General features: G+C 68.5%; 56 protein-coding genes (2 of these 56 only partly in view). 35 read left to right on the plus strand and 21 right to left on the minus strand.

The window, feature by feature from the left end; genetic code table 11:
- The 7 genes in view from FPJ27_RS09215 to FPJ27_RS09245 are tightly spaced (each overlapping or abutting the next) and all read left to right on the plus strand, a layout consistent with a single transcriptional unit that may run on beyond the window.
- On the plus strand, positions 1–868 hold the 3' portion of the coding sequence (locus FPJ27_RS09215) for an AAA family ATPase (protein WP_204422667.1). It extends 356 nt beyond the left edge of the window; the window shows 868 of its 1,224 coding nt (coding positions 357–1,224); its start codon lies beyond the left edge, outside the window; its stop codon occupies positions 866–868.
- Complete coding sequence (locus FPJ27_RS09220) at positions 865–2,286, plus strand: CpaF family protein (protein WP_204422668.1); 1,422 nt, start codon at positions 865–867, stop codon at positions 2,284–2,286. Before FPJ27_RS09215 ends, FPJ27_RS09220 begins: the two co-directional genes overlap by 4 nt.
- A complete protein-coding gene (locus FPJ27_RS09225) occupies positions 2,283–3,260 on the plus strand; it encodes a type II secretion system F family protein (protein WP_204422669.1) in 978 nt (325 codons plus the stop codon). Before FPJ27_RS09220 ends, FPJ27_RS09225 begins: the two co-directional genes overlap by 4 nt.
- Entirely contained in the window at positions 3,257–4,201 is a 945-nt protein-coding gene (locus tag FPJ27_RS09230) for a type II secretion system F family protein (RefSeq protein ID WP_204422670.1), read from the plus strand. The genes FPJ27_RS09225 and FPJ27_RS09230 overlap by 4 nt, the downstream gene beginning before the upstream one ends.
- Complete coding sequence (locus tag FPJ27_RS09235) at positions 4,198–5,058, plus strand: tetratricopeptide repeat protein (RefSeq protein WP_204422671.1); 861 nt, start codon at positions 4,198–4,200, stop codon at positions 5,056–5,058. The genes FPJ27_RS09230 and FPJ27_RS09235 overlap by 4 nt, the downstream gene beginning before the upstream one ends.
- Positions 5,055–5,483 carry a TadE family protein gene (locus tag FPJ27_RS09240; protein WP_072436481.1) on the plus strand — a complete coding sequence of 143 codons (429 nt, stop codon included), beginning with the start codon at positions 5,055–5,057 and terminating at the stop codon, positions 5,481–5,483. Before FPJ27_RS09235 ends, FPJ27_RS09240 begins: the two co-directional genes overlap by 4 nt.
- The gene (locus tag FPJ27_RS09245) at positions 5,476–6,516 is read left to right on the plus strand and encodes a TadG family pilus assembly protein (RefSeq protein ID WP_204422672.1); all 1,041 of its coding nucleotides are present in this window, start codon (positions 5,476–5,478) and stop codon (positions 6,514–6,516) included. Before FPJ27_RS09240 ends, FPJ27_RS09245 begins: the two co-directional genes overlap by 8 nt.
- Here FPJ27_RS09245 and FPJ27_RS09250 read toward each other — a convergent pair.
- Positions 6,480–7,742: a glycosyltransferase family 87 protein gene (locus tag FPJ27_RS09250; RefSeq protein ID WP_072436483.1), complete on the minus strand. Its 1,263-nt coding sequence runs from the start codon at positions 7,740–7,742 to the stop codon at positions 6,480–6,482. The genes FPJ27_RS09245 and FPJ27_RS09250 overlap by 37 nt on opposite strands.
- Positions 7,743–7,756: 14 nt before the next feature.
- Positions 7,757–8,839 (minus strand): glycosyltransferase family 2 protein, encoded by a 1,083-nt coding sequence (locus FPJ27_RS09255; RefSeq protein WP_072436484.1) that lies wholly within the window; start codon positions 8,837–8,839, stop codon positions 7,757–7,759.
- Between the two features lie 226 nt (positions 8,840–9,065).
- On the opposite strand from FPJ27_RS09255, the gene FPJ27_RS09260 reads away from it, so the two are divergent.
- Positions 9,066–9,446, plus strand: coding sequence for a phage protein NinX family protein (locus FPJ27_RS09260; protein ID WP_204422673.1), 381 nt, complete (start codon positions 9,066–9,068; stop codon positions 9,444–9,446).
- A 51-nt stretch (positions 9,447–9,497) separates the two neighbouring features.
- On the opposite strand, the gene FPJ27_RS09265 is transcribed toward FPJ27_RS09260, so the two are convergent.
- On the minus strand, positions 9,498–10,487 hold the full coding sequence (locus FPJ27_RS09265) for an ABC transporter substrate-binding protein (RefSeq protein WP_204422674.1): 990 nt from the start codon (positions 10,485–10,487) through the stop codon (positions 9,498–9,500).
- 155 nt (positions 10,488–10,642) lie between these two features.
- On the minus strand, positions 10,643–11,521 hold the full coding sequence (locus FPJ27_RS09270) for a LysR family transcriptional regulator (RefSeq protein WP_204422675.1): 879 nt from the start codon (positions 11,519–11,521) through the stop codon (positions 10,643–10,645).
- 100 nt (positions 11,522–11,621) lie between these two features.
- Here FPJ27_RS09270 and FPJ27_RS09275 point away from each other — a divergent pair, with 100 nt between their 5' ends.
- The gene (locus tag FPJ27_RS09275) at positions 11,622–13,184 is read left to right on the plus strand and encodes an MFS transporter (RefSeq protein ID WP_204422676.1); all 1,563 of its coding nucleotides are present in this window, start codon (positions 11,622–11,624) and stop codon (positions 13,182–13,184) included.
- A 76-nt stretch (positions 13,185–13,260) separates the two neighbouring features.
- Here FPJ27_RS09275 and FPJ27_RS09280 read toward each other — a convergent pair whose 3' ends face one another.
- The 3 genes from FPJ27_RS09280 to FPJ27_RS09290 form a co-directional block, all read right to left on the minus strand.
- Positions 13,261–13,737 carry a DUF1090 domain-containing protein gene (locus tag FPJ27_RS09280; protein WP_239483271.1) on the minus strand — a complete coding sequence of 159 codons (477 nt, stop codon included), beginning with the start codon at positions 13,735–13,737 and terminating at the stop codon, positions 13,261–13,263.
- A gap of 65 nt (positions 13,738–13,802) precedes the next feature.
- On the minus strand, positions 13,803–14,960 hold the full coding sequence (locus tag FPJ27_RS09285; RefSeq protein ID WP_204422677.1) for a LysR family transcriptional regulator: 1,158 nt from the start codon (positions 14,958–14,960) through the stop codon (positions 13,803–13,805).
- A gap of 73 nt (positions 14,961–15,033) precedes the next feature.
- Positions 15,034–15,189, minus strand: a complete 156-nt coding sequence (locus tag FPJ27_RS09290; protein ID WP_204423265.1) for a hypothetical protein — start codon at positions 15,187–15,189, stop codon at positions 15,034–15,036.
- Between the two features lie 231 nt (positions 15,190–15,420).
- Between FPJ27_RS09290 and FPJ27_RS09295 the strand changes: the two genes are divergently transcribed.
- The gene (locus tag FPJ27_RS09295; RefSeq protein ID WP_177318337.1) at positions 15,421–15,672 is read left to right on the plus strand and encodes a hypothetical protein; all 252 of its coding nucleotides are present in this window, start codon (positions 15,421–15,423) and stop codon (positions 15,670–15,672) included.
- Between the two features lie 208 nt (positions 15,673–15,880).
- On the plus strand, positions 15,881–16,435 hold the full coding sequence (locus tag FPJ27_RS09300; protein ID WP_204422678.1) for a DUF3005 domain-containing protein: 555 nt from the start codon (positions 15,881–15,883) through the stop codon (positions 16,433–16,435).
- Between the two features lie 66 nt (positions 16,436–16,501).
- Here FPJ27_RS09300 and FPJ27_RS09305 read toward each other — a convergent pair whose 3' ends face one another.
- Positions 16,502–17,266, minus strand: a complete 765-nt coding sequence (locus tag FPJ27_RS09305) for a DUF4397 domain-containing protein (RefSeq protein ID WP_204422679.1) — start codon at positions 17,264–17,266, stop codon at positions 16,502–16,504.
- A 398-nt stretch (positions 17,267–17,664) separates the two neighbouring features.
- Between FPJ27_RS09305 and FPJ27_RS09310 the strand changes: the two genes are divergently transcribed.
- On the plus strand, positions 17,665–17,997 hold the full coding sequence (locus tag FPJ27_RS09310; RefSeq protein WP_034179862.1) for a hypothetical protein: 333 nt from the start codon (positions 17,665–17,667) through the stop codon (positions 17,995–17,997).
- Between the two features lie 131 nt (positions 17,998–18,128).
- Here the strand turns inward: FPJ27_RS09310 and mmsB are convergent, their stop codons facing one another.
- The 3 genes from mmsB to FPJ27_RS09325 all read right to left on the minus strand — a co-directional run bounded on the left by mmsB (position 18,129) and on the right by FPJ27_RS09325 (position 21,998).
- Positions 18,129–19,019, minus strand: coding sequence for a 3-hydroxyisobutyrate dehydrogenase (mmsB, locus tag FPJ27_RS09315; RefSeq protein ID WP_204422680.1), 891 nt, complete (start codon positions 19,017–19,019; stop codon positions 18,129–18,131).
- 15 nt (positions 19,020–19,034) lie between these two features.
- Positions 19,035–20,561 (minus strand): CoA-acylating methylmalonate-semialdehyde dehydrogenase, encoded by a 1,527-nt coding sequence (locus tag FPJ27_RS09320; protein ID WP_204422681.1) that lies wholly within the window; start codon positions 20,559–20,561, stop codon positions 19,035–19,037.
- Positions 20,562–20,678: 117 nt separating this feature from the next.
- Positions 20,679–21,998: an MFS transporter gene (locus tag FPJ27_RS09325; protein ID WP_204422682.1), complete on the minus strand. Its 1,320-nt coding sequence runs from the start codon at positions 21,996–21,998 to the stop codon at positions 20,679–20,681.
- A gap of 157 nt (positions 21,999–22,155) precedes the next feature.
- Here FPJ27_RS09325 and FPJ27_RS09330 point away from each other — a divergent pair, with 157 nt between their 5' ends.
- Positions 22,156–23,115, plus strand: a complete 960-nt coding sequence (locus FPJ27_RS09330; protein WP_204422683.1) for a LysR family transcriptional regulator — start codon at positions 22,156–22,158, stop codon at positions 23,113–23,115.
- Between the two features lie 67 nt (positions 23,116–23,182).
- Here FPJ27_RS09330 and FPJ27_RS09335 read toward each other — a convergent pair whose 3' ends face one another.
- A complete protein-coding gene (locus FPJ27_RS09335) occupies positions 23,183–23,905 on the minus strand; it encodes a haloacid dehalogenase type II (protein ID WP_204422684.1) in 723 nt (240 codons plus the stop codon).
- Between the two features lie 443 nt (positions 23,906–24,348).
- Here FPJ27_RS09335 and FPJ27_RS09340 point away from each other — a divergent pair, with 443 nt between their 5' ends.
- Positions 24,349–26,598: an EAL domain-containing protein gene (locus FPJ27_RS09340; protein ID WP_204422690.1), complete on the plus strand. Its 2,250-nt coding sequence runs from the start codon at positions 24,349–24,351 to the stop codon at positions 26,596–26,598.
- Positions 26,599–26,620: 22 nt separating this feature from the next.
- Here FPJ27_RS09340 and FPJ27_RS09345 read toward each other — a convergent pair whose 3' ends face one another.
- Together FPJ27_RS09345 and FPJ27_RS09350 are read right to left on the minus strand one after the other, a co-directional pair.
- Positions 26,621–27,688, minus strand: a complete 1,068-nt coding sequence (locus FPJ27_RS09345) for a diguanylate cyclase (RefSeq protein ID WP_204422691.1) — start codon at positions 27,686–27,688, stop codon at positions 26,621–26,623.
- Positions 27,689–27,746: 58 nt separating this feature from the next.
- Positions 27,747–28,751 carry a chemotaxis response regulator protein-glutamate methylesterase gene (locus tag FPJ27_RS09350; protein ID WP_072436498.1) on the minus strand — a complete coding sequence of 335 codons (1,005 nt, stop codon included), beginning with the start codon at positions 28,749–28,751 and terminating at the stop codon, positions 27,747–27,749.
- Between the two features lie 351 nt (positions 28,752–29,102).
- On the opposite strand from FPJ27_RS09350, the gene FPJ27_RS09355 reads away from it, so the two are divergent.
- Positions 29,103–29,531 carry a hypothetical protein gene (locus FPJ27_RS09355; protein WP_204422692.1) on the plus strand — a complete coding sequence of 143 codons (429 nt, stop codon included), beginning with the start codon at positions 29,103–29,105 and terminating at the stop codon, positions 29,529–29,531.
- Positions 29,532–29,592: 61 nt separating this feature from the next.
- Here the strand turns inward: FPJ27_RS09355 and FPJ27_RS09360 are convergent, their stop codons facing one another.
- A complete protein-coding gene (locus FPJ27_RS09360; RefSeq protein WP_072436500.1) occupies positions 29,593–29,817 on the minus strand; it encodes a hypothetical protein in 225 nt (74 codons plus the stop codon).
- 349 nt (positions 29,818–30,166) lie between these two features.
- Between FPJ27_RS09360 and FPJ27_RS09365 the strand changes: the two genes are divergently transcribed.
- From FPJ27_RS09365 to FPJ27_RS09385, 5 genes are all read left to right on the plus strand, one after another.
- On the plus strand, positions 30,167–30,856 hold the full coding sequence (locus tag FPJ27_RS09365; RefSeq protein ID WP_034179849.1) for a DUF969 domain-containing protein: 690 nt from the start codon (positions 30,167–30,169) through the stop codon (positions 30,854–30,856).
- A complete protein-coding gene (locus tag FPJ27_RS09370; protein WP_072436502.1) occupies positions 30,853–31,803 on the plus strand; it encodes a DUF979 domain-containing protein in 951 nt (316 codons plus the stop codon). The genes FPJ27_RS09365 and FPJ27_RS09370 overlap by 4 nt, the downstream gene beginning before the upstream one ends.
- Before the next feature lie 19 nt (positions 31,804–31,822).
- Positions 31,823–32,845 carry a DUF2891 domain-containing protein gene (locus tag FPJ27_RS09375; protein ID WP_204422693.1) on the plus strand — a complete coding sequence of 341 codons (1,023 nt, stop codon included), beginning with the start codon at positions 31,823–31,825 and terminating at the stop codon, positions 32,843–32,845.
- Positions 32,846–32,966: 121 nt separating this feature from the next.
- Positions 32,967–33,290 (plus strand): hypothetical protein, encoded by a 324-nt coding sequence (locus FPJ27_RS09380; RefSeq protein ID WP_204422694.1) that lies wholly within the window; start codon positions 32,967–32,969, stop codon positions 33,288–33,290.
- A gap of 291 nt (positions 33,291–33,581) precedes the next feature.
- The gene (locus FPJ27_RS09385) at positions 33,582–34,637 is read left to right on the plus strand and encodes an asparaginase (RefSeq protein ID WP_204422695.1); all 1,056 of its coding nucleotides are present in this window, start codon (positions 33,582–33,584) and stop codon (positions 34,635–34,637) included.
- Between the two features lie 117 nt (positions 34,638–34,754).
- Here the strand turns inward: FPJ27_RS09385 and FPJ27_RS09390 are convergent, their stop codons facing one another.
- Positions 34,755–35,729 (minus strand): LysR family transcriptional regulator, encoded by a 975-nt coding sequence (locus tag FPJ27_RS09390; protein ID WP_072436898.1) that lies wholly within the window; start codon positions 35,727–35,729, stop codon positions 34,755–34,757.
- A gap of 142 nt (positions 35,730–35,871) precedes the next feature.
- Here FPJ27_RS09390 and aspA point away from each other — a divergent pair, with 142 nt between their 5' ends.
- Positions 35,872–37,278 (plus strand): aspartate ammonia-lyase, encoded by a 1,407-nt coding sequence (gene aspA / locus FPJ27_RS09395; RefSeq protein WP_204422696.1) that lies wholly within the window; start codon positions 35,872–35,874, stop codon positions 37,276–37,278.
- Between the two features lie 103 nt (positions 37,279–37,381).
- The gene (locus tag FPJ27_RS09400; protein ID WP_204422697.1) at positions 37,382–38,887 is read left to right on the plus strand and encodes an amino acid permease; all 1,506 of its coding nucleotides are present in this window, start codon (positions 37,382–37,384) and stop codon (positions 38,885–38,887) included.
- A 50-nt stretch (positions 38,888–38,937) separates the two neighbouring features.
- Here FPJ27_RS09400 and FPJ27_RS09405 read toward each other — a convergent pair whose 3' ends face one another.
- Positions 38,938–39,621: a phospholipase gene (locus tag FPJ27_RS09405; RefSeq protein ID WP_204422698.1), complete on the minus strand. Its 684-nt coding sequence runs from the start codon at positions 39,619–39,621 to the stop codon at positions 38,938–38,940.
- Between the two features lie 259 nt (positions 39,622–39,880).
- Between FPJ27_RS09405 and vapB the strand changes: the two genes are divergently transcribed.
- The gene (vapB, locus tag FPJ27_RS09410) at positions 39,881–40,123 is read left to right on the plus strand and encodes a type II toxin-antitoxin system VapB family antitoxin (RefSeq protein ID WP_072436899.1); all 243 of its coding nucleotides are present in this window, start codon (positions 39,881–39,883) and stop codon (positions 40,121–40,123) included.
- Positions 40,120–40,527, plus strand: a complete 408-nt coding sequence (locus FPJ27_RS09415; protein ID WP_204422699.1) for a type II toxin-antitoxin system VapC family toxin — start codon at positions 40,120–40,122, stop codon at positions 40,525–40,527. Before vapB ends, FPJ27_RS09415 begins: the two co-directional genes overlap by 4 nt.
- Before the next feature lie 301 nt (positions 40,528–40,828).
- Here FPJ27_RS09415 and FPJ27_RS09420 read toward each other — a convergent pair whose 3' ends face one another.
- On the minus strand, positions 40,829–41,047 hold the full coding sequence (locus tag FPJ27_RS09420) for a hypothetical protein (protein ID WP_204422700.1): 219 nt from the start codon (positions 41,045–41,047) through the stop codon (positions 40,829–40,831).
- A gap of 57 nt (positions 41,048–41,104) precedes the next feature.
- Between FPJ27_RS09420 and FPJ27_RS09425 the strand changes: the two genes are divergently transcribed.
- The 6 genes from FPJ27_RS09425 to FPJ27_RS09450 all read left to right on the plus strand — a co-directional run bounded on the left by FPJ27_RS09425 (position 41,105) and on the right by FPJ27_RS09450 (position 47,499).
- A complete protein-coding gene (locus tag FPJ27_RS09425; RefSeq protein WP_204422701.1) occupies positions 41,105–43,483 on the plus strand; it encodes an MCP four helix bundle domain-containing protein in 2,379 nt (792 codons plus the stop codon).
- A 22-nt stretch (positions 43,484–43,505) separates the two neighbouring features.
- Positions 43,506–44,234, plus strand: coding sequence for a methyl-accepting chemotaxis protein (locus tag FPJ27_RS09430; RefSeq protein WP_204423136.1), 729 nt, complete (start codon positions 43,506–43,508; stop codon positions 44,232–44,234).
- Entirely contained in the window at positions 44,231–44,803 is a 573-nt protein-coding gene (locus tag FPJ27_RS09435; RefSeq protein WP_204422702.1) for a hypothetical protein, read from the plus strand. Before FPJ27_RS09430 ends, FPJ27_RS09435 begins: the two co-directional genes overlap by 4 nt.
- A 22-nt stretch (positions 44,804–44,825) precedes the next feature.
- Positions 44,826–45,785: a chemotaxis protein CheX gene (locus FPJ27_RS09440; RefSeq protein WP_204422703.1), complete on the plus strand. Its 960-nt coding sequence runs from the start codon at positions 44,826–44,828 to the stop codon at positions 45,783–45,785.
- Between the two features lie 36 nt (positions 45,786–45,821).
- Positions 45,822–46,187, plus strand: coding sequence for a response regulator (locus tag FPJ27_RS09445; RefSeq protein ID WP_204422704.1), 366 nt, complete (start codon positions 45,822–45,824; stop codon positions 46,185–46,187).
- A gap of 121 nt (positions 46,188–46,308) precedes the next feature.
- The gene (locus FPJ27_RS09450; RefSeq protein ID WP_239483272.1) at positions 46,309–47,499 is read left to right on the plus strand and encodes a hypothetical protein; all 1,191 of its coding nucleotides are present in this window, start codon (positions 46,309–46,311) and stop codon (positions 47,497–47,499) included.
- A 261-nt stretch (positions 47,500–47,760) separates the two neighbouring features.
- Here the strand turns inward: FPJ27_RS09450 and FPJ27_RS09455 are convergent, their stop codons facing one another.
- On the minus strand, positions 47,761–48,642 hold the full coding sequence (locus FPJ27_RS09455; protein WP_204422705.1) for a LysR family transcriptional regulator: 882 nt from the start codon (positions 48,640–48,642) through the stop codon (positions 47,761–47,763).
- 131 nt (positions 48,643–48,773) lie between these two features.
- Here FPJ27_RS09455 and FPJ27_RS09460 point away from each other — a divergent pair, with 131 nt between their 5' ends.
- Positions 48,774–50,195 carry an MFS transporter gene (locus FPJ27_RS09460; protein WP_204422706.1) on the plus strand — a complete coding sequence of 474 codons (1,422 nt, stop codon included), beginning with the start codon at positions 48,774–48,776 and terminating at the stop codon, positions 50,193–50,195.
- A gap of 190 nt (positions 50,196–50,385) precedes the next feature.
- Complete coding sequence (locus FPJ27_RS09465) at positions 50,386–51,180, plus strand: enoyl-CoA hydratase (protein WP_204422707.1); 795 nt, start codon at positions 50,386–50,388, stop codon at positions 51,178–51,180.
- 166 nt (positions 51,181–51,346) lie between these two features.
- Here the strand turns inward: FPJ27_RS09465 and alr are convergent, their stop codons facing one another.
- Entirely contained in the window at positions 51,347–52,468 is a 1,122-nt protein-coding gene (gene alr / locus FPJ27_RS09470) for an alanine racemase (RefSeq protein ID WP_204422708.1), read from the minus strand.
- A 301-nt stretch (positions 52,469–52,769) separates the two neighbouring features.
- On the opposite strand from alr, the gene FPJ27_RS09475 reads away from it, so the two are divergent.
- Positions 52,770–53,141 (plus strand): MAPEG family protein, encoded by a 372-nt coding sequence (locus FPJ27_RS09475; protein ID WP_048246366.1) that lies wholly within the window; start codon positions 52,770–52,772, stop codon positions 53,139–53,141.
- 42 nt (positions 53,142–53,183) lie between these two features.
- On the opposite strand, the gene FPJ27_RS09480 is transcribed toward FPJ27_RS09475, so the two are convergent.
- Complete coding sequence (locus FPJ27_RS09480; protein WP_204422709.1) at positions 53,184–53,735, minus strand: hypothetical protein; 552 nt, start codon at positions 53,733–53,735, stop codon at positions 53,184–53,186.
- A 213-nt stretch (positions 53,736–53,948) separates the two neighbouring features.
- On the opposite strand from FPJ27_RS09480, the gene glnH reads away from it, so the two are divergent.
- Positions 53,949–54,701: a glutamine ABC transporter substrate-binding protein GlnH gene (gene glnH / locus FPJ27_RS09485; protein WP_204422710.1), complete on the plus strand. Its 753-nt coding sequence runs from the start codon at positions 53,949–53,951 to the stop codon at positions 54,699–54,701.
- A gap of 66 nt (positions 54,702–54,767) precedes the next feature.
- Positions 54,768–55,005, plus strand: the beginning of a protein-coding gene (gene glnP, locus FPJ27_RS09490; RefSeq protein ID WP_204422711.1) for a glutamine ABC transporter permease GlnP. The gene runs 419 nt beyond the window's last position; the window shows 238 of its 657 coding nt (coding positions 1–238); it begins with the start codon at positions 54,768–54,770; the stop codon falls past the right edge of the window.

Genomic DNA, 55,005 nt, shown 5'->3' on the forward strand with positions numbered 1-55,005 from the left:
GCAGGACTACATCGTCAAGCCGCTGACCGTCGAGTTGATGCGGCGCGCGCTGACGGCGACGGAATCGGTCGTGCAGGTGCGCACCGGCAAGATCGTCAGCTTCGTCGGCGCACGCGGCGGCGTCGGCACGACGACCATCGCGGTGAGCCTCGCGCGCTGCCTGGCGGGAGAGAAGCGCCGCCGCGTCGCGTATATCGACCTGAACCTGCATGGCGGCGGCGCGAACTCGATGCTCGGGCTGTCCAGCAACAACGGGCTGGTCGAATTGCTGAACATGGAGCAGCGTCCCGACGACGCGCTGTTCGACCGCATGTTCGTCACGAAGGGCGATCGCCTTCACGTGCTGTCGGCCGAGCTTGCGTACGGCGCCGACGTGCCGCTGAGCGACGGGGTGGTCGCGCGCCTGGTCGACATGCTGAAGGACCGCTTCCACTACGTGCTGTTCGACGTCGGCAGCGGCGCCGGCAAGCTGTTCGAGGATGCGCTCGAGGCGTCCGATCTCGTCTACATCGTCGCCGACCGCTCGGTGCATGCCGCGTACGAATCCGCGCGGCTCGCACGCTTCGTGCAGGAGCTGCCGGGCGAGCGGCTGCTGTCGATGGCGCTGAACAACCCGCTCGCGCCGGTCGCGGGCCGCGTCGAGCCGGCCGATTTCGCGGAGGCATTCGGCGGCGCGTCGCTGCGCGAACTGCCGCACGAGCCGCAGACGCTGGCGGTCGCCGAGAACCTCGGCGAGCCGATCGAAGATGCGAAGCGCCACGGCTTCCTGGACGGGATCCGGCAGCTTGCGAACGGCATCACCGGCGAACCGATGGCCGTCGCCGAGCCGTGGTACGCGCGCTTCGTCAAATGGAGGAAAGGATCGTGACGTTCGGTAACCGCAACCGGCCGCCGCCGGACTCCGCACCGGACCCCGCACCGGCCTCGCCCGCGGCGCCGCGCGCGCCGGCGCCGGCGGTCGCGTCCGCACCCGCGCCCGCGCCGCCGTCGGCTCGCACGCCCGCGGCCGCCGACACCCACGAGGCGCTGATCCGCTCCGGCAAGTTCGACGCGATCCGCACCGCGGTGTTTGCGTCGATGAACATGTCGGCGGCGCTGATGAAGACGCGCGACGAAGTGCGCGCGGGCATCGAGCAGGTGGCGGCGCACACGGTCGAGCGCGAGCGACTGAAGATCACGGCCGGCGAGCAGGTGCTGATCGTCGACGCGATCCTGAACGACATGTTCGGCGTCGGCCCGATCGAGCCGCTGCTCGCCGACGAGACGGTCACCGACATCCTCGTCAACGGGCCCGACCAGGTCTACGTCGAGCGCGCGGGCCGGCTCGAGCTCACGTCGCTGAAATTCCGCGACGACGCGCACGTGACGAGCGTCGCGCAGCGGATCGCGGCGGCGGTGGGCCGGCGCGTCGACGAGAGCAGCCCGATGGTCGACGCGCGTCTCGCCGACGGCAGCCGCGTGAACGTCGTGCTGCCGCCGATCGCGATGCGCGGCCCGTCGATCTCGATCCGCAAGTTCGCGAAGCGCGACATCACGCTCGCGCGGATGGCGCATCAGGGCAACATCTCGCATCCGATGCTGCAGGTGCTGAAGGTGGCGTGTTTGTGCCGGCTGAACATCGTGATCTCGGGCGGTACCGGCTCGGGCAAGACGACGATGCTCAACGCGTTGTCGCAGCACATCGAGCAGCACGAACGAATCGTGACGATCGAGGACGCCGCCGAGCTGCAACTGCAGCAGCCGCACGTCGTCAGCCTCGAGACGCGGCCGGAGAATACCGAGGGGCTCGGCGGAATCTCGCAGCGCGACCTCGTGCGCAACGCGCTGCGGATGCGGCCCGATCGCATCATCCTCGGCGAGATTCGCGGCCCGGAGGCGTTCGACGTGCTGCAGGCGATGAACACCGGCCACGACGGCTCGATGACGACGATCCATGCGAACTCGCCGCGCGACGCCATCAGCCGGCTCGAGAGCATGGTCATGATGGCGAACGCGAACCTGCAACTGCTGTCGATCCGGCGCCAGATCGCGAGCGCCGTGCACCTGTTCGTGCAGGTCGAGCGGATGCGCGACGGCGTGCGGCGCGTCACGCGGATTACCGAGATCGTCGGGATGGAGGGCGAGGTGGTCATCACGCAGGACCTGTTCGCGTTCCGCCAGGAAGGCGACACGACGCGCGACGCGGTCAAGGGCGTGTTCGACGCGTCGTCGCTGCGGCCGGCATTCGCGCCGCGCGCCGCGTATTACGGCGTCGAGGACGCGCTTGCCGAGGTATTCCGCCAATGAGGGCCGCCGACCTGTTCGCGGCAGGCGCGTTCGCCGTGATCCTCGGGATCGGGCTCGCGCTGTCGTCGCTGCTCGATCGCGCACGCCGCACGCCGGCGCAGCGCATTCGCGAGCGGATGCGGCACCTGTCGCCGTTGCTCGCGGGCCGCGATGCGGGCGCGTCCGCCGGCTCCGGCGTCGCGCTGTTCAACCTCGAACGCCGGCAGGGCCGCGCGCGCACGTGGCTGCGGCGCCACCTGACGCGCGTGCGCGCGGTGGGCGGCGAAGCCGGCATGCGGATCGTCGTCGCCAGCACGATCGGCGGCGCGATCGCGGCGATCGTCGCGGTGAAGCTGATCGGGCCGCCGGACTTCCTGCGTCCGCTGATCTGCATCGGGCTGCCGCTGCTCGCGATGCGCGCCAGCTACCGCTCGCTGGTCGAGCGCTTCCGGATCCGTTTTCTCGAAGCGTTCCCGGACGCGATCGACCTGATCGTGCGGGCCGTGCGCGCGGGCATTCCGGTCACGCAGGCGATCAGCACGGTCGGCGACGGCGCGGCCGAGCCGGTGCGATCCACGTTCCGCACGATGGGCGACAGCCTGCGGGTCGGCGCGGATCTCAAGGACGTGCTCACGCAGGCGGCGGACCGGCTGATGATCGCGGACTTCTCGTTCTTCACCGTCTACCTGCTGCTGCAGCGCGAAACCGGCGGCAGCCTCGGCGAGACGCTCGACGAATTGTCGAGCATCATCCGCACGCGCCGCGACATCCGCCTGAAGACCCGCGCGCTGACTGCCGAAGGGCGGATCACGACGAAGATCATTTCGGCGGTGCCGTTCGTGATGATCGGCGCGCTGTTCCTCGTGAACCGCCCATATGTGATGCTGCTGTTCACGACGCACGCCGGCAACACGATGCTGACGATCGCCGCCGGGCTGCTGACGGTCGGGCTGCTGGCGATCCGCAAGATCTCGAGACTGGATACCGCGCGATGACGATGTCGATGCTGGCCGCCCGCGGCCTCGAACTGCTGCTGTTGCTCGCCTGCGTCGGTGTGGCGCTCGTCACGCCCGGCGGCGGCACGCGCCGGCGCATCGCCATGCGCGTACAGCAGGCGGCCGGGCAGCGCGCGCCGTCGCTCGCGGCGGGGCGGCTGCAGCCGGGCGAGGTCCGCCAGGGCCTGACGCGCCGGCTCGCGCAGCTCGGCGAGCGGCTGCCGGTGCTCGACCCGATGCAGCGCGTGAAGCTCGGCCTGCAATTGGCGCGCGCGGGCTTTCGCGACCGCCGCGCGGTGTCGTCGATGATCGGCATCAAGCTGAGCTGCGGCGTGCTGTTCGCGGGCGTGGCGATCGTGTTCAGCCCGTACATTCCACGGCTCGGCGAATACTTCGTGATCCGCGCGCTGGCGATGATCGCCGCGTTCGTGATCGGCGTGATCGTGCCCGAGTACGTGCTCGGCGCGATGATCCGGCGGCGGCGGCGGATCATCGCCGCGTGCTTTCCGGACGCGCTCGACCTGCTCGTGATCTGCACGATGGCCGGCAACAGCCTCGCTTCGGGCATCCGGCGCGTCGCGCACGAACTGGCGCGCATCTGCCCGCCGCTCGCCGACGAGTTGACGGTGTGCGCGGACGAACTCACGCTGAGCGGCAACGTATCCGCGACGCTCACGCATTTCGCGACGCGCGTCGATTTCTCGTCGGCGCGCTCGCTCGCGACGACGCTCACGCAGTCGCAGCGGTTCGGCACGCCGATCACGCAGGCGCTGCGAACCCTGTCGCGCAGCGAGCGCACCGAGCAGATCGTCGCGCTCGAGGAAAAGGCCGCGAAGCTCGCGCCGAAGATCACGCTGCCGATGATGCTGTTCATCCTGCCGACGGTCGGCCTGATCGCGGCGGGGCCGGCGGCGATCCGCCTGCTCGAGGTATTCAAATGACACGATCCGTCGTACGCATGTTCGCGCTCGCGGCCGTGCTGCCGGTGCTGGCCGGCGGCTGCGGCGCGCCGAGCGTCCAGACGCGGCCGGTGCTGTCGCACAAGAGCGACGACCCGCAGGCCGAACTGCGCATCGCGGACAGCGCGCTCGCGGGCGGCAACGTCGATCTCGCGTCGACGCTGTACGAGAAGGTGCTCGCGAAGCATCCCGAGTCGCTCGCGGCGCGGCTTGGGCTCGGCGACGTCAACTATCGCGCCGGCGACCTGGAGCGCGCGCGGATCCTCTACGACGAAGCGCAGCGGCAGTCGCCCGCGGAGCTCGGCCCGCGGCTCGGGCTCGCGCGCGTCGCGTTGCGGCAGCGCCGGCTCGACGAAGCCGCGCAGCGCTATCGCGACCTGCTGGCCGCGCAGCCGAACCATCCGCTCGCGGCGCAAGGGCTCGGCACCGTGCTCGATCTGCAGGGGCGCCATGCGGATGCGCAGGCCGTGTATCGCGACGCGCTGCGCGCGCACCCGGACGCGCAGGGGCTGCGCATCGACCTCGGGCTGTCGCTCGTGCTGAGCAACCGGCCGCGCGAGGGCGTGAACGTGCTGCTCGACGTCGCGGGGCTGCCCGATGCGCCGTGGCAGGCGCGCCAGAACCTCGCGTTCGCGTATGGCGTGCTCGGCAACACCGATTCGGCGAAGAAGCTGCTGTCCGCGGACCTGCCCGCGTCGGCGGTGGCCGACAACCTGCGTTTCTACCAGGCGGTGCGCGCGCGGCTCGCGTCGCGCGGGGCTGCCGGCGGCGCGCCGCCGCTGTCGGGTGCGGCGCTGGAGTCGGGCGTCGCGCCGCCGGGAGCGGGGGCCGCAAAATGACACGCGGGGCGACGCTCGCCCGCCGCGCGCGCGGCGTCGTGTCCCTCGAGTTCGTGCTGATGCTGCCGTTCCTGCTGATGGTGCTGATCGGCATCATCGACACGAGCCTGATCCTGTGCGACAAGGCCGTCATCACGAACGCGAGCCGCGAGGCCGCGCGCGCCGGCGTCATGCTGCGCGTGCCGATGCTGACCACGACGCAGATCGCCAACGTCGCGCAGACCTACATGCAGAACAGCCTGATCACCGGCGGCACGCCGACGACACCGGCCGTGACCGTGACCCAGGCGAACGGCACGACGTCGGGCACCGCGCTGACGGTGACGGTGACCTACACGTATTCGGGGATGGTGCTCGGTTCCGCGTTCAGCGCGCTGACCGGCCCGGTGACGGTCTCGGCCACCTCGGTGATGCTTTATGAATGACGCGGGCGACACGCGCGCTCCCGGCCCCGCGCGGCAGCGCGGCTCGGTCGCGCTGTTCTTCCTGCTGTTCCTGATTCCGCTGCTGTCGTTCGGCGCGCTGGCGATCGACGTCGCGTGGGTGGCCACGGTGCGCAACCAGTTGCAGAACGCCGCCGACGCGGCCGCGCTCGCGGGGGCCGACGCGATGATGTCGCCGAGCGGCGGCGCGCTGAACTGGTCGCAGGCCGCGCCGGCGGCAAACGGCGTGATCGCGCAGAACTCGGCGGCCGGCGCCGCGCTGTCGACCGGCACGGTGACCACCGGCTACTGGAACGTGACGCGCAGCCCCGCATCCATGCAGGCGACGACCATCACGCCCGGCTCGTACGACGTGCCGGCCGTGCAGGTCACCGTGACGCGCGCGCCGGGCGTGAACGGCGGCTCGATTCCGCTGCTGCTCGGCGGGCTGCTGGGGATTCCCGGCGCGTCCGGCAGCGCGACCGCGGTGGCGGTGCTGGCCGCGCCGGGCGGGGTGGCGGCCGGCGGACTGTTTCCGATCGCGATCGACCAGTGCGTGTACAACCAGTACTGGAACGCGGCGACCAACCAGCCGCTGATCAATCCGCTGACGGGCCAGCCGTACGAGTTCTCGATCACGAACGGCCAGACCTACGGCACGCTGTGCATGGGCGGGCAGTGGACGTCGTTCCAGTCGACGGCGACCGACACGACGACGATGGGCGGGCTGATGGTGACCGGCAACCCGACGACGCTCAATATCGGCGACAGCATCTACCTCGCGACCGGCGTGAAGGCGACGCTCTACACGTCGGTGCCGGTCGGCACGACGGTGGTGCTGCCGGTCGTCACGCAGACGTCGACCAGCACCTACGTGCCGATCGTCGCGTTCGCGGCGTTCCACATCGACGTATCGCTCGGGGGCACGTACAAGTACATCCAGGGCCACTTCGTCGCCGGCGTGAAGATGACCGGCGTCGCGACCGGCGTCGGGCCTTACTACGGCGTGTACGTGCCGCCGCGGCTCGCGCTGTGAGCGCCGGAGCGCGCGCGGCGCAGCAGCGCGAGGAGAGCGGCGAGCGTCACGGCCGGGCCGATCTGCGGCAGCTGCAGCCACGGATTCAGGTATTCGTAGAGCGGCAGCGCCCACATCAGCGCGATCGTGGCCTGCTCGCCGCGCAGCCAGCCGTCGCGCCAGCCGGTCGCCAGCATGCAGGCGATCGCGATGCCGAGCCATGCGAGCTCGTAATGCCACACGTACGGGTTCGCCGCGAGCGTCGCAACCGCCAGCACCGCGGCGCGCACGCGGGTGTCGCGCGAGCGCGCCCACACGATGCATGCGGCCGCGATCGCGATCGCCGCGACGCAGGCGTGCGCGGCATACGCGGCGCCGAGCGGCAGGCCGGCGAGGCGAAATGCCGCGAACGGCGTCGGCGACGCGAACCAGAACATCACGCCATGCTCGAGAATGAGCGACCGCGCGAGCCCCGTACTGGCGACGAACAGGGGCAGCGACTCGACGCCGCACACCAGCACGCTCAATGCGCCTAACGCGGCGGTGGCGAGCGCGGCCCATGCGATCGTGCGCCACGCGCGCGCGGCGACCAGCACGAACGGGAACAGCAGCGCCATCTGCGGCTTGACCGACAGCAGGCCGATGCAGAGGCCGGCCCACATCGGCCGCCTGTCGGCCCAGTAGACGGCCAGCGCCGCGCACGATGCGGTCAGGAACGCGTTCTGCCCGAGCATCGCGGTGACGAACACGCACGGGGCGCCGACCAGCGCGAACGCGCCGACGCGCCGCACGCCGGGCGTCGCGCCGAGGCCCGACACGCGCCACGCGGCGAACCCGAACACGACGATGCCGAACGCGACGAACAGCGGATAACCGATCGCAAAGGGCAGCAGCGCGAACGGCGTCACGAGCAGCAGGTAGGTGGGCGGGTACAGCCAGGCGACGAAGCCTTCGCCGCGGAAATACGGGAACAACGCGGCCGATAGCCGCGAGAAGGTCGGCAAATCGTACGCCTGCCATGGCGCGCCGTGCAGCATTACGTACGACGCCGACCAGAAGACCGAGTAGTCGGCACCCGGGCTCGCGATGGTGGTGCCCGGCGTGTAGCGGATCACGTACGCCCAGATCGCCAGGAACAGCACGTGGAACACGAGCACGAACGCGCTGTACGCGACGACGCGCCGGGGCGTCAGCCATGCGCGGACGGGGCGCTCCGCCGAGCGCGTCGATTGCCGGGGAATGTCCATGCGACGCGTGCCGGTTACTTGACGGAGATTTTCCTGGCGGCGTGGCCAGCGCCCGCGACCGCGGGCGTCGCCGGCCGGCGGCGCGCCGCGTGCGCGCGCTTGAGCGGGAACTGCAGCAGTTTCGACGCCGGATGCGCGGCGGCATCCCGCTCGGCGCGGTAGCGCCCCCGCACCAGATAGACCGGGCGTTGCTTAGACTCGTGATAGATGCGGCCGAGATATTCGCCGATCACGCCGATGCCGACCAGCTGGATGCCGCCGATGAACAGCACGACGGAAATCAGCGACGCGTAGCCATGCACCGGGTTGCCGAGCAGCAGCGTGCGCACGACGATGAACGCGCCGTAGACGAGCGCGAGCATCGCGAACGTGAGGCCGACGTAGGTCCACACGCGCAGCGGCACCGTGCTGAAGCTCGTGATGCCTTCGAGCGCGAAGTTCCAGCGCTTCCATCCGGAGAATTTCGACCGGCCGCCGCTGCGCGGCGCGCGCGTGTATTCGACGATCGCGGTGCGAAAGCCGACCCACGCGAACAGGCCTTTCATGAAGCGTCTCCGCTCGGGCAGCGCGCGCAGCGCGTCGACGACCTGACGGTCCATCAGCCGGAAATCGCCGACGTTCTCCGGCATCTCGACTTCGGAGAGCCGGTTGTGCACGCGGTAGTAGAGCGCGGCGGCCAAGCGCTGCATCAACGGATCGCACATGCGGTCGGTGCGCTTCGCGGCAACGACCTCGGCGCCCGCGAGCCAGCGCTCGATCATCGCGGGGATCAACGCGGGCGGGTCCTGCAGGTCGGCATCGATCAGGATCACCGCGGCGCCGGCCGCTTCGTCGAGGCCGGCGGTGAGCGCGGCCTCCTTGCCGAAGCGGCGCGTGAGATCGACGACGCGCACGCGCGGGTCGCCGGCCATGACCTCGAGCAGCCGGTCGAGCGTGCGATCGCGACTGCCGTCGTTGATGCAGACGATCTCGAAGCGGACCGTGTCGAGCGACTCGAGGACGGGCAGCGTTTCGGCAAAGAATGCGTCGATCGTTTCGTCTTCGTCGTGAAACGGCACGACGAGCGAGACCAGCGGCTTTCTGGCGTGCGTGGGCATGCGTCCCCCGAGAGATCCGGCCTGCGCTGCACCGTATTGATCCGGTTATCGTCCGCCGCAGGCCGGACGACAGGCGTTACGATCATTGTAGGCAGAAATCGACGATTCGTAATACCGATGCGCGGGTTGCGCGGCGGGCTGTTGCGCTGTCGACGCACGGCTCGCCGACGGCCGGCGGGGCGCGCGGGCGCCGGGACGAGGATATTCGATGTCGAAGGAGGGCGCGATGCAAGTTCAGGACCTGAACGGCGCAGCGCTGGACTACTGGGTGGCGCTGGCCGAAGGCCTCGGCGCGCCGTGCGTCGCCGGCGGTGCATGCCGGGCGATCCGCGAGACGGGCGGCGCGAGCGTGTCGTTCGCGCCGTCGTCTTCGTGGACGGACGGCGGCCCGATCGTCGAGCGGCTGCCGTTCGCCGCGTTCGAGCGCGACGGCGGGCACGGCGCGTGGCGGGCCGTGCTGCATCGCGCGGTGCCGGCCGCCGGCGAGCGCTGCACGCTCAACCAGTCGGGGCCGACGCTGCTGATTGCCGCGATGCGCACGCTCGTCGCGTCGACGTTCGGCGACGACGTGCCGGATCTCGACATGTCGAAACCGCGCCGAGCGTAGCCCGTCGCGTTGCAGCGCCCGGCGCTCGTTGCGTCCGGCGCCTCCCGCCTTCTATCCGGCGGACAGATTCCGGATCGCGATCGACGCGACATCGACGCGCCGCGGCAGGATCGCATCCGCCGCCGCGCGATCGGCCACGCGCTGCAGCACGTCGATGTCGGCGCCGCTGAGGCTGCGCTGCGCGAGCGCCGCCCGGCGCGCGATGTCGATGGCCGCGTCGGGCGGCAGGCGCGTCAGCGACGCATAGACGGTCGCGTAGTCGGCCGGGTGCGCGAGCGCCCATTGGCCCGCGCGGGTCAGCCGTGCGAGCACGTCCGCGAGCGCCGCGCGCTTCGCGCGGTCGTCGAGGGTATCGACCGGCGACGTGAGGAACGCGAGCCCCGAATTGATGCCGCTGCCGTCGCGGACGATGCGCGCGCCGCGTCGTACCGCATGTCCGTAGTACGGGTCGAAGGTCGCCCAGATGCCGATCCGCCTGGCCTCGAACGCGGCGAACGCATCGACGGGCAGTACGAAACGCACGTCGACGTCGCGCGGCGCGAGGCCGTGCTCGCGCAGCGCGCCGTACAGCTGATATTGCGAGATGCTGCCGCGCGCGGACGACACGACGACGGTTTGCCCTTTCAGGTCGGCGACGGTGCGGACCGGCGAGTCGGGCTGCACGACGATGCCGAGCGACGCCGGCGAGCCGACGCGCGTCGCGACGATCCGCAGCGAAGGATCGCCGAGCGCGGCAGTCAGCACGGGCAGGTCGCCGGCCGGCGCGAGATCGATCGCGCCCGCGCGCTGTGCCTCGAACAGCGGCGCGGCGCCCTGGAAATTGGCCCAGCGGAACCGGTACGGCGTGCCGTCGAGCACGTGCGCGGCTTCGGCCAGCGCGCGCAGGCCGCCGGCCTGGTCGCCGAGCACGAGCGTGACGCCCGACAGGTCGGCGCCGGCCGCGCGGGCGGGCAGTGCGATGCCGCCGGCGAGCGGCGCGGCGGCGAAGGCGGCAAGACGCTGCAGCACGCGGCGGCGTGCCGTGGCGGAAGAGGGGTTCATCGGCGGCATGTCCTCGGTGATCCGCGCGCGAGCGGCGCGGCTGCCGGGCAGGTTACGGAATCGGTTTCCGGCCGACAAACATCGAATCGTGAAATGCATATTCGCGCGGCGGCGGCCGGGGTGGCCGATCGCGACGCCCGACGCGCGCGGGCGGCTTATGCGGCTGGCGAAACCGTGCGCAGGAATGCCCGCACCGCCGGCGCCTTTTCGAACCGCCGATGTGCGAGCGCGAGCTCCGACATGATCGGCTTGCCGGCGATCGGCCGGTACACGACGCCCGGCAGCGACACGCAACCGGCCAGCGCATCGGGAATCACGGCGACCCAGCCGTTCACGGACACGCACGCGAGCACTGCGAGCAAGCCGCCCGGCCGCGCGGCGATCACCGGCGCGAAGCGGCCGCGGCGTGCGACTTCGAGCGTGCCGAGCTCCTGTTCCGGTACCGCGAAGCGCGCGTCGGCGAGGTCGGCCGCGCGCACGGCCGCCATCGATGCGTAGCGCGAATCGGCCGGCACGGCCGCGACGAACACGTCGCGCTGCAGCGTGACGATCCGCAGGCCGCCGGGCAGCGGCAGCGGCGGGCGCACGTACGCGAGGTCGAGCCGGCCCGCGTCGAGCTGGTTCGCGACATCGTCCATCGGCACTTCGCGCAGGTTCAGCTCGATGCGCGGGTGTGCGGCGCGGAACGCACCGACCGTGCGCTGCAGCGTGCCCGAATAGACGGCGGACGATACGTAGCCGATCTCGATCCGGCCGAGTTCGCCGCGCTCGGCCAGCGCGGCGAGTTCGCGGCCGCGCTGCAGGTGCTCGAATGCGGCGCTTGCCTCGGCGAGATAGGCTTCGCCGGCCGCGCTCAGCGTGACCGCGCGGCGCGACCGGTGAAAGAGCCGCACGCCGAGCACGCGTTCGGCTTCCTGGATCTGCCGCGTGAGCGCGGGCGGCGCCATGTCCAGTGCTTCGGCCGCGCGGGCGAAATGCAGGTGCTGCGCGACGCTCAGGAATGCGCGCACGTGACGGAATTCGAGCCGGTCCATGATTGCAATTTTCGTCAATAAAACAGCATTGGAGTGTCAATGACAGGCAATACCGGGCAAGCCTAGCATACGGCTCGTTCATCCTGCTCAGGAGTTGCCGATGTCCCAGTCCTCACCGGCGTCGCGCGCGACCGCCGCCCCGCACGCGGGCGCCCGCATGCCGGCCGCCGCGACGCTTGCCGTTGCGTCGGCGACCTGTTCGCTGATCGTGCTCGATACGAACGTCGTCGCCGTGTCGCTGCCGAGCATCGCGCGCGGTTTTCACGCGAGCTTCGCCGATATCGAATGGGTCGTCAGCGCGTACATGACCGCGTTCGCCGCTTGCCTGCTGCCGGCCGGCGGCCTCGCCGACCGCTTCGGGCGCAAGCGGATGCTGGGCGCGGGGCTCGCGCTGTTTTCTCTCGCGTCGCTCGGCTGTGGCGTCGCGCCGTCGGCCGGCTGGCTGATCGCCGCGCGCGCGCTTAAGGGCGGCGGCGCCGCGCTGCTGCTGACGGCCGCGCTCGCGGTGATCGCGAACCGCTTTCCGGATGGCCGCGAACGGGCGCGCGCGTGGGCGATCTGGGGGATGTGCATGGGGATCGCGACGGCGATCGCGCCGCTCGTCGGCGGCGCGATCACGCAATGGATCGGCTGGCGCTGGGTGTTCCTGCTGAACCTGCCGGTGTGTGCGCTGCTGGCGATCGGCGCGCGCGCCGCGATCGACGAATCGCGCGATCCGCACGCGAAACGCGTGGACGCCGCCGGCAGCCTGCTGTTCGGCGCGGCGCTCGCGTGCGCGATCGCGGCGTTGATCGGCGCGCCGTCGCACGGCTGGCTGTCGGCCGCGACGCTCGGCCGGCTCGCGCTCGCCGCCGCGCTGTTTGCCGCTTTCATCGGCGCCGAGCGCTGGCAGGCGCGGCCGATGATCGATCTCGCGCTGTTCCGCCAGCCGCGCTTCGTCGGCGCCGTGCTCGCGATGTTCGGCTATGCGGCGTGCGCGCAGGTGATGATGACGTTCCTGCCGCTCTACCTGCAGAACGCGTTCGGGATGTCGGCGATCGACGCGGGCCTCGGGATGCTGCCGTTCGCGTTCGCGATGATCGCCGGGCCGTCGCTCGGCGCGGCGCTTGCCGCGCGCACATCGTCCGGCGGCGTGCTGGCGGGCGGGCTCGCGCTGATCGGCGCGGGCAACCTCGCGACCGCGGCGCTGACCGCCAGCGGCGACTACCGGCTCGTCGCGATCGGCATGTTCGTGACGGGATGCGGCGCAGGGATCATGAACGGCGATACGCAGAAGGCGATCATGGCGTGCGTGCCGCCGCACCGCACGGGCATGGCGTCGGGCATCAGCACGACGACGCGCTTCTCGGCGATCGTGACGGCCGTCGGCGTGCTCGGCGCGGTGCTGGCGGCGAGCACGCACGCGCGGCTCGACCGGCTGCTGTCCGCCGCGCCCGGCCTGCGCGCGTTCGCCGATGCGCCGTTCATGTCGAGCCTGCTGGCAGGCGATCTGGCGCAGGCGCTCGATCGCGTGCCGCCGTCGGCGGCCGGCGCGCTCGCACAGGCGGCGCCCGTCGCGTTCGCGAGCGGGTTTGCCGATGCGCTGACGGTGAGCGGCGTGCTCGCGCTCGTTACGTCAGTCGCTGCATACAAGTTGCTTGCGCAACCGATGCGCGACGCGTAGCGAAGCGCTTTGGGCATGCTTCGCGGTCGCCGCGCAGGGTGGCGCGCCGACCGAGCCGTCAGGCTCGCGCGTTCCGTCAACCCTTCAACGCATTGCGATCGGCTTCGGCATCGTGCAGGTCGCGCGTCGCTTCGCGCAGCTTGTCCTGCTTGTCCGCGAGCTTGCGCCGGGCCTTCTCGACCTTGCGCGCGTCGCCGTGCGCCTCGGCTTCGCGCACGCGCGCCCGCGCGTCCCGCACGTCGCCACGAGCCTGTTCGACGTCGCGCTGCTTGTCCTGCACGTTGCGTTCGGCACGCGAAAGCTGGCCGGCGTCCGTGCAGTTTTCCTCGACCTGCGCGAGTGCGATCTGCTGGCGCATCAGTTGTTGCGTATTGCCGAACCGCTTCGCATGGTCGATCTGCGTCTGCAGCGCGCGGATGCGCGTCGCGCAATCCTGCGTGTCGGCGAACGCGGGAGAGTAGGCCAGCAGCACGACCGGTGCGGCCACGGCAATCAGGTAGGTTTTCATCGGCATGCCCTCGAATTCCGGATGACGCATTTCGAATGCCGTCATTGTGCATAGCGCGTTCGCCGCGAGTAAATAGGACGGGGCTTACAGCGGGCGCCGCCGCGCTGCATTCAGTTCGGCTTCGTTGTCGAGCGATGCGAACGCGTCGCGCGTGCGATGGGCGCCCCGCGCGTGCTGCCGCAGTGCGTGGCGCGACGCCGCACGGGCGAGCGCGACGTATCGGACGCAGGGGCGGCGGGCGCGTCGGCCGCCTGGATGGCCGCAACTGCTGCAACCGCCGGCAGCGCGGCCTCGGTGTCGAGCCAGCCGCGCGTCGCTTCGGCGATCAGCGCGCGCAGCCAGCGCACGCCTTCGACGCACGATCCCGATTCGTTCCACGTCATCCGGTACACGATATCGGGCGGTTCGACCGGCAGCGCGATGGCGGCGAGCGGCAGCAGCTTCGCGTAGTGCCGTGCGAGCCGGTACGTGGTGGTCAGGATCATGTCGGAGCGCACGAGCGCATGCGCGGCGAGTTCGAAGTGCGGCAGCGTGACGACGATTCGCCGCTGCAGGCCCACGCGTTGGAGCTGCCGATCGATCGCGCCGGACGCTTCGAGCCACGACGGCGTCGGGCACAGCTGCGGCGCTGCCGCGAAATCGGCGGTTGTCGTCGCGCCGCGCCGCGCGAGCGGGTGCGTCGCGCGCATCAGGCATACGACGCGGTCGTCGAACAGGTCGTCCTGCCGGAACCGCGACGAGCGGGCCGGGCGATTGTCGATCACGACGTCGAGTTCGCCGTCGGCGAGTGCGCGCTCGTCGTCGAAGCCGTCGCCGAGCGGATGGAACACGAGCTGCGCGTTCGGCGCGCGCTCGCGGAACAGCGCGACGAGCTTCGGCACGAACAGCACGTTCAGATAGTCGGGGCAGCCGATCCGGTAGGTGCGCACCGACGTGCGCGCGTCGAATGTCGGTTGCTGGATGCGGATGAAGTCGATCACGCGCAGCGCGTTGCGCAGCGGTTCGATCAGCCGCGCGCCGAACTCGGTCGGCACCATCCCGTAGCGGCTGCGCACGAGCAGCGGGTCGCCGAGCAGCGTGCGCAGGCGCTTGAGCGCGGCGCTCGTCGCCGGCTGCGACATGTTCAGGCGCACGGCCGCACGCGACACGGTGCGCTCGGTCAGCAGCACGAGCAGGATGCGCATCAGCCGTGCATCCAGTACGTCGAGCACGTCCGTGGTGGCGGACGCGTCGCGGGGCGGGGCGTTCGGGGCTAGCGGGTCCCGCATGCCGATACGCCTCCCGGCGACGCAGAGCCCGAGCGCGAGCGCGAGCGCGACGCGGCAGCCGGCCGGCAGCCCGTCATTTTGCGAAGGTTCCCGGCCAGCCGACGATCCGCTTCGGGCTCGGCGCGTGGTCGCGCGTGGCCGTGTCGATTCGATGCGAGGCGTCGTCCGCGCCGGGCACGAGGCCCGGGCGGTGAGTGGCTTCCAGTCGCACGCCGTTGTCTCCTTCCATGTGCGGGGCGCGAAACCGGCAGCGTGTACACGCTGCGCCGGCCGGCCGCCGTGGACCTTATGTCCCGGATTTGTTCGCGAGTATGGGTGGCCGGCGCGATGATGGGAAATTAAATATTCGGCTGGGCGTCATTTGAAAAATGAATGGAATGGCGTCGGCAGTGGTGGCCGGGCGCGGCATGCGAATTGCTCGTCAGCGGGCTCCATCCACATCGACATCAGCGGAGGTGTCATGCAGCGATATTCATTTCGTCATGTATCGCGAGCCGTCTTCGCCGGCATCCTGATCGCGGGCCTTGCGGCAGGCGCGGGTTGCCAGAAGAAGAGCGACAGCGGCGGGGCGAGTTCCGAGTCGGGCGCAACGAGCGGCATGTCGGCCGCGCCGTCCACCGCACCGTCCGGCATGCCAGGCAGCGGAGCGGCCGGAAGCGCCGCGAGCATGCCGGGCGCGGCTTCCGCGCCGGGCGGCGCGAGCGGCGGCTGACGGGCGGCTGAACGACTGGGAGGACGGCGCGCAAGCCGCGCGCAAGTGCGCCGTTCGCGGATCGAGTGCCGTGCGGGCTTCGCACGTGCGCCGGGTGGCGCGCGTGTGTGCGGCCGTGCGCATGAAAGATTTGCAAGGACCGTTGTAGCGATTCCAGGACCGGCGGCGCCGGCTCGAGCCGCCGCACGCCGGCCGGACAGGAGGTGCGATGCAGAATGCGGAATCGAACGCTGACCCGCAAAAGCAGCGGGAACAGATCGAGAAGAGCCCGGTAAAGACGCCGGCGGCCGGCGACATGCCCGACGCGGCGACCCAGGCCGCCGAGGTGGCGCGGCGCCCGCTGACGCCGGAGGCGGTCGCGGGGAAAATGCCGACCGGCCTGCCGCCGATCGACGTCGGCGCGCACGCGGTCGACAGCGGAGACCCCGTGCGGCGCGCGGCCGGCCGGATCGTCACGCTCGACAACGCGAACATGGCGACGACCGACAACACGGTCGACGTCGACGGCAAGGGCAAGGAAGCGGCCGCGGGCGCATCGGAGTGGCACGACAACGTGATCTATTCGAATGCGTCGCTCGCCGACGCGGTCGATACGCCCGACGAAGGGCTCGGCGGGATCGAGAGCCGCCCGTCCGGCAACCTGCCGCAGATCGCGACGCGGCCGGGCTGGCGCGTGCGCCATGTCGGCGATGTCGATATTGCTGTCGAGCACGGCACCGGCACGCGCGCCGAGCATGTGATCCGTTTCGAGCGGGGCGACTGACGCCGAGGCTGGAGATCATCCGGCGGCCGGCGCAACCGCACCGGCCGCCGCGACCGTTTGGAGCCCTTACTGCGGGCCCAGTTCCAGTGCCGACGTATCGGCGTCGTTGCCTTGTGCAACGAGCACGTGAATGTCGTTCGGCGTCACGTCGCCGATTCCGCCCGACGGAATCGTCAAGAGCAGCCAGTCGGCGTTGTTGTTGATGGTGACCGGCGCGGTCTTGAGGATCGGTGCTTTGCTGCCGGCCACCGTGACGATCACCTGATAACTGCCGCCATTGAGGTAGATCGAATCCTGCGTCGATGCCGGTACCGCGTTCTGGTAGGCCGCGCCCGCCAGCGTCGGGCTTTGCGTCGAGATGTCGGTGCCGGGCGGAACGACATAGACGTCGACGTTCTGCGCGTTCGGCGACGCATTGAAGCTGCGCACGCGCGCCTTGTCCGACAGCAGGCCCTTGTTGTACGGATCGTCGATGACGGAAATCGCCGACGATTTGCTCGGCAGCGCGATCGTCGTGTAGTGATGGCCGTTCGCCGCGCTGAACGATTGCGCGGCGATGGTCGTCGTCGTGCCAGAGATGTCGTAGCTCGCGTTCTGCGTGCCCGAGTCGATGTCGTGATAGCGCGTCACGCCCTTGTACGCGACGCCCGACTGGTCGATCTTCGCGTTCAGGTAGTAGTCGAGGTTCGGCCCGGCCGGTACCGCGTTGATGAAGCGCGCCTGCGGCTTCGAGATGCCGAGTTCGGTGCCGACGTCGTTGCCGTCGCCGCCGCACGCCGCGAGCAAGGAAATGACTGAGCACAGGGCCACCAGTGTTCGTATTGATTTCATGTCGTCCTCTCGTTCAGGGAACCTGCTGGCGATGCGGGAACGCCGCGCTGGTTCGCGCGGTGCGCAGCGCAGGTTGGGTGAAGGATGCTGTCCGCCGGGGAGACGGGCGCGTGGATGGCGCAAGCGGTGTGCCTGCGCGGCGGACGACGAATCGAGGCAGGAAGCGCGCACGGACAGGCGTACGGGCGTGAGCGCCCGAAACGACGCACCGGCAGGGCAAAACTACTCACGGGATGAAAACGGGCGCGGTGCCGGGCTGTAAATCTTGCCTGCACTTGCGATCGTTTAACCATTCGAAACAATGTGTTCACTGAAAAGGGCATGATCTCCGGCGATCGGACGGGCATACTGTCGCCTATGTCGTTCAATGCACGTCGGGCCGACGTGTGCCTGCCCTCATGTCCATGTCAGTTTCTTTTCGAACCCTGCGATGGTTGACCGTCGCGGCTGCCGCATGCTTGCTTGCCGCGTGTTCAACCGCTTCCGACGTGACCGCGACGTCGAACCCGAACGTATTCACCGTGACGACGCGCACGGTCGGCGTGTCGACGACGTGGGCCGACGCCCATGAGAAGGCCGTCAACGAAGCCACCAACTACTGCACGCAGCGCGGGATGCGCGCGAGCATGAAGCAGGAATCGCTGACCGGTGGCCGCCGCGTCGATGCACGCTCCGAACTCGCGTTCGAGTGCCATCCGACCTTCGAGACGGCATCGAACCCGCGCGGTTGAGCGACGCGCGGCGTTGCCGCGCGACCGCCGCCGGAAGCGGCACCTGCGTTTTCCTTCCCCGCATGCAATCTGACCCGCGATACGCGCAAGCGCATCGCGGGTCGGCGCACGTCCGGCGTAACCTGCGCAGGCTACGCCGGCTGCGCCTCGTACAGCTTCACGCACGCGGAGAAGTCGAGCGTGCCGAGCCCTTGCTGGCTCATCGACTGATAAAGCTGCTGCGCGAGCGCGCCCATCCATACCGGCTGGTGCGCGCTTCGTGCGGCTTCGGTCGCGAGCCCGAGATCCTTCAGCATCAGGTTCGCCGCGAAACCGCCCGCATAACCGCGCGCGGCCGGCGCCGTGTCGTTCACGCCCGGATACGGGTTGTATGTGTCCGAGCTCCAGCAGCGGCCTGTCGACGTGTTGATGATGCCGGCCAGCACGGCCGGCTCGATGCCGAGCGCGGCACCGAGCGCCATCGCTTCCGACACGCCCATCATCGAGATCCCGAGCAGCAGGTTGTTGCAGATCTTTGCGATCTGCCCGGTGCCCGTGCCGCCGCAATGCACGACGTTCCTGCCCATGTCGAGCAGCACGGGGCGGATGCGCTCGAACAGCGCGGCGTCCGCGCCGACCATGAAGGTCAGCGTGCCGGCCTGCGCGCCGCCGGTGCCGCCCGACACGGGCGCGTCGGCGAGCGGGAAGTCGCGCTGCGCGGCGGCTTCCGCCACCGCGCGCACGGTGGCGGGGTCGATCGTGCTGCAGTCGACCAGCGTCGTGCCCGCGCGCGCGCCGGCCAGCACGCCGTCGTCGCCGAGGTAGACGGCGCGCACGTGCTGCGCGGCCGGCAGCATCGTGATCACGACCGCCCCGCGCGCGGCCGCGTCGCGCGGCGAGCCGGCCGCCGTTGCGCCCGCGCGCACCGCGGCGTCGACCGCGTTCGCGTCGAGGTCGAACACCGTCAGCGCGTGGCCGGCCTTGAGCAGGTTGGCGGCCATGGGGCCGCCCATGTTGCCGAGCCCGATGAATGCGATTTCCATGTGCGAGTCCCTCAATCAACGCAGCGCGATCGTCGTGTTCACGCCGCCGGCCGTCGCATCGTCGTCGAACCAGCGCGCGGTGACCGTCTTCGTCTGCGTGTAGAACTGCACGACCTGCTTGCCGTACGGGCCGAGATCGCCGAGCTTCGAGCCGCGCGAGCCCGTGAAGCTGAAGTAGGGCACCGGCACCGGAATCGGGATGTTGATGCCGACCTGGCCGATGTCGATCTCGCTCTGGAACTTGCGCGCGGCCGCGCCGCTCTGCGTGAACAGCCCGACGCCGTTGCCCATCGGGTTGCGGTTGACGAGCGCGATCGCTTCGTCGAGCGTGTCGGCTTCGAGCACGACCACCACCGGCCCGAAGATTTCTTCCGTATAGATCGACATGTCGGTCGTCACGCCCGAGAAGATCGTCGGGCCGACGAAGTTGCCGCGCTCGTAGCCGGGCACCTTCACGTTGCGGCCGTCGAGTTCGAGCTTCGCGCCCGCCTTCACGCCTTCGTCGATCAGCGACAGGATGCGTTCCTTCGCGGCCTTCGACACAACCGGGCCGACGTCGGTGCCGGCTTCCGCGCCCGCATTCACCTTCAGAAGCTTCGCCTTCTCGACGAGCTCGGGCAGCCAGTCGCGCGCCTGGCCGACGAGCACGACGACCGACGTCGCCATGCAGCGCTGGCCGGCCGCGCCGAAGCCCGCGCCGACGAGCGCGTTGATCGTCTGCTCGCGGTGCGCGTCGGGCAGCACGACCGCGTGGTTCTTCGCGCCCATCATCGACTGCACGCGCTTGCCGTGCTGGCTGCCGAGGTTGTACACGTGCGTGCCGACGCGCGTCGAGCCGACGAACGAGATCGCCTTGATGTCCGGATGCGTGCACAGGCGGTCGACCGCGGTCTTGCCGCCGTGCACGACGTTCAGTACACCTTTGGGCATGCCGGCCTCGATCGCGAGTTCGACGAGCTGCATCGTCGACAGCGGGTCCTGCTCCGACGGCTTCAGCACGAACGTGTTGCCGCACACGATCGCCATCGGGAACATCCACAGCGGGATCATCCCGGGAAAGTTGAACGGCGTGATGCCCGCACACACGCCGATCGGCTGGCGCAGCGTGTAGGTATCGACGCCGCCCGCGACGTTCTCCGCGAATTCGCCTTGCTGCAGCGTGCCGATCGAGCACGCGTGCTCGACCACTTCGAGGCCGCGGAAGATGTCGCCCTGCGCGTCGGGCAGCGTCTTGCCTTGCTCGGCCGTCAGCGTGTGCGCGATCCGTTCGAGATTGCGGCGCACGAGATCCTGGAACTTCAGCATGATGCGCAGCCGGGCGCCGATCGGCGTCGTCTTCCACGTCTGGAATGCGCGCTGCGCGGACGCGATCGCGGCGTCGACCTCGTCGAGCGTCGCATACGGCACGCGGCCGATCGTTTCCTGCGTCGCGGGGTTGACGATGTCGCCCCATTCGGCGCTTTGCGATTCGACGAACGCGCCGTCGATCAGCAGCTTGGCGGTGGGCAGGGCGAGGGTGGTCTGGGGAACTGCGGCGTTCATGGAACTCTCCGGGAAGGAAGCGGTGTTGCGATGAGAAAGGGGGGCTGTATCCGCCGCACGTGCAGGCGCGGCGGACAGCAGGGCGAACTGGGTTCGGACGGATGCCGGCCGGCGTGCTCAGGCGCGCGGCGGCCGCATCAGTGCGGTACACACGAGCGCGAACATGCCGAAGCCGACGAGGTACGCGATCACGTAATGCGGCTGGCCGCCGCCGGCCTTCAGCAGCGACGTCGCGATCATCGGCGCGAAGCCGCCGCCGATCACGCCGGCGAGCTGCACCGACAGCGAGATGCCGCTGTAGCGGATTTCCGCCGGGAACTGCTGCGCGAACAGCAGCGATTCCGGCGCATAGAGGATCGGGAACACGACGCCGAGGCCGAGCACGATCGCCCACCATGCGTACGACGTCTGCTGCGTGCCGAGCATCATGAAGAACGGCGCGGCGAACGCGCACATCAGCACGAGGCCGATCGCGAACATCCGGCGCTGGCCGATGCGGTCGCTCAGGTGGCCGCACAGCGGCATCGTGACGAGCGACAGCACGGCGCCGGCCGTGATCGCGTGCAGCATCTCGGCCTTCGGCAGGTGAAGCTGCTGCGTCGCGTATGCGAGCGCGAACGTGACGACCATGTAGAACCACGTGTTCTCGGCGGCGCGCGCGCCGACGATCGTCAGCACCTCGCGCGGATGGCGGCGCAGCGCGGCCGTCACCGGCGACTTCTCGGCCTTGCCCTGGCGCTGCATCTTCTCGAAGTCGGGCGACTCGGGCACCTTCGCGCGGATGAACCAGCCGAGGCCGACGAGCGCGATGCTCGCGAGGAACGGCACGCGCCAGCCCCACGACAGCATGTCGGCTTCCGGCAGCGCGGCCACCGCGGCCATCGCGAGCGACGACAGGATCAGGCCGAGCCCGACACCCGTCTGCGGCAGGCTGCCGAATAGCCCCTTGCGGCCCTTCGGCGCGTGTTCGACGGCCATCAGCACCGCGCCGCCCCATTCGCCGCCGACGGCCATCCCCTGCAGGAAGCGCATCGCGATCAGCAGCGCGGCCGCCCAGTAGCCGATGCTGTCGTATGACGGGATCAGCCCGATGATCATGCTCGGCACGCCCATCAGCAGCAGCGTGATCATCAGCATCGACTTGCGGCCGACCCGGTCGCCGAAGTGGCCGAACACGATGCCGCCCATCGGCCGGCCGATGAAGCCGACCGCGAACGTACCGAACGCGGCGAGCGTGCCGACGACGGGGTCCAGCGACGGGAAGAAGATGCGGTTGAACACGAGCGCGGCGGCCGTGCCGTAGAGGAAGAAGTCGTACCACTCGATCGTCGTGCCGGCCATGCTGGCCCAGCCGGCCAGCAGGTAGTGCTTCGCGGTGCGGGCGGGAGCCGGCGTCGCGACTGTCGCATGCTCATCGAGGGTGGATCGGGTCTGCATGGTGTCTCCGTGGTGGTTGCCGCGGCTCATGGTCCGCAGGTCACGGTCGAGTATAGTTATGCGCAGATTCATGATGTACCGATAAAGAAACCGGTTGGATATGCATTTCTGCATATCGACGGCCGGCCCGGAGACTCCAGCCCTTTTTTCCACGCCGATGCGACATGCCACCGAGCCGGTTTCCGGCAACCTGAACTGGGACGACCTGCGCTTCTTCCTCGAAGTCGCGCGCACGCAGCGCGCGAGCGGCGCCGCGAAGCGGCTCGGGGTCGACTACACGACCGTCGCGCGGCGCGTTCGCGCGCTCGAGGCCGCGATGGGCACGCTGCTGTTCGACAAGTCGCGCTCCGGCGGCTTCACGCTGACGGCCGAAGGGCAGCGGCTCGTCGCGTATGCGGACGCGATGGAGACGACCGTGCAGTCCGCGTGCGACCAGGTCGCGAATACCGGCGAGGCGCTGTCGGGCCACGTGCGGATCGGGTCGACCGAGGGGTTCGGCTGTTTTTTCCTGGCGCCGCAGCTCGCGCAGTTTCGCGCCGCGCATCCGCACGTGACGGTCGATCTGCTGCCGGTCCCGCATTTCGTCAACCTGCCGAAGCGCGAGGCCGACCTGGCGATCACGCTCGAGCGGCCCGAGCGCGGGCCTTACGTGTTCACGAAGCTGTGCGACTACCAGTTGCGGCTCTACGCGACGCGCGACTATCTCGCGAACCATGCGCCGATCACGTGCACGGACGATCTCGCGCGGCACGCGTTCATCAGCTATGTCGACGATCTCGCGTTCAGCAGCGAGCTGCTGTACCTGGACCGCGCCGTGCCGGGCGCGACGGCCGGGCTGCGCACGACGAGCGTGATCGCGCAATATTTCGCGGCGCAGCAGGGCGGCGGGCTCGCGATCCTGCCGTGCTTCATGGCGGCCACGCAGCCGGCGCTGGTGCCGGTGCTGCCGGACGACGTGGTCGTCACGCGGTGCTTCTGGCTGACCTGCCGCGAGGACTTGCGCAAGCTGCGGCGCGTGACCGCGCTGTGGGATTACCTGCGTGCGGCGGCGGAGGCGAACCGGGAATTGCTGATGGGGGCGTCAGGGACGTTGAAATTCGTCGGCGAGCCGGAATAGCGGGTGACCGAAGCGACGGCGATTCGCCTGGTGCTGGCGGCGAAGGGGCGAACCGCGCAGCCGGCATTCAACCCGGGCAGCCGAGCCGGTCAGCGAGTTCGTTCAGGTCCCTGACGTCGAAGTCCCATGCTTCGTCGGCTTCCAGGTCGGTCGTCTGGCCGGGCCCGTGTTCGGTCGGGCGCAGCACGAACGCGGTCGACAGCCCCTGCCGGCGCGCGGCGGCGAGATCGCCGTTGTGCGCCGCGACCAGGCACAGCTCGGCCGGCGCGACGCCGAGAATCTCGACCGTGTCGCTGTACACCTGCGGCGACGGCTTGTACGCGCGGACGACCTCCGCGCCGAGGATCGCGTCCCACGGCAGCCCCGCGCGTTTCGCGACGTCGACCATCAGCCGGATGTTGCCGTTCGACAGCGGCGCGATGATGAAGCGCCGCTTCAGCCGGTGCAGCGCGGCGACGGCGTCGGGCCACGGGTCGAGGCTGTGCCACGCGAGGTTGAGCGCGTCGATGTCCGCGTCGGGCACGTCGACGATCCCGTAGCGGTCGAGCGTGCGCACGAGGTTCTCGCGATGCAGCACGTCGAGCCGCACGTAGCGGCGGCGCCCGCTGCGGATTTCTTCCATCGACGGCGAATATTCGGCGCGCCACGCATCGGCGAACGCGAACGGGTCGAGCGCCGGCGCGTGGCGTTCCAGAAAGGCGGCGGCGCCGCGTGCGACGCCGCTTCTCCAGTCGACGATCGTTCCGAAGACATCGAAAACGAGCGCCTTGATTTCGGCAGGGTTCGTCATGGTGATCCAGTGAAGGTCGTTCGATGAGGACACACATCGCCGTGCCGCCGGAATGCGCGACGCCGGTTCGATCGACATTGAATCACGGATACGAAAACGCGGCTTGGCCGGGCCGCGATGGCTTCCGGGGGCTGCCGGAACGGGGGCAAGGGCGCGGCCGCCGGCCGGAAAACACCGGTGGTCGCGCGTATGCCTGCTGATCGACTTCCTGGCCGAACGCATCCGGAAGGATTGACGGGCGGCGCGGCAACCGCGCGTAAGCCCTGATGCGCTCGGACGCGCGGGGTGTCACGGATTGGTGTTAAATACATTTCGGCGCGCGCTGGCTCGACGCGCAAACGGGGCGCACCGGGCTCGGCGTAAACCCGGAGCGAAAAACGGCACGAAGGATCGATAACGAATCGGGCGCATCTGCCCCGGTCGGACAGACGGCAGGATTCGACTTGAATACCGAACCGCAAAGTTCTCGTTACAGCCTCGGCCTCGCGGCGGAAGTGCTCGCGTCCGAGCAAAGCGTGCTGAGGCTGATCACGCGCAACACACCGCTGCCGGAACTGTTGATCGAAGTCTGCCGGCGCGCCGAGACTTTGCTCGGCGACGGCGCATCGTGCACGATCCTGCTGCTCGATACGGACGGCGTGCACGTGCGTGTCGGCGCGGCGCCGTCGTTGCCCGCGCAGTACAGCGCCGCGATCGACGGCGCGTCGATCGGGCCCGCCGCGGGCTCATGCGGCACGGCGATGTACGAACGCCGGATGATCGCCGTCGAGGACATCGAAACCGATCCGCTGTGGGCCGACTACCGTTCCGTCGCGTTGCCGCTGGGCCTGCGCGCGTGCTGGTCGGTGCCGTTCCTCGACGAGGCCGGCGCGGTGCTCGGCGCGTTCGCCGTCTATCACCGCACGCCGCGCCGGCCGAGCGACGAGGAAGCCGCACTGTTGCGCGATATCGGCAACAGCGTCGGCCTCGCGGTTCACCAGGACCGGATGGTGCGGCAGCTCGCGCGCAGCGAGGAACATCACCGGCTCGTCGTCAACAGCCTGAACGAAGGAATCCTCGTCGTGTCGCGCGACGGCGTCGTGGTCGCGAGCAACCCGAGCGCGAACCGGATGATGCGCGTGAAGGGCGACCTCGTCGGCCGCCGGTTGTCGACGGTGATCCTGCGCAAGCTGCGCGAGGACGGCACGTTGATCGCGCCGGACGACTGGCCGAGCCGGCTCGCGCTCGTGACGGCCACGCCGCTGCTCGGCTACACGGTCGGCTTCGGCCTCGCGGACGGCGACGTCATCTGGGTGCGCGGCAACGCGGTGCCGATCGTGAAGCCGGGCGAGACGCAGGCCGACTCGGTGCTCGTGTCGTTCAACGACATCGGCCCGGTGCGCGAAGCGCAGCAGCAGTTGCGCTACATGGCGACGCGCGATGCGCTGACGGGCCTCTACAACCGCCGCTGGCTCGGCGACCGCATGCGCGAACTGTTCGGCGAGCGCGATGCGGCGGCCGGGCCCGCGCGCGTCGCGATCCTGTTCATCGATCTCGTCGGCTTCAAGAAGGTCAACGACACGGCCGGTCACGACGCGGGCGACGCGCTGCTGCGCAGCGTCGCGGCGCGGCTCGAGGCCTGCGCGGGCGGCCGGCACGCGCTCACGCGCGTCGGCGGCGACGAGTTCGTGATCCTCGTCGAGGACTGCGACGATCCTGACCGTCTCGCGGTGCTCGCGCGCGAGGTGATCGACGCGATCGCGAAGCCGTTCGCGATCGCGAACAACGAGTACTGGCTCGGCGTGTCGATCGGGATCAGCGTCGCGCCGCGCGACGGCGACGACGCCGTCACGCTGATGCGCAATGCCGATTCGGCGATGTACGACGCGAAGCAGCACGGCCGCAACCACTTCACGTTCTTCACCGCGCAGCTCAACCTGCGGCTGCAGCGCCGCTTCGCGATCGAGCAGTCGCTGCGGCGCGCGCTCGCGTCGGACATGCTGCGGCTCGCGTATCAGCCCGTCGTCGATGCGCGCAGCGGCCGCACGGTCGGCGCCGAGGCGCTGCTGCGCTGGACGAGCCCGGAACTCGGGCCGATGTCGCCGGCGGAATTCATCCCGGTCGCCGAAGATACGGGGCTGATCGTCGCGATCGGCCAGTGGGTGCTCGAAACCGCGTGCCGGCAGATGGCCGAATGGCGCCGTACGATCGCGCCGGACCTGATGCTGGCCGTGAACCTGTCGCCGCGGCAGTTCCACGAAGGGCTCGTCGAATCGGTCGGCCGCTGTCTCGCGCAAACGCGGCTCGATCCGTCCGCGCTCGAGCTCGAGATCACGGAAGGACTGCTGATGAACGACACGGACACCGTGCTGCCGATGCTCGAGGCGCTCACGGACATGAACGTGCGAATCTCGGTCGACGATTTCGGCACAGGTTATTCGTCGCTCGCGTACCTGAAGCGCTTTCCGCTGCACAACCTGAAGGTCGACCGTTCGTTCGTGTCGGGCGTGCCCGATCATCACGACTCGGTCGCGATCACGCAGGCGGTGGTCGCGATGGCGCATTCGCTCGGGATGAAGGTCACGGCCGAAGGCGTCGAGACGCAGGCGCAATCGAGGTTCCTGCAGCAGATCGGCTGCGACATGCAGCAGGGCTACCTGTTCAGCCGGCCGCTCGACGCGAACGACTACGCGCGCCGGCTCGGCGCCGCGTGAGCGCGGAGTGCGGGGTGCGGGCTCAGTCGTCGCGCGGCGCGCCGAAACCGCCGGCGCCTGGCGGCGGTGCCGACACATCGATCTCGACGCGGTTCTTGCCTTCGTGCTTCGCACGGTACAGCGCGCGGTCGGCGGCCTCGATCAGCACGGTCGTCGGCAGGCCGGGCGCCGGCACGATGCTCGCGCCGCCGATGCTGATCGTCACGGTGTTGCCCGTCGACGAATGCGCGTGCCGCAGCCGCAGCGCCTCGACCGCCAGACGGATCTTCTCGCCGAGCAGCCGTGCGGCGCCCGGCGACGTGGCCGGCATCACGACCGCGAATTCCTCGCCGCCGAAGCGCGCGGCGAGATCGCCCGACTGCCCGAGACAGCGCTCGATGGTCGACGCGATCTGCTTGAGCACGCTGTCGCCCGACACGTGCCCGTACGTGTCGTTGTACAGCTTGAAATTGTCGACGTCGATCATCAGCAGCGACAGCTCGCTGCGCTCGCGCGTGCCGCGCCGCCATTCGGCGGCCAGGTATTCGTCGAGATAGCGGCGGTTGGACAGCCCGGTCAGCCCGTCCGAGTGCGTGAGGCGCCGCAGTTCGAGATTGGCCTCGAGCAGCTGCTGCTGCGATTGCCGCAGCGCGCGATAGGCTTCGTCGCGCTGCAGCAGGTTCATGTACGAGCGCGAGTGGTAGCGGATGCGCGCGACGAGCTCGATGCGATCGGGCAGCTTCACGAGGTAGTCGTTCGCGCCGGCCGCGAACGCGGCGCTCTTGATCACCGGCTCTTCCTGCGTCGACAGCACGATGATCGGCACGTCGCGCGTCGCCGGATTCGCGCGGTACGTCTTCACGAGGCTCAGCCCGTCGGTGCCGGGCATCACGAGGTCCTGCAGGATCACGGTCGGCCGCGTCTCGATTGCGGTGGTCATCGCGTCGTCCGAGCGCGGGCAGTAGTGGAAGTCGATGCCTTCCTCGTCGACGAGCGCGCGTCGCACGGCTTCCGCGACGATCGTTTGATCGTCGACCAGCAGCACCATCGCCGGCACGTCGACGGGCGGCGTATGCGGGCCGCCCGGCGGGCGAGTCAGGTCGCTAGTCATGATCGATGCGGGTTGTTGCAAGGGCAGGCATGGGTGTTGCGCGTGTTCATCGTCGGGATCAGATTCGCGCGAGCGCCGCCAGCTCGCCCGCGATGCGGCCGAGCGGCAGGATCGCGCGCGCCGCGCCGAGCGCCGCGGCCGCCTTCGGCATGCCGTACACGGCGCTCGTCGCCTCGTCCTGCGCGATCGTATGGTAGCCCTTCATCCGCAGCGCCTTCAGGCCGATCGCGCCGTCGCGCCCCATCCCGGTGAGCAGCACGCCGATCACGCGGCCGGGCCAGTGCTCGGTCAGGCTGTTGAAGAACACGTCGACCGACGGCCGATACGGCGTGGCGGCCGGCTCGCGCGTGTATTCGAGCGTGCCGGCGCGCGTGATCCGCAGGTGATCGTCGGTCGCGGCGAGCAGCGCGACGCCAGGCTGCGGGCGGTCGCCTTCGCGCGCGACGCGCACGGCGAGCGGCGTCTGGCCGTCGAGCCATTGCGCCATGCCTTCGGCGAATGCGCGGTCGACGTGCTGCACGATCACGATCGGCGCGCTGAAATCGGCCGGCAGGGCGCCGAGGATCGACGCGAGCGCGCCGGGGCCGCCGGCCGATGCGCCGATCGCGACCAGCGGGCCGCCGCCGGCGCGGGTGGCCGTGCCGGCAATGCGCGTGCCGCCGGGCGCATCGAGCAGGCGGCCGATCTGGTCGATCTTCGCAAGCAGTAACCTGGTCGTATCGCCGGCCGCGCCATCGCCGAGCCGCGGCGTGTCGACCGCGTCGAGCGCACCGGCGCCCATCGCTTCGTACACGCGCCACGCGTTCGCGCCGATGCAGCTCGTCACGATCAGGATTGCGCACGGTCGTTCGGATCGCATGATCCGCCGTGTCGCTTCGATCCCGTCGAATTTCGGCATGATCAGGTCCATCAGCACGACGTCGGGCGGCTGCGCGGCGCACAGTTCGACGGCCTGCGCGCCGTCGGTCGCGACCCACAGCACGCGGTGCTCGGGCCGACGCGCGATCGCGCGGCGCATCGCCTCGACGGCAAGCGGGAGGTCGTTGACGATGCCGATGTTCACAAGCGGAATTCTCCGGTCGGTTCGTAATGTTGGATATGGGCCGGGTTCATGGAAGGGGCTGCCTGTTCGGCGCCGCCGGGCGGCATCGGTGGCCGGCGGCGCGGCATTCTTTTTCGGTTGGCGACGCCCCGAATGCTGTCATGCGGCGCGGGCGGCGGCAATCGAAAAATTTGCGCATGGCGCTGTTCCAGTACGTTTCCTCTATGACGATGACGGTGCGGCGCTTCCGGCCGGTAACGGAACCGGGCCGGCGCAGTCGTGCATGCCGGGGCCATGCGATCTCGGCACGGCAGGCCGCCGAAGGACGCATGTTACCGTGCCGGCTTCGACACGAAGAACGAGGAGAACCGGATGGCTGCGCCCGACACCACGCTCGTCAGCCGCGACCCATACGCGCCGGTCGTGATCGAACGCGACGGCCGGTTGCTGTACCGGATCGACATCGAGAGCGGGCACGCGTCGTTCTACCGCGAGTTTCCGGTCGGGCCCGACGCGGTTCGCGTGCTGCGCGACGACGCCGAGCGCTACTACTTCCTGTTCGCGGCGCTTCATCATCCGTACCAGTTGCGCGCGACTAACCTGTCCGACGCCGAGCGCGAACGCTACTTCAGCACGATCCTGTTTGCCGGCCGCGACGAGGTCGAAGCGTTCCTGACACAGCTCGACCGCGGCAGCAACGGCGCCGTATCGAACCTGCTGAGGATCTTCACGCGGGCCGACCACGGGCAACTGCGCGCGGGCCGGTGGTTCGGCGCGGGCGCCGGCACGCCGGCCGCATAGCCGGTCGCATAGCCGGTCGCAACCGGGCACCCGGCCGCGTACCGGATGCGCGGCCGCGCCGTCAATGGCTGCGCGCGTACCCCTGGATCAGCGCGCGCATCATCCCTTCGACCGTCGCGTCGAGCAGGTCGGATTCCTGCTCGGCCTCCTCGACGAGCGCGGCATAGGCGGTCGCGAGCGTCACGCGGTCGACTTCATTGCGCTGTTCCATCAGCGTGACCATCCCGTCCTTCGCCAGATGAGCGGAGAACGCGCGGCTGCCGATGGTCTGGAATACGTCAATCATGGCGGCTCTCCCGTACGTTGCAGATGCTTTCCAGTTTAGTCGGCGCACCGGGGCTCCGCCACGCGCGGCGGCCCGTGCCGGCCGCCGCCGGCCGCGCGAATGCGGGGAAGCGCATGCCGCAACGCGTGCGGCCGCGCCGCCCGACCGACGATCGATTCCTCCGATGAAACACCGCCGACACATGGCCCGTGCACGGTGTCCGCATGCTTCAACGTTTACCCGAACCGGCAAATCGTCGACTTTTTATCGATAAAGTCTCGTGTTAGATTTCGCGGTCAGAGCCCGGTCCAAACCGTGCAGGCGGCCGCTGCAAAGGCGCCGCGCGTCCAACACAAGGCAAGGAGGAGCAATGCTGGTGCTGATTGGGGTGCCGATCGTCGTGATCGGTTTCGCGCTGCGCTTCAATGCGCTGCTGGTGGTCACGATCGCGGGGCTCGCGACGGGGCTGGCGGGCGGGCTGAATCTCGTCGACATCGTCAGCGCGTTCGGCAAGGCGTTCACCGAAAACCGCTACATGGGCCTCATCTGGCTGACGCTGCCGGTGATCGCGCTGCTCGAGCGCAACGGGCTCAAGGAGCAGGCGAAGCGGATGATCTCGCGCGTGCAAGCGGCCACCACGGGTCGCGTGCTGATGCTGTACTTCGTGCTGCGCCAGGCGACGGCCGCGCTCGGCCTCACGTCGCTCGGCGGCCATGCGCAGATGGTGCGGCCGCTGATCGCGCCGATGGCCGAGGCCGCCGCCGTCGACCGGCACGGCGAACTGCCCGAGTCGGTGCGCCAGCAGATCCGCGCGCATGCGTCGGGCGTCGACAACATCGCCGTGTTCTTCGGCGAGGACATCTTCATCGCGATCCAGTCGATCCTGCTGATCAAGGGCTTTCTCGAACAGAACGGGATCGTCGTCGAGCCGCTGCATCTGTCGGTATGGGCGATCCCGACCGCGATCGCCGCGCTGCTGATCCACTGTACGCGCCTCGCGCTGCTCGACCGCCGGCTCGCGCGCGGCTGCGGCTTGCTGGCGCAGGAGGGCGCGCGATGATCGGCCTCGAATCGCTGTACACGCTCGCGGGGCTGATGTTCGCCGCGTTCGCGTGCTTCAACCTGACGGACCGCACGAACCCGCGGCGCGTCGTCAATTTCGCGTTCTGGGCGATCTACGCGGTCACGTTCCTGTTCGGCGCGCTGCTGCCGCATTTCGTGACGGGCTGCCTCGCGATCGGGCTCGCGGTGATCGCCGGCTCGGGCAAGCTCGGGCGCGGCAAGTCGGACGAAGCCGGCGAAGCGGCGGCCGTGCGGCGCGAGTCGCTCGCGCAGCGCTTCGGCAACCGGCTGTTCCTGCCCGCGCTGCTGATTCCGGTGGTCACGCTGATCGGCACGTTCGCGCTGAAGCGCGTGCCGTTCGTCGACCCGAAGAGCGTGACGCTGATCTCGCTCGTGCTCGGCACGATCGTCGCGTTCGTCGTCGCGCTCGCGATGCTGCGCGATTCGCCCGTCCATGCGCTGAAGGAAGCGCGCCACACGATGGACGCGGTCGGCTGGGCCGCGATCCTGCCGCAGATGCTCGCGGCGCTCGGCGCGCTGTTCGCGCTCGCCGGTGTCGGCGGCGTGGTGTCGGGGCTCGTGAAGGACTGGGTGCCGATCGATTCGCCGTTCGCGGTGGTCGCGGCCTACACGGTCGGCATGGCGCTGTTCACGATGATCATGGGCAACGGCTTCGCCGCGTTCCCGGTGATGACGGCCGGCATCGGCCTGCCGCTGATCGTCCACCAGTTCCACGGCAACCCGGCGATCGTCGGCGCGATCGGGATGCTGAGCGGCTTCTGCGGTACGCTGATGACGCCGATGGCCGCGAACTTCAACGTCGTGCCGGCGGCGCTGCTCGAACTGAAGGACAAGAACGGCGTGATCAAGGCGCAATGGCCGACGGCCGTGCTGCTGCTGGCCGTGAACACGCTGCTGATGTATGCATTCGTATTCCGCTTCTGACTCGATGGACGAGATTCTCATGACCGATCGACTCACGCCCGAACTCGCGTCGAAATTCGCGTCGCTCGCGCTCGCGCACCTGACCCGCGAATATCCGAACAAGCTCACGCATTCGCTCGAAGGTCCGCACGACGTGCAGGGGCCGCGCGCGCTGCATCCGATCTTCTACGGCAGCTACGACTGGCACTCGTGCGTGCACGGCTACTGGCTCGTGCTGCGCGTGCTCGAACGCTATCCGGCGCTGCCGGAGGCCGAGCGCATCGTCGCGATCGTCGACGCGCACTTCACCGACGCGAATGTCGCCGGCGAGCGCGCGTATCTCGCGCTGCCGCACAACAGCGGTTTCGAACGGCCGTACGGTTGGGCGTGGCTGCTCGCGCTGTCCGCGCAACTCGAGCGGCTCGCGCTGAAGGGCGTGCTGCCGCAGGCCGCGCGCTGGGCGAAGACGATGGCGCCGCTCACCGACCTGTTCGTGTCGCGCTTCGAGACCTTCCTGCCGAAAGCGACCTATCCGCTGCGCGTCGGCACGCACTTCAACACCGCATTCGCGCTGGCGCTCACGCTCGACTTCGCGCGCGATACGCAGCGCGACGGGCTCGCGGCGCTGATCGTCGGCACCGCGAAGCGCTGGCACCTGAACGACGTCGCGTGCCAGGCGTGGGAGCCGTCGGGCGACGAATTCCTGTCGCCCGCGCTGATGGAAGCCGAGCTGATGCGGCGCGTGCTGCCGGCAGCCGAATTCGACGGCTGGTTCGCGCGCTTTTTGCCGGATCTCGCGCGCGGCGAGCCGGCGACGCTGTTCGAGCCGGCGACGGTCAGCGACCGCAGCGACGGCAAGATCGCGCACCTCGACGGGCTGAACCTGAGCCGCGCGTGGTGCCAGCGGGCGCTCGCCGGCGCGCTGCCGGAAGGCGACGAACGGCGCGCGAAGCTGCTCGACGCGGCCGGCCGGCATCTCGCGAGCGCGCTCGCGCACGTGGCCGGCGATTACATGGGCGAGCACTGGCTCGCGACGTTCGCGTTGCTCGCGCTGGAAGCGTAGCGCGCGAGAGCGAAACCCCGCCGGCGGCAAGGTCATCGGCGCGCGGCTATACTCGCCGCTCGGTCCGCTTCGCGCCGCATTCATCGCGCGAAGCGGCTATCCGCCAGTTCGCCTCTTCGCCATGCACAAGCTCATTTCCTACATCGCCGCGATTCACGGGCTCGCCGGCCCCGTGTCGATCGTGTCGCATGCGACGTCGCACGACCGCTGGACCGACGACGATGTCGAGGTCGTGCGCGACGAAACCGAATACCGTTTCGACAACGGCGCGATCGTGCGCCGCTCGGTCGAGCAGGACCGCGCGCCGTCCGACCTGCTGTGCGCCGAATGCTGGATCGACTACGACGTGCTCCGCCATCCCGATGCGCAGCCGATCAGCCCGTCGCGGCTGACGTTCGACAACGCATGTCGCGAGACCTTCTGGCTGCGCTACCACCTCGCGTGAACGTGCGGACGTGTGTGGCCGCATCATCCTGGCGGCGCGCGGGCAGGTGCGCGCGTATGTCTGCGCCGTCAGGATCGGCGTGCGTCCCGGAATGGTGTGCGCAACAGAAATGAATTTGAATGATTTTGTGCTGAATCGGTCAGGTTTTGTCACAACGAGGTTGCCTTTGCGTGGCATGCAACACCGCTTTCCATTGCCCGGCGGGCGCGCGGCGGCGACGACTCGATACACTTCCGTACCGGTTGGACGGGCCCCGGCAGCCAGGCCCGAGCAAGGAGGAGGCAGGACACGATGGACATCCAACGCGCAGCGGTCGTCACGTACCGCGGCAATGCGATCGAGAACACGCACGTCGCCCATGTGGCGGTGGTGGATGCAAGCGGCAGGTTGCTGGCCCGGTTCGGCGATCCGTGCCGGATGACGCTGGCGCGCTCGGCGGCCAAGCCGGCCCAGGCGCTGTCGGTGATCGAGACGGGCGCGCCCGAGCGGTTCGGCTTCGACGACGCGGACATCGCGCTGATGTGCGCGTCGCACAGCAGCGAGGACCGGCACATCGAACGCACGCGGGCGATGCTCGCCAAGGTCGCCGCGCACGAATCGGATTTGCGGTGTGGTGGCCATCCGCCGTTGTCCGATGCGGTGTACCGGTCGTGGATCAAGCGCGACTACACGCCAACCGGCGTGTGCAGCAACTGTTCCGGCAAGCACGTCGGGATGCTGGCCGGCGCGCAGGCGATCGGCGCCGCGATGGCCGATTACCATCTGCCCGACCATCCGATGCAGGTGCGCGTGAAGCACGTCGTGGCCGATGCGTGCGGCTTGCGCGACGACGAAGTCGACTGGGCGATCGACGGGTGCAACCTGCCGACGCCGGCGTTTTCGCTGGATCGGCTGGCTCGTCTTTACGCGTCGCTGGCCGACGGCGCGGACACGGTGGAAGCGGGCGGCGGCGAGATCAGCGATCGCGTTCGGGCGCTGGCGCGCATTCATCGTGCGATGACGGCGCATCCCGAGCTGGTCGCCGGCGACGGGCGCTATTGCACGGTGCTGATGAATGCATTCGGCGGGCAGGTGGTCGGCAAGCTCGGCGCCGATGCGTGCTACGGGCTCGGCGTGCGTGCATCGGAGAACACGCGGCGGCTCGGCGCCGACGGTGCGCTCGGCATCTCGGTGAAGATCGAGGACGGCAATCTCGACGTGCTCTACATGGTCGTCAGCGAGATTCTCGAGCGGCTGCAGATCGGTACGTCCGCGCAGCGCGCGCAACTGGCCGGCTTCCACCGGCCGCGGATGCTCAATACGCAGGGCGTCGAGATCGGGCACGCCACGTTTCCGTTCGAATTGTAGCCTGCCTGAGCGTCGTCCCTGCACCGATCACCGATGCCGCCGGCCCGCGAACCGGGCCGTGCGCATCGGCGCCCGCCCGCTAGCTGATCGACGCGAACGCGAACGCCAACGCGGGCGCTACGCGCGCGCGCCGCGAATCTTCGCCAGCTCGACGTCCGACAGTTCGCCGATCTGCGCGAGATGTTCCGCGAGAAAATCCTTCAGCACGCGCAGCTTCGCCGAGCTGCGCCGGTTCGCCAGATACGCGATGTAGATGAATTCGCCCGTCAGCCGGTTCTGCAGCCGGTAGCGCGGCAGCACGGCTTCGAGTTGCCCGCTCGCGAGCAGGTCGCGCACCAGCCAGATCTCGAACTCCGCGATGCCGAGCCCCGCGCAGGTCGCTTCGAGCAGCAGTTCCGAATGGTCGGTGACGAGATTGCCGGCCGGCAGCACGCTGTGTCGCGCATCGCCGTGCACGAAATCCCAGCGCGGATCGCCTTCCGGGTGCACGTAGCGCAGGCAGTTGTGGTGCTTCAGGTCGTCCGGCGCCGACGGGCGCCCGTAGCGATCGAGATAGCCGGGCGCTGCGCACAGGATGCTGTCGTTGCGCGACAGCCGGTGGACGACCAGGTTGTCCAGGTAGTTCTCGCCCTCGTGAATGTCGAGATCGAAGCCGCCGGCCACGAGGTCGTTGTGGTTGTCGGTGAGCCGCACGTCGAGCTGGATCGTCGGGTAGCGCGCGAGAAACGGCGCGATCAGCGGCGCGAGGTGACGGCGCCCGAACGCGACCGGCGCGGTGAGCTTCAGCGGGCCGCTCGGCTGTGCATTCAGCTCGGCGACCACACGCAGCGTGTCGTCGAGATCGGCGATCAGCGTGATGGCGCGCTCCAGGTAGATGTGGCCGGCCTCGGTCAGCGTCACGCTGTGCGTCGAACGGTGCAGCAGCGCGACGCCGAGCGTTTCCTCGATCGCCGTCACCTTGCGCGCGACGGTCGACGTCGACACGTGCATCTCCTTCGCGACCGCCGAAAAACTCCCCGTTTCGACCACTCTCACGAACGCGCGCATCGCGCCGAGGTGATCGATGCCTGTCTCTCTCATGCCTTTTTTCATCCGATTCTCGCTGTTGCGTCCCACGCAAAACCGCTTTCGATAATACAGAGGCGAGCATGTTTTTGCAAAGGCATAGAATGCGAACCCGTCGCGTCGGGAAGCGGCGCACGACGAGCGACACGAGACACCCAGGAGGGGCACGATGGCAGAAAGCGGCTTCCGCGTCGAAGCGGATCTTTTAGGTAAGCGAAGCATTCCGGATGCGGCCTACTACGGCGTACACACGCTGCGCGCCAAAGAGAATTTCGACATTTCCGGCCGCAGTATCGCGACGCTGCCGTACCTCGTGATGGCGCTCGCGGCCGTGAAGGAAGCCGCGGCCGACGCCAACTGCGAGCTCGGGTTGCTGCCGAAGCCGTATCGCGATGCGATCTCCGCCGCGTGCGTCGAGATCCGCGAAGGGCGCCTGCACGACCAGTTCGTCGTCGACGTCATCCAGGGCGGGGCCGGCACGTCGACCAACATGAACGCGAACGAGGTGATCTGCAACCGCGCGCTCGAAATCATGGGGCACGCGCGCGGGCAGTACGAATATCTGCATCCGAACGAGCACGTCAATCTCGCGCAGAGCACGAACGACGTCTATCCGACCGCGATCCGGGTCGCCACGTGCTTCGCGGTCGAGCACCTGCTCGACGCGATGGCGCGCCTGCGCGATGCATTCGCGGAGCGGGCCGACGCGTTCGCGGGCCTGCTGAAGCTCGGCCGCACGCAGTTGCAGGACGCGGTGCCGATGACGCTCGGCCAGGAATTCTCGACGTACGCGGTGATGCTGACGGAAGACATTGCGCGCTTGCAGGAAGCCGGCTGGCTGATCCGCGAGATCAATCTCGGCGCGACCGCGATCGGCACGGGGATCACCGCGCATCCGCAGTATGCGGAGAAGGCGCTGGCGGCGCTGCGGCGCATCACCGGGCTCGACCTGAGCACCGCGCCGAACCTGATCGAGGCGACGCAGGATTGCGGCGCGTTCGTGCAGGTCTCGGGCGTGCTCAAGCGGATCGCCGTCAAGCTGTCGAAGATCTGCAACGACCTGCGGCTGCTGTCGAGCGGCCCGCGCGCGGGGTTCGGCGAGATCAACCTGCCGCCCGTGCAGGCCGGCTCGTCGATCATGCCCGGCAAGGTGAATCCGGTGATCCCGGAAGTCGTCAACCAGGTCGCGTTCGAGGTGTTCGGCAACGACCTGACCGTGACCTTCGCCGCCGAGGCCGGACAGCTTCAGCTCAACGCATTCGAGCCCGTGATCGCCAGCGCGCTGTTCCGCAGCTTCAGCCACCTGACGGCCGCATGCACGACGCTCGCGCAACGGTGCGTGAGCGGGATCACCGCGAATCCCGAGCGGCTGCGCGAAACGATGGAGCGCTCCGTCGCGCTTGCAACCGCGCTGAACCCGTACATCGGCTACAAGCGCGCGACCGCCGTGGCCGCCGAGGCGCACGAGAGCGGCAAGTCGATCCGCGAGGTCGTGCTGGATCACCAGTTGATGACCGAAGCGCAACTGGACGACGCGCTGCAACCCGAAGCGCTGATCCGGCCGCGCGTGCTTTGACACCGGCCGCGCGGCACCGGCGCCTGCCGCCGGCGGCCTGCGCGCGACCGTTCAAAAAGCGCCCCGGAGCGGGGCGCGACACATCAATAAACGGAGACTCAACATGAAACACACCAGCGAGCGGCCGGCCGATACGGCCGGCGGCGCGGATTCCCGTCATGCCGATCCCGACGCGATGTTCGCGTCGCACGAAGCCGGTTATGCGAAGCATTTGAAGCCGCGGCACGTGCAGATGATCGCGATGGGCGGTGCGATCGGCACCGGCCTCTTTCTCGGCGCGGGCGGGCGCCTGCAAAGCGCGGGGCCCGCACTGGCGCTCGTGTATCTGGTCTGCGGCGTGTTCGCGTTCCTGATCATGCGCGCGCTCGGCGAGCTCGTGATGCACCGGCCGACCAGCGGCAGCTTCGTGTCGTATGCGCGGGAGTTCATGGGCGAGCGCGCGTCGTTCGTCGCGGGCTGGATGTACTACCTGAACTGGGCGACGACCGGCATCGTCGACATCACCGCGGTCGCGATCTACATGAAGTACTGGGCCGTGTTCACGGACGTGCCGCAGTGGGTGTTCGCGCTCGGCGCGCTCGGGATCGTGTCGGTGATGAACATGATCGGCGTGAAGGTGTTCGGCGAGATGGAGTTCTGGTTCTCGCTCGTCAAGGTGGGCACGCTCGCGGTGTTCCTCGCGGTCGGCGCCGTGTTCCTCGCGAGCGGCCATCCGGTCGCCGGCCAGATGCCGGGGCTTCATCTCGTCGCGGATCACGGCGGGATCTTTCCGCACGGCATCCTGCCGGCCGTGCTGATCGTGCAGGGCGTCGTGTTCGCGTATGCGAGCATCGAGCTCGTCGGCGTCGCGGCGGGCGAGACGGCCGATGCGCGCAAGGTGCTGCCGAAGGCCATCAACGGCGTGATGTGGCGCATTGCGCTGTTCTACGTCGGTTCGGTCGTGCTGTTGACGCTGCTGCTGCCGTGGACCGCATACAGCGCGCACGAAAGCCCGTTCGTGACGTTCTTCGGCAAGCTCGGCGTGCCGTACGTCGGCACGGTAATGAACGTCGTGGTGCTGACCGCCGCGCTGTCGAGCCTGAATTCGGGTCTCTATTCGACCGGGCGCGTGCTGCGCTCGCTCGCGATGGGCGGGTCGGCGCCGCGCTTCGTGTCGAGGATGAACGCGCGCGGCGTGCCGTACGGCGGGATCCTGATCACGGTCGCGATCAATGCGATCGGCGTGCCGCTGAACTACATCGTGCCGGCCCAGGCGTTCGAGATCGTGCTGAACATGGCGTCGCTCGGGATCATCACGACGTGGGGTTTCATCGTGATGAGCCAGATCCTGTTCCGCCGCGCGGTCGATCGCGGCGAGCTGAAGGCCGTGTCGTTCCGGATGCCCGGCGCGCCGTTCACTTCGTGGCTCACGCTCGCATTCCTCGTCGGCGTGCTGGTGCTGATGGCGTTCGACTACCCGGGCGGTACGTGGACCGTCGCGACGATTCCGGTTGTCGTGCTCGCGTTGGTGATCGGCTGGAAGCTCGCGAAGCGCGGTGCCGAGCGTGAGCGGGCGGTTGCCGCACCCGCGGCCGTGCGCGTCGTCGCAGATCCTGCGCAGAACGCGTGACGGTGCGCGCCGGGGGCCGGTCCGTTCGCGGGCCGGCTTTACCGGTGGGGTCAGTTCAATCCGGTGCGTTCGCCGACCCATCGGCCGAAATCGGCGGCCATTTCCTGAGTCAGTTCGTGCCCGGCCGCATACAACCGCGTGTCGTGTGCGACATCGAGCGCCGTGAGTCTTGCATCGGCGGTGTCGGCCCATGCGACGGGCAGCTTGTCGTCGAAGCGGCCGTGCACGATCAGCGCGTGCAACGGGCGAAGCGCATCGCGCGGCGCGATCAGCGGATCGATTTCCGGCAGGATGCGGCCGCACAGCACGGCGAACGCGGCGACGTCGGCCGGCGACGTGAGGCCGACGCTCGCGCTCATGATGCCGCCCTGGCTGAAGCCGGCGATCACGGCCGGCAACGCGGAGCCCGCGCCGTCCCGCGCGCGGAAGGCGCGCAGCAGCGCAATCAGCTGGAGGCGGCTGGCGTCCGCGCGGGCCGCGTCGATTTCGGGGCCGTTCGGGCCGAAGCGCACCGGAAACCACGCGTGCTGGTCGGGCCCGAAGGTCAGCGGGCCGCGCACGAACGCGATCTCGATGCGCGGATCGATCACATCGGCCACGTTCAGCAGGTTGGTTTCGTTGCCGCCGACGCCATGCAGCAGCAACAGGCGGGCGGCGGGGCGGCCGGCAGCCGGGCGCAGCCGGTACTGGAGGCCCGAATCGGGATTGGTGGTCAGCGGCAGGGCGTCGGTCATTGCGTGGGTCCGGAAAGGGAACGATGCGACAGTCTAGAGCGTGCGGACTGGGAGGTGAATCGCCGGGTGGCGATTGATTGTTTCCTGGCGGGAACGAATCCGGCCGCGGCTCATGTCGGGGACGGATTGCCGATATCGCGACGCGCGGCGCGGGGCGATGGCCGAAATACCCACCGACAACAGGCCGATCGGACGACTCGTCATCCTCACGCTTAGTTGATAAAATAGATACATTTTGTAGATACGTGGGGGCGTGAAGATGGATATTGCCAAGATCTTCAAGCATGGCGGATCGCAGGCCGTCCGGCTGCCGAAGGATTTCCGCTTCGAGACGACCGAGGTTCGGATTCGCCGCCACGGGGCGTCCGTCATTCTCGAGCCGGTGCCGCAAGACTGGGCATGGCTGACACCGCTGATCGGCCCGGTCGACGCCGACTTCGAGGCCGCTGCAACAACCCAGCCGGACGTTCAAGAGCGCCCGGGACTGGACGTGTTTGAATGAAGTTTCTGCTGGATACCAACGCGGTAATCGCCATTCTCAAAGGCGAGCTGGCCATGCTGGCCAAGCTGCGTGCGCATCGACCGGCAGACTTCGGAATTCCGGCGATCGTCGCGCATGAGCTCTATTACGGAGCTTACAAAAGTCAGCGAGTGGCAGCCAATCTGGCGCGCGTGGAGGGGCTTCAGTTCGAGGTCGTGTCGTTCGACGCGGAAGATGCTCAGCATGCTGGCGAAATTCGTGCGCATTTGACCGCGGCAGGAACACCGATCGGCCCATATGATGCATTGATCGCAGGGCAGGCGCGTGCGCGGCGGCTGGTGCTTGTCACGCATAACATGCGCGAGTTTGAGCGAGTCCCGGAGCTGCAGATCGAGGATTGGCTCGCAGGCGCGCATGAAAACTGACCGCATTGCAGTCATGCAGCGACCGGCACGGATTCCTCCGCGCTGAATCAGGCTCGCTACCCGCATGCGATCCTGCCTGCGAGCGCGGCGCGTTCGTCTTACGGTGTCGCGCCGCGTTGCGTTGCGTCATGCGCCGTGCTCGAACGCCCGCGAACACGTGAAGGAATCGGGGCAGGCGGTCGGTTCCGAGCGCGTGATCGTGACGGCCGGCGCGGGCCCGCACATCGCATCCGGTATTTTCCGCATGACGGGGCGGCAATGAATCGACTCGCACGATAATGCGCAAACGTTTTACCGTTATTCAATAAAATCGATTGGGCGGAACACGAATAAAACAATGAATATCCGTTACTCCGCCGATTCGGCAAACTCCGCAGCGTTGGTGGTCGGGTGTTAACGGCAAACCCGCAAAGAACTTTAGGTTTTTCCCGCCGCAATTAATCATTCCAATTTTCTCAATGATCGATTGATTAACGGTCATCGGACAGTCATACACCATCCCCGATAATTCGGCGCTCATATTCTTTCATTAGATCAATGGGCGGTCGAAGCCGGATCGCTGCGGGGAGCTGTACTCATGACCATCCGTCATCGCATTACGCTGCTAGTCGTCCTGACGTTCTTCGCGCTTTCCGCGATCGGCATCTATGCCGTGTACCAGACGCGCAAGAGCGCGTCCGAGGTGCGCCAGGTTACCCAGGGCATCGTGCCGAGCGCGCTCGCGTCGGCCGATCTCGTCGCCGATGTGAAGAACATCCAGATCGCGACGATGACGCTCGTCTATGCGCCCGACGCGAATACCGCCGCGCAGGCGCGCGACGAGCTGAAGGCGAAGCAGGCCGCGCTGCGCGCCGCACTCGACGCGCAGGCGCGATCGGCGGTCGGCCGCGCGCAGGAAGGCCTCGTCGCGCAGGCGAAGGACAGCGCCGCGAACTATTTCGCGGCGATCGACGACACGGTGAAGATGAAGGCCGACGGCAAGGCCGAGATGGCGCAGGCCTACCTGTTCGCGAACGTCGCACAGTATCGCGACGAACTCGAAAGCATCGTCGACACGCTGCGCGTCGAGAAGAACCGCCAGAAGGACGACGCGATCAGCGCGCTGAACGGGATGCTCGCGACGACGGCAACCGCGATCGCGGGCGTCGCGGGCACGGTGATCGTGCTGCTGACCGCGCTCGGTTTCGTGCTGTATCGCCAGATCACGCGTCCGCTGATCGGGATGCAGACGATGATGAGCGAGATCGCGACGAGCCAGGATTTCACGCGCCGCGTGCCGGTGGGCCGGATGGACGAGATCGGCCATTCGATCGTCGCGTTCAACGGAATGATCGAGAAGATCCAGGAGAACGCCGCGCAGCTCAAGCAGAAGACGGCGGACATCCAGGCGATGCTGCAGAACATGCAGCAAGGGATCCTGACCGTCGTCGAAGGCGGCGTCGTGCATGCGGAGTATTCGGCGTACCTCGAAACCATCTTCGAGACGAACGACATCGCCGGCCGCGACCTGATGGCGCTCGTGTTCGACGATTCGGCGATCGGCGCCGACGCGCGCTCGCAGGTCGATGCGGCCGTGCACGCGTGCCTCGGCGAAGACAGCATGAACTTCGAATTCAACGCGCACCTGCTCGTCAACGAAGTCGCGAAGCGGATGCCGGACGGCCGCGAGAAATGGCTTGACCTGAGCTGGTCGGCGATCACCGACGAGACCGATACGGTCGTGCGCCTGATGCTGTGCGTGCGCGACGTGACCGAGATTCGCGAGCTGACCGCGCAGGCCGGCGAGCAGCATCGCCGCCTCGAGATGATCGGCGAGATCCTGTCGATCAGCCAGGACAAGTTCCATGACTTCGTGCACAGCGCGAAGGGCTTCCTCAGCGAGAACGAACGGATGATCCGCCAGCACGAGCGCGCCGATCACTCGATCGTCGCGGCGCTGTTCCGCAACATGCATACGATCAAGGGCAATGCGCGCACGTACAGCCTGCAGCACCTGACGAACATCGTCCACGAAGCGGAACAGGCGTACGAATCGCTGCGCCGCGCGGACGGCGGCCCCGAGTGGAACCGCGACGCGCTGATGGACGACCTGGCCCGCGTGCGCGAGGCCGTCGAACGCTACGCGACGATCAACGCGGTCACGCTCGGCCGCAGCGGCGAACCGGCGCACGGCGGTGCCGATTACCTGATGGTCGAACGCGCGCACATCAGCGAGAGCCTGCGCGTGCTCGACGGTGCCGATCCGGCGAACGCGAACGACTGGCAGGCGGCACGCGATGCCGTGCGCCGCATGCTGAGCCAGCTCGGCACGCAGGGCATCGGCGACGCGCTCGGCGGCGTGATCGAGTCGCTGCCGTCGCTCGCGGCCGAACTCGGCAAGCCGGCGCCCGTCGTGCATATCGACAGCCACGGCCATCGCGTGCGCAGCGAGATCGGCGCGACGCTGAAGAACGTGTTCATGCACCTGCTGCGCAATTCGATCGACCACGGGATCGAATCGTCCGAAGAGCGCCGCGCGGCCGGCAAGGCGGCGTCCGGCACGATCGACATCGCGGTCGGCGTCGGCGGCGGCGAGTTGTGGTTCGTGTTGAGCGACGACGGCCGCGGCCTCGCGCTCGACAGGATTCGCGGCATCGCGCGCGAGCGCGGGTGGATCGATGGCGGCAACGAAGCGGGGCTCACCGACGAAGCGGTGGCCGAGCTGATCTTCCGGCCGGGCTTCTCGACCGCGCACGCGGTAACCGAGGTGTCGGGGCGCGGCGTCGGCATGGACGCGGTGCGCAGCTTCCTGAAGCGCGACGGCGGCGACATCGCGCTGCGCTTCACCGACGATCGCGTCGGCGCGCCGTATCGCGCGTTCGAGACGATCGTGTCGCTGCCGGCGCGCTTCGCGGCGGACGGTGCCGGTCACGGCGCCGCGCACGAGCGCATTGCAGACGTCGGCGCAGCGGAGTGATGGCGTGATCGTGCAGGCGTGGATGATCCCGATTGCCGCCGCGCTGGCGGGCGGCTTCGTCGTCGCGGTGGCGGCGGCGGTCGTGTTTCGCGTGATGCGCAAACGGCTTGTCGCAGCGATGGCACGTGACGCGCATACGTTGCGCGGCGCGCTCGATGCGGCCGACGCGAAGGCGGCAGAAGCGGCGTCGGCAAATGCCGAAGCCGCCGACGCATGGGCGCAACGCGAGGCGCAGCTCGAGGATGCGCTGGCGCGCGAGGCGTCCGCGGCCGGCACGCAGCGCGACGCGCTGCAGGCGCTGTCGGCCGACCGCGCCGCGCTTGCGCAGCATGCGATGAAGATCGCCGACGAAGCCGGGCGCCTGCGCGGGCTCGCCGGCACGTTCGAGCGCTGGCACGAGCAGATGATCTCGCTGACCACGCAGAACCAGGACATGCGCACGAAGAACCAGGAACTGTCGGCGATCGTCGCGCACGTGTCGATCGTGTCGCTGAACGCGTCGATCGAGGCCGCGCGCGCGGGCACGGCCGGGCGCGGCTTCTCGATCGTCGCGAGCGAGGTGCGCGGGCTGGCCGCGCGCTCGCAGCAGCTGTCGGACAGCTATCGCGACAGCCTGAACCGCAACGATCTCGTGACGGCCGCGACGTTCCAGGACATCCAGGCCGGCGGCAAGATGATCACGGCCGCGCTCGCGACCGTCGAGACGCTGGCCGGGCAACTGCACGCGCGGATCGAAGGAGAGGCGGCGTGATCGGCGCGCAGGCGAAAGCCGGCTTCGAGCGGATCTTCCTTGATGCGGCGCGCACGCGGCTCGCGTCCGGCGGCGCGTGCGACATCCGGCCGTCGGCCGGCGATGCGCACGATCCCGCGTGCATGAAGTCGCGATCGAAACCGAAGGTGCCCGAGTACGTCGTGGTGCTGACGATCTCGGCGCTGCATTTCCGCCTGCTGCTCGCGCTGCGCTTCAGCGACGACGATGCGACGCGCCGCCATTTCGCCGGCGCGACGGCGGGCACGAGCGGCCAGCGGCCGCTGCCCGAAGCGTTCATGGAAGTCGCGAACCTGTGCTGCGGCGCGATCAACCAGGCGCTGACCGTGCCGTTTCCCGATCTCGGGATGTCGACGCCTTCCCTGCTGAGCGGCGCGAGCATCGACTGGCTGCCCGCGCTCGCACCCGACTACGTGGCCGCCTACGACCTGACGCTCGACGGCGACGTGCGCATCGGCGCGACGCTGTGCGTATGCGCGAACGCGCCGGTCGATTTCCATGTGCCGGAAGCGGCCGCGGCGGATACCGGCGGCGAACTCGAACTGTTCTGATCGACCATGAGGAACCCTTGAGATGACCGAAGACCAACCTGTCAGCAAGGTGCTCGTGCTCGACGACAGCCGCACGCATGCCGATGCGATCAAGCGTTTCTGCGACGAGCACAACCTGGTCGGCCTGACCGTGCGGCGCAGCCGGCTGCTGAAGGTGCTGCGCTCGAATATCGATCTCGGTGCGATCCTGCTGGCCGAGGATTACGGCGGCTCGCCGGTCGAGAGCGCGATCATCGCGACGCAGATCGACGCGCTGCGGCCCGAGCTGCCGATCATCTTGCGCCGCGAATCGCTCGCATCGCGCGACGGGCTGCCCGACGCGCTTGCGCGGGTGGCATGCGCGGCCTACGTCGCGGACGACATGACGCCGCTCAAGCGCGCGATCGACGAATACCTGTTCGGCCGCGACTATCCGAACGCGCTCGTGCGCGGCATCTCGGAGATCACCGAGGCGCGCATCGACAGCCTGTTTCCGGGCATGACGATCGAGCACGAAACGCCGTGCATCGTCCGCGACCAGATCATCTTCGGCGAAGTGTTCAGCCTGATCGCGCTCGAAAGCGCATGGTGCCGCGGCTACATGCTGCTGCAGACGAGCGAGCAGCCGCTGCTGGACATGATCGGCGGCACGCGCGACGACGGCCGCGCGCCGGATTTTCGCGACGTGAACAGCGTGCTCGGCGAGCTGACCAACCTCGTGTGGGGGGCGTTCAAGAACCGCTATCTCGGCGATGCGGAGGCGCTCGCGCGCCATCCGGTGCAGGTGCCGCTCGTCGTCAATCACAAGCAGAAGTTCATCTCGTTCGGCGGCGACTGTCCGCAGCTCTGCTTCAAGTACCGGATGACCGACCCGGCATCGGGGCGCTCCGTGTGTCTCGACCAGCGTTTCGTGTTCAGCCTGAGCTGGTCGCCGGAGGATTTCCGCGAATCGGTGCCGGACGTGGGGCCGATGGTCGAATCGGGCGAACTCGAACTGTTTTGAATGTTGAAGTCCGAAATAAAGGAAGGGGAATACGACATGGCAAAGATTCTGGTGGTCGACGATTCGGGCACGGTGCGCGACGAGGTCGCGGGGTTCCTGCGCAATCACGGGCTCGACGTCGAGACGGCCGTCGACGGCAAGGACGGGCTCGCGAAGCTCAAGGCGACGCCCGGCGTGCGCCTCGTGATCAGCGACGTGAACATGCCGAACATGGACGGCCTGACGATGGTCGAGAAGATCCGCGGCGAACTGGCGAACACGGCGGTCAACGTCGTGATGCTGACGACCGAAAGCAGCCCGGCGATGAAGGAGCGCGGCAAGGCGGCCGGCGTGAAGGGCTGGATCGTGAAGCCGTTCAAGGGCGACGCGGTGCTCGACGCGCTGAAGAAGCTCGCGGGCTGACGCTCGACTGGGCCGCCGTGTCTCGGCCGATTTTTACCGAATACCGGATGGGCATCGCTGCATTCAGCATGACGACGCGGGTGGGCGTGATATAGCGCGCGCTGCGCGCGGGAGATTTACTGTGGCTTGGAATGTTCGTATCCTTGCTTGCAGTCGAGGGACGGCACGCGTTCGCCAGGAACGCGCACAGTCCGTCCTCACCCATATCGAGAACGAGAGTGGTGCGCCGACCGATTTCTGTCATGCGCGAGCCGGCGTCGTCGCTGTGCTGATGTCCGCTTGTCCGGAGCATGGCCGCACGTCGCGACTTGCGGCTGCGCATTGGCAACGTCGTCGTGCATTGCCTCATCATTTCGCTGGAATGCCCCGCATGACGACACGCTTTGCAACATTGCTGATCGCAATCGGCACAACCTTCGTCGGCCCTGCGGCACACGCGGCAGGCACTGCGCACTCACTTGACCAGGCGCCCGCTCAATTCGATTCGCGCGACGCACGCGCAGCCTTCGCGCGTGACATGAGTGGCGAGCCCGAGGTGGACGGTTTTGGAACGCGTTTGCCGCCCGGTTTCACAAGGCAGGCGCTGATCGCGCAGCTCGCGCCGGGTCAGGATGCGGCGAGCGTCGTGCTGGTCGGGGCGAAGTCGTGGCCGCAACGTCCGGGTTCATTTGTCGCAATCGTCTGCGCAGCGCCGAGCGCCGAGCTTGCGAAACGGGTGTTGCAATTCCGTGCGCCGAGCGATTGCGAGGGCTACCGCGACGATACCGCGAAGGGTTTGGTCTGGCTTGGCGTGTTCGAGCGCGGGCCCGACGGTGTGCCGCGCCTCGTCGCACGGACCGAGCAGCCGCTCGACGAAGCGACCGACTGGAGCAACACGAATCTGGACCATCCGGACACCCTTGACGAGGTGGCGCGACCTGACGAGCGCAGGTTGCGTCCTGAGCAATGGCTGCGCTTCGATTTCGCGCCGTATCTGCTTCGAGCGGGCGATGCCGCGTTCGGCGTCCGCGCGGGCTGGTCGATCCCTTATGCGGGCGGTGGTGCGTCATACGAGGCGCTGTACCTGCTCCGGGTCGACGGCAACGTGCTGCGCGTCGTGTTCGCACAGCCGATGATGTTCTATCGGAACATTGCCGGCGACTGGCATCCCGATGGCACGCGGGATCACGAGATCACGGAAGGCAGCAACGCGCTGAATGTGCTCCCGACGTCGACGGACAGTTTCCGCGACTTGCAATTGCGGCAGCGCGGCGGAAAGTGGCGCCAGACGTTTCACTGGTCGACGAGCGACGGCGAATATCAGCCCCGCTGAAACAGCGTTCGCTATGCGCGTAGTCGGGCGAACAACTCGTGTTGTGCGATATCGCCGGCTTAGCCGCGCCGATCCGCACAGCCGTCGCATTGGATCATTGGTGAGCCGATACTCCACATGCTGGTGGCCGGCGGTGGCATTGGCGTGGGATAGTGGACGCTGCCGCAGCGAATCCGAACGATCGTCGAAACCTCCAAGCGCGATATTCCGCTGCTGCTCGGGCGCGCTGGCTGAGCACCGCGTCGCGTAATCCCCATGGTGTTAGCGGGCGGCTGGCGCGACGCTCGCGAATTCGTCGACGACGGCTTCGATCACCGCCTGCACGCGTGCGGTCTTGTAGAGATCGGCATGCGCGACGAGCCACACGTCGAAATGATTGCATCGTCGAGGCATGAGGCGCACCAGTTCAGGCTCGGTTTCGGCGCGAAAGCACGGCAGCTCCGCGATGCCGAGCCCGGCAAGCGCGGCTTCGACCAGCATCATCGTCGACGATGTCTGGAACATCACGCGGCCGCGCGACGTCGATTCGCCGCACAGGGCGTCCCACATCGTCGGCACCACCGGCTGCTGGTACATCACCAGATCGTGTCCTTCGAACGCGCTGCCCGCGGCCGGTTCGCCACGCTCGGCCAGGTAGCGGCGCGATGCGTAGATGCCCGTTTCGAGATGCCCGAGCCGCCTGACGATCAGGTCCGGCGATTCCGGGCGCAACGTACGAATCGCGAGATCCGCTTCGCGGCGCGTGAGATTGGCGATTTCGGCCGACGTCACGCACACGACGTCGATGCCGGCATGCCTGCGCCGCAAGTTGGCGATGGCGGGAATCACGAAGCGCTTGCCGAGCGTGTCGGTCGTGGCGATGCGCACGGACCCGGCGAGCTGCTCGTCGAGGCCCATCACGCGCCGCTCGATCGTGAGCGACGCCCGTTCCATCGCTTCGGCGGGTTCGAGCAACGCTTCGCCGGCGGTCGTCAGCACATAGAGGGCCGGCGTTCGGAGAAACAGGCGGGCCGAGAGTTCGTCTTCGAGCGCGGCGATCCGACGCCCCACCGTCGCCTGATCGACGTTCAGTTGCGCCGCGGCGCCGCGCAGCGTGCCGGTGCGCGCGAGGGCCAGGAAAAAGCGGGCGTTGTCCCAGTTCATGCGGGTCGGCAGTGTCATCGGGCAGGGCGGCGGCGGGTTGGGGATGCATATCTGCATCAGGCAAATGCGAAATTATCACTTTTCTGCATCGCGTGCCGTTTCTAGACTCCCGGCATCTGCCTGGAGGTTTCATGCCCGATTGCAATCCTGTTTCCCTTCCCGTATCCATCACGGCAGCGTGCGGCCCGACGGCCCGAGAACGCCGCTTCACGCTTGCGCTCGTCGCGATCGGAATGTTCATGGCGGTACTCGATACGACGATCGTCAACGTTGCGCTGCCCGCGATGCGAGCGAGTCTCGGTGCGACGGTCGCGGAGCTCGCTTGGATCGTCGACGCGTACACGCTCAGCTTCGCCGCGCTGATTCTCGCGGGCGGCGCGCTGTCCGACCGGTTCGGCGCCAAGCACGTCTACCTCGCGGGGCTGGCGCTGTTCGTCGCCGCATCGGCGGGATGTGGCTTCGCATCGTCCGTGGCCATTCTCGTGGCCGCACGATTCGTGCAGGGCATGGGTGCCGCGCTCTTTTTGCCCGCGTCTCTCGCGGTCGTGCGCAGCACCTTCGACGTGCCTGCCGAGCGCGCGCGGGCGATTGCGGTATGGGCGGGCATCGCGTCGGTTGCGGTGGCCGTAGGGCCGGTGCTGGGCGGCATCCTTGTCGACGATTTCGGCTGGCGCAGCGCGTTCCTGATCAATGTGCCGACCGGCGCGGTCGCGTTTGCCGGGGCGGCCGTGCTCGTCCGGGCGTCGGTCGCGCGGCAAACGCGCCACTTCGATTGGGCCGGCCAGTGTGTCGGTGCGATGGCGCTCGGCGCGCTGTGTTTCGCCGTGATCGAACTGCCGACACGCGGCCTGGGTGCGGCGGAAGTCCGGTGCGCGCTACTGGTCGCCGGACTCGCCGCAGGCGCGCTGATCGTCATCGAGCGGCGTGCTCGCGATCCGATGGTTCCGCTGGCGTGGTTTCGCAATCGCACCTTCGTCGCGATGAACCTGATGGGCAGCCTCGTGTATGTCGGCTACTTCGGCTTGCTGTTCGTGCTGAGCCTGTACCTGCACGGGCACTTCGGCATGAGCGCGCGGCAGACGGGGCTGACGCTGTTGCCGTTCGCGCTGAGCCTGTCGCTCGGCAATCTGTTGTCCGGAAAATTGCAGGGCCGGGTGCACCCGGTCCGGCTGATGGCGAACGGTCTCGGGATGGCGGCGCTGGCCATTCCGGCACTCGCGGCCGCGCTGACGCTGCGCGCGCCGTGGCCGGTGGCCTGGACGGCGATGGGCGCATTCGGCACGGGGACAGCGCTGTCCGTGGCGCCGATGATCGCGACCGTGCTCGAACAGGTGCCCGCGGACGCGGCGGGTGTGGCGTCAGGATTCCTCAATGCGGCGAGACAGGCAGGAAGCCTGTTCGGTGTGGCCATCGCCAGCGCCGCGACGATGCTGTTGCCGAATCCGACCGCCGCGCTGTGGGCGATCGCGGTGGTCGGTGGTGTTGCCTATGCGACGGCCGCCCTTGCCGCGCGGACGGCAGGCACGGCGAAAACCGCGCAGCGAAGCCGCTGACGCGCGAATCGCGTGGTCCGCACGGTGGTACGGCGGCACGCAGGCCACCGCGCAGGCACGTGCGGCCGCGCGACTGGACGCCGCGCGGAATGTGGAGGACCATTTCATCGACATGCCGCGAACGCGCGTGCGTCATCGCCGCCCGTTCGTGCCGCACCGAATCCTGCCGAACCCCGTCGAGCGAAACGTCATGGAACCCGATCAAGAGACTGCCGAGCCGATCCTGTTGCGCGAGGTGCGCGACGGTGTCGTCACGCTGCGGCTGAACCGGCCGCAGCAGTTCAACGCGCTGTCCGAAGCGATGCTCGCGAGCCTGTACGACGCGTTCGGTGCGCTGGCGGCCGATCCGCACGTGCGCTGCGTCGTGCTGGCCGCGCAAGGCAAGGCGTTCTGCGCCGGCCACGACCTGCGGCAGATGCGCGGCAAGCCGGAACTCGACTACTACCGCTCGCTGTTCGCGCAGTGCAGCCGCGTGATGCTCGCGATGCGCGCATTGCCGGTGCCGGTGATCGCGCGTGTGCAGGGCATCGCGACGGCCGCCGGCTGCCAGCTCGTCGCCGCGTGCGACCTGGCCATCGCGGCCGACACCGCGCGCTTCGCGGTATCGGGCATCAACGTCGGGCTGTTCTGTTCGACGCCGGCCGTCGCGTTGAGCCGCAACGTCACGGCGAAGCGCGCGTTCGACATGCTCGTGACCGGGCGCTTCGTCGATGCGGCGACGGCCGCCGCGTGGGGGCTCGTCAACGAGGCCGTGCCCGAGGACGCGCTCGACGCGGCCGTCGCGCGCAAGGTCGCGGAGATCGTCGCGAAGAGCCCGGCCGCGGTGCGCTACGGCAAGCAGATGTTCTATCGCCAGCGCGAATTGCCGCTCGACGAAGCGTATGCGTATGCGGGCGACGTGATGGCGCGCAACATGATGGAAGAGGATGCCGGCGAAGGGATCGACGCGTTCCTCGAGAAGCGGAAGCCGACGTGGCGCTCGTAGTACACCGCCGGATAGGCCGGTCGAACGGAGCGGAAGGGCTGTAACAAACGCGTATTCTCCGGCTCCGGGTTCCCGTCCGCCGGAACGTAAACGGACCGCCCGAGGCGGCCCGCAAGTGAAGCGGCACGCGCGGCGGCGCGGTAGTGCGCCGCAGCATCGACCGCGGTCAGCGCCCGTAGCTCCCGGTCCGCAGCGCCGGCTGCGCGGTCGACGCGCCGGGCGGCACGATCACGACCGGCACGCGGCGCGCGAGCGCGCACATCAGCTCGTAGCCGATCGTGCCGCTGGCTTGCGCGACATCATCCACCTTCACCTGGTCGCCCCACAGCTCGACGCTCGACCCGATGCCCGCGTTCGGGCACGGCGTCAGGTCGACGGTCAGCATGTCCATCGACACGCGGCCGACGACGCGCGTCATCACGCCGTCCACCGCGATCGGCGTGCCGGTCGGCGCATGGCGCGGATAGCCGTCCGCGTAGCCGCACGCGACGACGCCGATCCGCATCGGCCGGTCGGCCGTGAAGCGGCGGCCGTAGCCGACGGTTTCGTCCGGCGACAGCGTCTGCACGCCGATGATCCTGCTCGTCAGTGTCATCGCGGCCATCAGCGGCGTGTCGGCGATATGCCGCGCCGCACCGGTCGGCGACGCGCCGTACAGGATCGTGCCGGGCCGCACCCAGTCGCGGTGCGCGCGCGGATGCCACAGCACGGCCGCCGAATTCGATACCGAGCGCTCGCCCGGAATCCCGGCCGTGGTCGCGTCGAATAAATCGAGCTGCCAGTCGACCTCGCCTTCGTCCGCGTTCGCGAAATGCATCATCAACGTGATCCTGCCGATCGACGGCGCGCTCGCCGCGCGTTCCCACGCGGCGCGGAACGCGGCGGGCCGGTAGCCGAGCCGGTTCATCCCGGAATTCATCTTGAGCTGGATGTCGATCGGCTGCCGCGGCTTCGCGGCGATCAGCAGGTCGAGCTGCTCGTCGCAGTGCACGGCCACCGTCAGCCGGTGGCGATCGGCCAGTTCGACGTCGTCCGGCTCGAAGATCCCTTCGAGCAGCAGCACGGGCTTGTCCCAGCCGAGCTCGCGCACGCGCACGGCTTCGTCGAGGTCGAGTAGCGCGATGCCGTCGGCGGCCGCGAGGCTCGGGTAGATCCGCTCGATGCCGTGGCCGTATGCGTTGGCCTTGATCACGGCCCACACGCGCGATTGCGCGGCGGTGCGGCGGATGAAGTCGAGGTTGTGACGGACGGCGTCGGGGCGGATATGGGCGACGATGGGACGGGGCATGGCGATGGCTCGGGTCGGATGTCGTTCGGCACGCGGCGGCGCGCCCGGGTCGGCAGGCTGGCGCGGTTACGCGTCAAGCCAGTGTCGAGCGCTATCTTATTGGTGTTCGACCAGTTTTAATTAACGTATTTGTCGACGATTTGGTGGAAATTTTGGTGGTGGACCACGCCGGCCGCGGCCGGCGGCGGCACGTGCAGCCGAGTCTCCCGTCTAGAAAACCGGTGCGCGAACAGCACGGCGCAATGCTAAGCTCCCGGCGATCTTGTCATTGAACAATGTAATCATAAAGGAGGAGACTTTGATGACGACGTCCCAGCTGTGCCTGTTCATCGTGGCGCTGTTACCGTTCCCGCTGACGTTCCTGGCCAAGGCTCGCAAGGGCTACGACAACCGCACGCCGCGCGATTACCTCGCGAAACTCGAAGGCTGGCGCGCGCGGGCGCAGGCCGCACACCAGAACGCGTGGGAAGCGCTTGCGCTGTTCACGGCCGCGCTGGTGGTCGCGTGGCACAACGGCGCGAACGCGCATCACGTCGACCAACTCGCGATGGGTTTCGTCGCGATCCGCGTCGTCTATACGCTGATGTACCTGCTGAACTGGGCGTCGCTGCGTTCGCTCGTGTGGTTCGCCGGGATGGCGTGCGTCGTCGCGCTGTTCTTTGCCACGCCGTAACGGGCCGTTGAGACGCGGTGCCGGCTTCGCGTGCCGGCGCCGCTAGGCGCCGCCTGCACCGCGTGCGTGACTGTCGTTGGATGCGGGCGCAACGATCTTCGCGACGAACGGCGGCGCATCCGCTTCGCGGCGCAGGAACGCGATCAGCGGATCGAGCAGCCGGTGCCGCGTCGACGGATGGCGGCGCAGCACGAAGCGCCATGACGCATCGCGCTCGTTGCGCAGGATACCTATCTGTTCAACGACACGCTCGAAGCGAACATCCGGCTCGGCGTGATCGACGCGGCATTGGTGTGCCGCTGGTCGGTGTTTGCGCGCAAATCCCGCACCGTTCGTTGAGCCGCGCCGGCGTATGCCGGCTTCGCGCGCACGGCCGCCCCGGCACGCCGCCGCGTTGAAACGCCGCTGACACGCGGCACGAACGAGCGTGCGGACCGTGGCGAATGCGTTCGCGGTTGCGCTGCCGTCATCCCGCCGCACCCGTTGCTCGGGATGGCAAACCTGGCGGCCCGCACCGAGCATCGCCATCCTCTTTTCACGTCCAGCTGTCCGCCCGCGCGGCGCGATCCGGCCCGGGAGCCTCGCCCCGGCCATCTCCCCATTCCTCCGATCTATCCGGCCCGCGTGGCCCGGGTTTGTCTCGATGCAATTCCCCGTTGCGCACTTTTTTGTTGTCGTAGTATCGCCGTTGACAACACATGTTGCACTACGGTCTAATTCGACATCGCATGTTGCGGTGCGGCTTGATGTCGTCGTTCCCGCCGGCCGGCTGGCCGGCTACATCGCTCAATCATGCGGAGAGAAACCATGAGTCGCCGTTCCTTCCTGAAAGCCGTCGCGGTCGTTGCCGCGCTCGGCGCGAGCCTCGCGCACGCGGATACCAAGACGCTCGTCGTCGGCACCGATACGTCGTTCATGCCGTTCGAGTTCAAGCAGGGCGACAAGTACGTCGGCTTCGATCTCGACCTGTGGGCGGAGATCGCGAAGGACCAGGGCTGGAAATACACGATCCAGCCGATGGATTTCGCGGGCCTGATCCCGGCGCTGCAGACGCAGAACATCGACGTCGCGCTGTCGGGGATGACGATCAAGGAGGAGCGCAAGAAGGCGATCGACTTCTCCGCGCCTTACTACGACAGCGGCCTCGCGGCGATGGTGCAGGTCGGCAACACGACGATCAAGTCGATCGACGACCTGAACGGCAAGGTGATCGCCGCGAAGACGGGCACCGCGACGATCGACTGGATCAAGGCGCACCTGAAGCCGAAGGAGATCCGCCAGTTCCCGAACATCGACCAGGCCTACCTCGCGCTTGAAGCCGGCCGTGTCGACGCGGCGATGCACGACACGCCGAACGTGCTGTTCTTCGTGAACAACGAAGGCAAGGGCAAGGTGCAGGTCGCGGGCCAGCCGGTCAGCGGCGACAAGTACGGGATGGGTTTTCCGAAGGGCAGCGCGCTCGTGCCGAAGGTCAACGCGTCGCTCGTGAAGATCAGGGCCGACGGCCGCTACGCGCAGATCTACAAGAAGTGGTTCGGCGCCGAGCCGCCGAAGATGTGAGCGTGACGCTGCAACGGCGCGCGGCCATGCGGCCGCGCCGGTCTTGAATCGAACGGGGAGCGACAAGTGAACTTCGATTGGTCGGCGATCTGGGCGGCGTTGCCGGACCTGATGGACGGGGTCCGGTTGACGGTGTTCATCGCACTTTTCGGGCTGGTGGGCGGCTTCATCGTCGGGATGATCGCGGGCATGTTCCGCGCATACGGACCGAAGGCGATGAACGTGCTCGCACAGGTCTACATTGAACTGATTCGCGGCACGCCGATCGTCGTGCAGGTGATGTTCCTGTATTTCGCGCTGCCGT

This window comes from Burkholderia sp. MS455, from assembly GCF_016899445.1.
Lineage (GTDB): Bacteria > Pseudomonadota > Gammaproteobacteria > Burkholderiales > Burkholderiaceae > Burkholderia > Burkholderia pyrrocinia_C.

Coding starts and splice junctions, on each gene's coding strand:
- FPJ27_RS09225 (WP_204422669.1), top strand. CDS start 2,283: ATGAGGGCCGCCGACCTGTTCGCGGCAGGCGCGTTCGCCGTGATCCTC.
- FPJ27_RS09230 (WP_204422670.1), top strand. CDS start 3,257: ATGACGATGTCGATGCTGGCCGCCCGCGGCCTCGAACTGCTGCTGTTG.
- FPJ27_RS09235 (WP_204422671.1), top strand. CDS start 4,198: ATGACACGATCCGTCGTACGCATGTTCGCGCTCGCGGCCGTGCTGCCG.
- FPJ27_RS09240 (WP_072436481.1), top strand. CDS start 5,055: ATGACACGCGGGGCGACGCTCGCCCGCCGCGCGCGCGGCGTCGTGTCC.
- FPJ27_RS09245 (WP_204422672.1), top strand. CDS start 5,476: ATGAATGACGCGGGCGACACGCGCGCTCCCGGCCCCGCGCGGCAGCGC.
- FPJ27_RS09250 (WP_072436483.1), bottom strand. CDS start 7,742: ATGGACATTCCCCGGCAATCGACGCGCTCGGCGGAGCGCCCCGTCCGC.
- FPJ27_RS09255 (WP_072436484.1), bottom strand. CDS start 8,839: ATGCCCACGCACGCCAGAAAGCCGCTGGTCTCGCTCGTCGTGCCGTTT.
- FPJ27_RS09260 (WP_204422673.1), top strand. CDS start 9,066: ATGCAAGTTCAGGACCTGAACGGCGCAGCGCTGGACTACTGGGTGGCG.
- FPJ27_RS09265 (WP_204422674.1), bottom strand. CDS start 10,487: ATGAACCCCTCTTCCGCCACGGCACGCCGCCGCGTGCTGCAGCGTCTT.
- FPJ27_RS09270 (WP_204422675.1), bottom strand. CDS start 11,521: ATGGACCGGCTCGAATTCCGTCACGTGCGCGCATTCCTGAGCGTCGCG.
- FPJ27_RS09275 (WP_204422676.1), top strand. CDS start 11,622: ATGTCCCAGTCCTCACCGGCGTCGCGCGCGACCGCCGCCCCGCACGCG.
- FPJ27_RS09280 (WP_239483271.1), bottom strand. CDS start 13,737: ATGACGGCATTCGAAATGCGTCATCCGGAATTCGAGGGCATGCCGATG.
- FPJ27_RS09285 (WP_204422677.1), bottom strand. CDS start 14,960: ATGCGGGACCCGCTAGCCCCGAACGCCCCGCCCCGCGACGCGTCCGCC.
- FPJ27_RS09290 (WP_204423265.1), bottom strand. CDS start 15,189: ATGGAAGGAGACAACGGCGTGCGACTGGAAGCCACTCACCGCCCGGGC.
- FPJ27_RS09295 (WP_177318337.1), top strand. CDS start 15,421: ATGCAGCGATATTCATTTCGTCATGTATCGCGAGCCGTCTTCGCCGGC.
- FPJ27_RS09300 (WP_204422678.1), top strand. CDS start 15,881: ATGCAGAATGCGGAATCGAACGCTGACCCGCAAAAGCAGCGGGAACAG.
- FPJ27_RS09305 (WP_204422679.1), bottom strand. CDS start 17,266: ATGAAATCAATACGAACACTGGTGGCCCTGTGCTCAGTCATTTCCTTG.
- FPJ27_RS09310 (WP_034179862.1), top strand. CDS start 17,665: ATGTCCATGTCAGTTTCTTTTCGAACCCTGCGATGGTTGACCGTCGCG.
- mmsB (WP_204422680.1), bottom strand. CDS start 19,019: ATGGAAATCGCATTCATCGGGCTCGGCAACATGGGCGGCCCCATGGCC.
- FPJ27_RS09320 (WP_204422681.1), bottom strand. CDS start 20,561: ATGAACGCCGCAGTTCCCCAGACCACCCTCGCCCTGCCCACCGCCAAG.
- FPJ27_RS09325 (WP_204422682.1), bottom strand. CDS start 21,998: ATGCAGACCCGATCCACCCTCGATGAGCATGCGACAGTCGCGACGCCG.
- FPJ27_RS09330 (WP_204422683.1), top strand. CDS start 22,156: ATGCGACATGCCACCGAGCCGGTTTCCGGCAACCTGAACTGGGACGAC.
- FPJ27_RS09335 (WP_204422684.1), bottom strand. CDS start 23,905: ATGACGAACCCTGCCGAAATCAAGGCGCTCGTTTTCGATGTCTTCGGA.
- FPJ27_RS09345 (WP_204422691.1), bottom strand. CDS start 27,688: ATGACTAGCGACCTGACTCGCCCGCCGGGCGGCCCGCATACGCCGCCC.
- FPJ27_RS09355 (WP_204422692.1), top strand. CDS start 29,103: ATGGCTGCGCCCGACACCACGCTCGTCAGCCGCGACCCATACGCGCCG.
- FPJ27_RS09360 (WP_072436500.1), bottom strand. CDS start 29,817: ATGATTGACGTATTCCAGACCATCGGCAGCCGCGCGTTCTCCGCTCAT.
- FPJ27_RS09365 (WP_034179849.1), top strand. CDS start 30,167: ATGCTGGTGCTGATTGGGGTGCCGATCGTCGTGATCGGTTTCGCGCTG.
- FPJ27_RS09370 (WP_072436502.1), top strand. CDS start 30,853: ATGATCGGCCTCGAATCGCTGTACACGCTCGCGGGGCTGATGTTCGCC.
- FPJ27_RS09375 (WP_204422693.1), top strand. CDS start 31,823: ATGACCGATCGACTCACGCCCGAACTCGCGTCGAAATTCGCGTCGCTC.
- FPJ27_RS09380 (WP_204422694.1), top strand. CDS start 32,967: ATGCACAAGCTCATTTCCTACATCGCCGCGATTCACGGGCTCGCCGGC.
- FPJ27_RS09385 (WP_204422695.1), top strand. CDS start 33,582: ATGGACATCCAACGCGCAGCGGTCGTCACGTACCGCGGCAATGCGATC.
- FPJ27_RS09390 (WP_072436898.1), bottom strand. CDS start 35,729: ATGAAAAAAGGCATGAGAGAGACAGGCATCGATCACCTCGGCGCGATG.
- aspA (WP_204422696.1), top strand. CDS start 35,872: ATGGCAGAAAGCGGCTTCCGCGTCGAAGCGGATCTTTTAGGTAAGCGA.
- FPJ27_RS09400 (WP_204422697.1), top strand. CDS start 37,382: ATGAAACACACCAGCGAGCGGCCGGCCGATACGGCCGGCGGCGCGGAT.
- FPJ27_RS09405 (WP_204422698.1), bottom strand. CDS start 39,621: ATGACCGACGCCCTGCCGCTGACCACCAATCCCGATTCGGGCCTCCAG.
- vapB (WP_072436899.1), top strand. CDS start 39,881: ATGGATATTGCCAAGATCTTCAAGCATGGCGGATCGCAGGCCGTCCGG.
- FPJ27_RS09415 (WP_204422699.1), top strand. CDS start 40,120: ATGAAGTTTCTGCTGGATACCAACGCGGTAATCGCCATTCTCAAAGGC.
- FPJ27_RS09420 (WP_204422700.1), bottom strand. CDS start 41,047: ATGAGCGCCGAATTATCGGGGATGGTGTATGACTGTCCGATGACCGTT.
- FPJ27_RS09425 (WP_204422701.1), top strand. CDS start 41,105: ATGACCATCCGTCATCGCATTACGCTGCTAGTCGTCCTGACGTTCTTC.
- FPJ27_RS09430 (WP_204423136.1), top strand. CDS start 43,506: ATGATCCCGATTGCCGCCGCGCTGGCGGGCGGCTTCGTCGTCGCGGTG.
- FPJ27_RS09440 (WP_204422703.1), top strand. CDS start 44,826: ATGACCGAAGACCAACCTGTCAGCAAGGTGCTCGTGCTCGACGACAGC.
- FPJ27_RS09445 (WP_204422704.1), top strand. CDS start 45,822: ATGGCAAAGATTCTGGTGGTCGACGATTCGGGCACGGTGCGCGACGAG.
- FPJ27_RS09455 (WP_204422705.1), bottom strand. CDS start 48,642: ATGAACTGGGACAACGCCCGCTTTTTCCTGGCCCTCGCGCGCACCGGC.
- FPJ27_RS09460 (WP_204422706.1), top strand. CDS start 48,774: ATGCCCGATTGCAATCCTGTTTCCCTTCCCGTATCCATCACGGCAGCG.
- FPJ27_RS09465 (WP_204422707.1), top strand. CDS start 50,386: ATGGAACCCGATCAAGAGACTGCCGAGCCGATCCTGTTGCGCGAGGTG.
- alr (WP_204422708.1), bottom strand. CDS start 52,468: ATGCCCCGTCCCATCGTCGCCCATATCCGCCCCGACGCCGTCCGTCAC.
- FPJ27_RS09475 (WP_048246366.1), top strand. CDS start 52,770: ATGACGACGTCCCAGCTGTGCCTGTTCATCGTGGCGCTGTTACCGTTC.
- FPJ27_RS09480 (WP_204422709.1), bottom strand. CDS start 53,735: ATGGCCGGGGCGAGGCTCCCGGGCCGGATCGCGCCGCGCGGGCGGACA.
- glnH (WP_204422710.1), top strand. CDS start 53,949: ATGAGTCGCCGTTCCTTCCTGAAAGCCGTCGCGGTCGTTGCCGCGCTC.